The organism is Ruegeria sp. D7 (genome assembly GCF_056534355.1).
The window spans coordinates 57,441-109,501 of sequence record NZ_JBQFPG010000003.1; the positions used below are offsets into that span (position 1 = coordinate 57,441).

70 protein-coding genes (2 of these 70 cut by a window edge) are annotated in these 52,061 nt (G+C 59.4%); 30 read left to right on the plus strand and 40 right to left on the minus strand.

Annotated elements, in window-relative coordinates; all coding sequences use genetic code 11:
- The 3 genes from ACRZ9U_RS05200 to ACRZ9U_RS05210 form a co-directional block, all read left to right on the plus strand.
- Positions 1 to 289 carry the final stretch of a phosphoenolpyruvate carboxykinase gene (locus ACRZ9U_RS05200; RefSeq protein ID WP_170402270.1) on the plus strand. 1,310 nt of this gene lie to the left of the window's left edge, so only the last 289 of its 1,599 coding nucleotides appear in the window; the start codon falls outside the window, past its left edge; the stop codon is at positions 287 to 289.
- A gap of 322 nt (positions 290 to 611) precedes the next feature.
- Positions 612 to 902 (plus strand): hypothetical protein, encoded by a 291-nt coding sequence (locus ACRZ9U_RS05205; RefSeq protein ID WP_170402274.1) that lies wholly within the window; start codon positions 612 to 614, stop codon positions 900 to 902.
- 32 nt (positions 903 to 934) lie between these two features.
- Positions 935 to 1,477: a hypothetical protein gene (locus ACRZ9U_RS05210; protein ID WP_255611805.1), complete on the plus strand. Its 543-nt coding sequence runs from the start codon at positions 935 to 937 to the stop codon at positions 1,475 to 1,477.
- Here ACRZ9U_RS05210 and ACRZ9U_RS05215 read toward each other — a convergent pair.
- Positions 1,474 to 2,238 (minus strand): sulfite exporter TauE/SafE family protein, encoded by a 765-nt coding sequence (locus ACRZ9U_RS05215; protein ID WP_170402277.1) that lies wholly within the window; start codon positions 2,236 to 2,238, stop codon positions 1,474 to 1,476. The two genes, ACRZ9U_RS05210 and ACRZ9U_RS05215, sit on opposite strands and share 4 nt — an antisense overlap.
- A 144-nt stretch (positions 2,239 to 2,382) precedes the next feature.
- Here ACRZ9U_RS05215 and ACRZ9U_RS05220 point away from each other — a divergent pair, with 144 nt between their 5' ends.
- From ACRZ9U_RS05220 to ACRZ9U_RS05230, 3 genes are all read left to right on the plus strand, one after another.
- Entirely contained in the window at positions 2,383 to 4,074 is a 1,692-nt protein-coding gene (locus ACRZ9U_RS05220; protein ID WP_170402281.1) for an acyl-CoA dehydrogenase family protein, read from the plus strand.
- 216 nt (positions 4,075 to 4,290) lie between these two features.
- The gene (locus ACRZ9U_RS05225; RefSeq protein WP_170402284.1) at positions 4,291 to 4,833 is read left to right on the plus strand and encodes a hypothetical protein; all 543 of its coding nucleotides are present in this window, start codon (positions 4,291 to 4,293) and stop codon (positions 4,831 to 4,833) included.
- 12 nt (positions 4,834 to 4,845) lie between these two features.
- Positions 4,846 to 5,238, plus strand: coding sequence for an META domain-containing protein (locus tag ACRZ9U_RS05230; RefSeq protein ID WP_170402286.1), 393 nt, complete (start codon positions 4,846 to 4,848; stop codon positions 5,236 to 5,238).
- Here ACRZ9U_RS05230 and recO read toward each other — a convergent pair.
- The gene (gene recO, locus ACRZ9U_RS05235) at positions 5,222 to 5,947 is read right to left on the minus strand and encodes a DNA repair protein RecO (protein ID WP_170392605.1); all 726 of its coding nucleotides are present in this window, start codon (positions 5,945 to 5,947) and stop codon (positions 5,222 to 5,224) included. The genes ACRZ9U_RS05230 and recO overlap by 17 nt on opposite strands.
- 168 nt (positions 5,948 to 6,115) lie before the next feature.
- Between recO and ACRZ9U_RS05240 the strand changes: the two genes are divergently transcribed.
- Positions 6,116 to 6,505 carry a VOC family protein gene (locus tag ACRZ9U_RS05240; protein ID WP_170402289.1) on the plus strand — a complete coding sequence of 130 codons (390 nt, stop codon included), beginning with the start codon at positions 6,116 to 6,118 and terminating at the stop codon, positions 6,503 to 6,505.
- Positions 6,506 to 6,514: 9 nt separating this feature from the next.
- Here ACRZ9U_RS05240 and ACRZ9U_RS05245 read toward each other — a convergent pair whose 3' ends face one another.
- From ACRZ9U_RS05245 to folK, 15 genes are all read right to left on the minus strand, one after another.
- Complete coding sequence (locus ACRZ9U_RS05245; protein ID WP_170392607.1) at positions 6,515 to 6,838, minus strand: SemiSWEET transporter; 324 nt, start codon at positions 6,836 to 6,838, stop codon at positions 6,515 to 6,517.
- Positions 6,839 to 6,948: 110 nt separating this feature from the next.
- Positions 6,949 to 7,278 carry a DUF1491 family protein gene (locus ACRZ9U_RS05250; RefSeq protein WP_170402292.1) on the minus strand — a complete coding sequence of 110 codons (330 nt, stop codon included), beginning with the start codon at positions 7,276 to 7,278 and terminating at the stop codon, positions 6,949 to 6,951.
- Positions 7,279 to 7,333: 55 nt separating this feature from the next.
- A complete protein-coding gene (gene era, locus ACRZ9U_RS05255; protein ID WP_170392609.1) occupies positions 7,334 to 8,242 on the minus strand; it encodes a GTPase Era in 909 nt (302 codons plus the stop codon).
- A gap of 168 nt (positions 8,243 to 8,410) precedes the next feature.
- On the minus strand, positions 8,411 to 8,923 hold the full coding sequence (locus ACRZ9U_RS05260) for a GNAT family N-acetyltransferase (RefSeq protein WP_170402295.1): 513 nt from the start codon (positions 8,921 to 8,923) through the stop codon (positions 8,411 to 8,413).
- Between the two features lie 19 nt (positions 8,924 to 8,942).
- Positions 8,943 to 9,620 carry a ribonuclease III gene (gene rnc, locus ACRZ9U_RS05265; RefSeq protein ID WP_170402298.1) on the minus strand — a complete coding sequence of 226 codons (678 nt, stop codon included), beginning with the start codon at positions 9,618 to 9,620 and terminating at the stop codon, positions 8,943 to 8,945.
- The gene (gene lepB / locus ACRZ9U_RS05270; RefSeq protein ID WP_170402301.1) at positions 9,617 to 10,456 is read right to left on the minus strand and encodes a signal peptidase I; all 840 of its coding nucleotides are present in this window, start codon (positions 10,454 to 10,456) and stop codon (positions 9,617 to 9,619) included. Before lepB ends, rnc begins: the two co-directional genes overlap by 4 nt.
- 59 nt (positions 10,457 to 10,515) lie before the next feature.
- Positions 10,516 to 10,935, minus strand: a complete 420-nt coding sequence (acpS, locus tag ACRZ9U_RS05275; protein ID WP_170392613.1) for a holo-ACP synthase — start codon at positions 10,933 to 10,935, stop codon at positions 10,516 to 10,518.
- A gap of 1 nt (position 10,936) precedes the next feature.
- A complete protein-coding gene (locus tag ACRZ9U_RS05280; protein ID WP_480901358.1) occupies positions 10,937 to 11,914 on the minus strand; it encodes an NADPH:quinone reductase in 978 nt (325 codons plus the stop codon).
- A gap of 16 nt (positions 11,915 to 11,930) precedes the next feature.
- Positions 11,931 to 12,257, minus strand: a complete 327-nt coding sequence (locus ACRZ9U_RS05285; RefSeq protein WP_170392615.1) for a Dabb family protein — start codon at positions 12,255 to 12,257, stop codon at positions 11,931 to 11,933.
- 16 nt (positions 12,258 to 12,273) lie between these two features.
- A complete protein-coding gene (locus tag ACRZ9U_RS05290; protein ID WP_170736975.1) occupies positions 12,274 to 12,897 on the minus strand; it encodes a LysE family translocator in 624 nt (207 codons plus the stop codon).
- Complete coding sequence (locus ACRZ9U_RS05295) at positions 12,894 to 13,640, minus strand: pyridoxine 5'-phosphate synthase (RefSeq protein ID WP_170392617.1); 747 nt, start codon at positions 13,638 to 13,640, stop codon at positions 12,894 to 12,896. Before ACRZ9U_RS05295 ends, ACRZ9U_RS05290 begins: the two co-directional genes overlap by 4 nt.
- The gene (locus tag ACRZ9U_RS05300; protein WP_170392618.1) at positions 13,633 to 14,331 is read right to left on the minus strand and encodes a DUF2062 domain-containing protein; all 699 of its coding nucleotides are present in this window, start codon (positions 14,329 to 14,331) and stop codon (positions 13,633 to 13,635) included. The genes ACRZ9U_RS05295 and ACRZ9U_RS05300 overlap by 8 nt, the downstream gene beginning before the upstream one ends.
- 16 nt (positions 14,332 to 14,347) lie before the next feature.
- Positions 14,348 to 16,480 (minus strand): RelA/SpoT family protein, encoded by a 2,133-nt coding sequence (locus ACRZ9U_RS05305; protein WP_170402310.1) that lies wholly within the window; start codon positions 16,478 to 16,480, stop codon positions 14,348 to 14,350.
- Between the two features lie 25 nt (positions 16,481 to 16,505).
- On the minus strand, positions 16,506 to 16,859 hold the full coding sequence (gene rpoZ / locus ACRZ9U_RS05310; protein ID WP_010437681.1) for a DNA-directed RNA polymerase subunit omega: 354 nt from the start codon (positions 16,857 to 16,859) through the stop codon (positions 16,506 to 16,508).
- 94 nt (positions 16,860 to 16,953) lie between these two features.
- Positions 16,954 to 17,535, minus strand: coding sequence for a 2-amino-4-hydroxy-6-hydroxymethyldihydropteridine diphosphokinase (folK, locus tag ACRZ9U_RS05315; protein WP_170402313.1), 582 nt, complete (start codon positions 17,533 to 17,535; stop codon positions 16,954 to 16,956).
- A 126-nt stretch (positions 17,536 to 17,661) separates the two neighbouring features.
- On the opposite strand from folK, the gene ACRZ9U_RS05320 reads away from it, so the two are divergent.
- The 7 genes from ACRZ9U_RS05320 (at position 17,662) to ACRZ9U_RS05350 (ending at position 22,127) form a co-directional block, all read left to right on the plus strand.
- Positions 17,662 to 18,237 (plus strand): LabA-like NYN domain-containing protein, encoded by a 576-nt coding sequence (locus ACRZ9U_RS05320; protein ID WP_039541714.1) that lies wholly within the window; start codon positions 17,662 to 17,664, stop codon positions 18,235 to 18,237.
- 202 nt (positions 18,238 to 18,439) lie between these two features.
- Positions 18,440 to 19,390 (plus strand): 4-hydroxy-3-methylbut-2-enyl diphosphate reductase, encoded by a 951-nt coding sequence (gene ispH, locus ACRZ9U_RS05325; RefSeq protein WP_480901361.1) that lies wholly within the window; start codon positions 18,440 to 18,442, stop codon positions 19,388 to 19,390.
- Positions 19,387 to 19,839 carry a DUF3429 domain-containing protein gene (locus tag ACRZ9U_RS05330; RefSeq protein WP_170402319.1) on the plus strand — a complete coding sequence of 151 codons (453 nt, stop codon included), beginning with the start codon at positions 19,387 to 19,389 and terminating at the stop codon, positions 19,837 to 19,839. The genes ispH and ACRZ9U_RS05330 overlap by 4 nt, the downstream gene beginning before the upstream one ends.
- Complete coding sequence (locus ACRZ9U_RS05335; protein WP_170402322.1) at positions 19,836 to 20,423, plus strand: class I SAM-dependent methyltransferase; 588 nt, start codon at positions 19,836 to 19,838, stop codon at positions 20,421 to 20,423. The genes ACRZ9U_RS05330 and ACRZ9U_RS05335 overlap by 4 nt, the downstream gene beginning before the upstream one ends.
- Complete coding sequence (gene rnhA / locus ACRZ9U_RS05340) at positions 20,416 to 20,883, plus strand: ribonuclease HI (protein ID WP_170402325.1); 468 nt, start codon at positions 20,416 to 20,418, stop codon at positions 20,881 to 20,883. The genes ACRZ9U_RS05335 and rnhA overlap by 8 nt, the downstream gene beginning before the upstream one ends.
- Positions 20,880 to 21,503: a trimeric intracellular cation channel family protein gene (locus ACRZ9U_RS05345; protein WP_170392625.1), complete on the plus strand. Its 624-nt coding sequence runs from the start codon at positions 20,880 to 20,882 to the stop codon at positions 21,501 to 21,503. The genes rnhA and ACRZ9U_RS05345 overlap by 4 nt, the downstream gene beginning before the upstream one ends.
- 24 nt (positions 21,504 to 21,527) lie before the next feature.
- Entirely contained in the window at positions 21,528 to 22,127 is a 600-nt protein-coding gene (locus ACRZ9U_RS05350; RefSeq protein WP_170392626.1) for a COG3904 family protein, read from the plus strand.
- On the opposite strand, the gene speB is transcribed toward ACRZ9U_RS05350, so the two are convergent.
- From speB to def (ACRZ9U_RS05380), 6 genes are all read right to left on the minus strand, one after another.
- A complete protein-coding gene (gene speB, locus ACRZ9U_RS05355) occupies positions 22,124 to 22,945 on the minus strand; it encodes an agmatinase (RefSeq protein WP_170402328.1) in 822 nt (273 codons plus the stop codon). The two genes, ACRZ9U_RS05350 and speB, sit on opposite strands and share 4 nt — an antisense overlap.
- Before the next feature lie 62 nt (positions 22,946 to 23,007).
- Positions 23,008 to 23,244, minus strand: a complete 237-nt coding sequence (locus tag ACRZ9U_RS05360; RefSeq protein ID WP_170392628.1) for a GlsB/YeaQ/YmgE family stress response membrane protein — start codon at positions 23,242 to 23,244, stop codon at positions 23,008 to 23,010.
- A gap of 1 nt (position 23,245) precedes the next feature.
- On the minus strand, positions 23,246 to 23,482 hold the full coding sequence (locus tag ACRZ9U_RS05365) for a hypothetical protein (RefSeq protein WP_170392629.1): 237 nt from the start codon (positions 23,480 to 23,482) through the stop codon (positions 23,246 to 23,248).
- 6 nt (positions 23,483 to 23,488) lie between these two features.
- Entirely contained in the window at positions 23,489 to 24,403 is a 915-nt protein-coding gene (gene fmt / locus ACRZ9U_RS05370; RefSeq protein ID WP_170402331.1) for a methionyl-tRNA formyltransferase, read from the minus strand.
- 23 nt (positions 24,404 to 24,426) lie between these two features.
- On the minus strand, positions 24,427 to 24,921 hold the full coding sequence (def, locus tag ACRZ9U_RS05375; RefSeq protein ID WP_170402334.1) for a peptide deformylase: 495 nt from the start codon (positions 24,919 to 24,921) through the stop codon (positions 24,427 to 24,429).
- Positions 24,918 to 25,436 (minus strand): peptide deformylase, encoded by a 519-nt coding sequence (def, locus tag ACRZ9U_RS05380; protein ID WP_170392632.1) that lies wholly within the window; start codon positions 25,434 to 25,436, stop codon positions 24,918 to 24,920. The genes def (ACRZ9U_RS05375) and def (ACRZ9U_RS05380) overlap by 4 nt, the downstream gene beginning before the upstream one ends.
- Positions 25,437 to 25,530: 94 nt before the next feature.
- Here def (ACRZ9U_RS05380) and ACRZ9U_RS05385 point away from each other — a divergent pair, with 94 nt between their 5' ends.
- Both ACRZ9U_RS05385 and ACRZ9U_RS05390 read left to right on the plus strand, forming a co-directional pair.
- Positions 25,531 to 26,703, plus strand: a complete 1,173-nt coding sequence (locus ACRZ9U_RS05385; protein WP_170402336.1) for a MalY/PatB family protein — start codon at positions 25,531 to 25,533, stop codon at positions 26,701 to 26,703.
- 29 nt (positions 26,704 to 26,732) lie between these two features.
- Positions 26,733 to 27,431 carry a fumarylacetoacetate hydrolase family protein gene (locus ACRZ9U_RS05390; protein WP_170402338.1) on the plus strand — a complete coding sequence of 233 codons (699 nt, stop codon included), beginning with the start codon at positions 26,733 to 26,735 and terminating at the stop codon, positions 27,429 to 27,431.
- A gap of 91 nt (positions 27,432 to 27,522) precedes the next feature.
- On the opposite strand, the gene ACRZ9U_RS05395 is transcribed toward ACRZ9U_RS05390, so the two are convergent.
- A complete protein-coding gene (locus ACRZ9U_RS05395) occupies positions 27,523 to 27,876 on the minus strand; it encodes a hypothetical protein (protein ID WP_170402340.1) in 354 nt (117 codons plus the stop codon).
- A gap of 212 nt (positions 27,877 to 28,088) precedes the next feature.
- Between ACRZ9U_RS05395 and ACRZ9U_RS05400 the strand changes: the two genes are divergently transcribed.
- Positions 28,089 to 29,078, plus strand: a complete 990-nt coding sequence (locus ACRZ9U_RS05400; RefSeq protein WP_170402342.1) for a glutathione S-transferase family protein — start codon at positions 28,089 to 28,091, stop codon at positions 29,076 to 29,078.
- Here the strand turns inward: ACRZ9U_RS05400 and ACRZ9U_RS05405 are convergent.
- Positions 29,060 to 29,422, minus strand: coding sequence for a response regulator transcription factor (locus tag ACRZ9U_RS05405; RefSeq protein WP_008756687.1), 363 nt, complete (start codon positions 29,420 to 29,422; stop codon positions 29,060 to 29,062). The two genes, ACRZ9U_RS05400 and ACRZ9U_RS05405, sit on opposite strands and share 19 nt — an antisense overlap.
- 181 nt (positions 29,423 to 29,603) lie before the next feature.
- Here ACRZ9U_RS05405 and ACRZ9U_RS05410 point away from each other — a divergent pair, with 181 nt between their 5' ends.
- From ACRZ9U_RS05410 to ACRZ9U_RS05420, 3 genes are read left to right on the plus strand one after another with little or no spacing between them, the layout of a single operon-like run.
- Complete coding sequence (locus tag ACRZ9U_RS05410) at positions 29,604 to 30,569, plus strand: threonine-phosphate decarboxylase (protein WP_170402344.1); 966 nt, start codon at positions 29,604 to 29,606, stop codon at positions 30,567 to 30,569.
- Positions 30,566 to 31,486, plus strand: coding sequence for an adenosylcobinamide-phosphate synthase CbiB (gene cbiB, locus ACRZ9U_RS05415; RefSeq protein WP_170402346.1), 921 nt, complete (start codon positions 30,566 to 30,568; stop codon positions 31,484 to 31,486). Before ACRZ9U_RS05410 ends, cbiB begins: the two co-directional genes overlap by 4 nt.
- A gap of 12 nt (positions 31,487 to 31,498) precedes the next feature.
- Positions 31,499 to 32,662: a lytic murein transglycosylase gene (locus tag ACRZ9U_RS05420; protein ID WP_170402348.1), complete on the plus strand. Its 1,164-nt coding sequence runs from the start codon at positions 31,499 to 31,501 to the stop codon at positions 32,660 to 32,662.
- Between the two features lie 10 nt (positions 32,663 to 32,672).
- Here the strand turns inward: ACRZ9U_RS05420 and ACRZ9U_RS05425 are convergent, their stop codons facing one another.
- The 5 genes from ACRZ9U_RS05425 to ACRZ9U_RS05445 all read right to left on the minus strand — a co-directional run bounded on the left by ACRZ9U_RS05425 (position 32,673) and on the right by ACRZ9U_RS05445 (position 39,235).
- Positions 32,673 to 33,470: a class II glutamine amidotransferase gene (locus tag ACRZ9U_RS05425; protein WP_170402350.1), complete on the minus strand. Its 798-nt coding sequence runs from the start codon at positions 33,468 to 33,470 to the stop codon at positions 32,673 to 32,675.
- Between the two features lie 125 nt (positions 33,471 to 33,595).
- Positions 33,596 to 33,949 (minus strand): hypothetical protein, encoded by a 354-nt coding sequence (locus ACRZ9U_RS05430; protein ID WP_170392640.1) that lies wholly within the window; start codon positions 33,947 to 33,949, stop codon positions 33,596 to 33,598.
- A gap of 54 nt (positions 33,950 to 34,003) precedes the next feature.
- On the minus strand, positions 34,004 to 37,459 hold the full coding sequence (locus ACRZ9U_RS05435; RefSeq protein ID WP_170402353.1) for a chromosome segregation SMC family protein: 3,456 nt from the start codon (positions 37,457 to 37,459) through the stop codon (positions 34,004 to 34,006).
- Positions 37,460 to 37,600: 141 nt separating this feature from the next.
- Positions 37,601 to 37,996, minus strand: coding sequence for a hypothetical protein (locus ACRZ9U_RS05440; RefSeq protein WP_170392642.1), 396 nt, complete (start codon positions 37,994 to 37,996; stop codon positions 37,601 to 37,603).
- Positions 37,997 to 38,041: 45 nt separating this feature from the next.
- On the minus strand, positions 38,042 to 39,235 hold the full coding sequence (locus ACRZ9U_RS05445) for an aminotransferase-like domain-containing protein (RefSeq protein WP_170402356.1): 1,194 nt from the start codon (positions 39,233 to 39,235) through the stop codon (positions 38,042 to 38,044).
- A 151-nt stretch (positions 39,236 to 39,386) separates the two neighbouring features.
- On the opposite strand from ACRZ9U_RS05445, the gene ACRZ9U_RS05450 reads away from it, so the two are divergent.
- Positions 39,387 to 40,157, plus strand: a complete 771-nt coding sequence (locus ACRZ9U_RS05450) for a FadR/GntR family transcriptional regulator (RefSeq protein ID WP_170392644.1) — start codon at positions 39,387 to 39,389, stop codon at positions 40,155 to 40,157.
- Between the two features lie 81 nt (positions 40,158 to 40,238).
- Here ACRZ9U_RS05450 and ACRZ9U_RS05455 read toward each other — a convergent pair whose 3' ends face one another.
- From ACRZ9U_RS05455 to ACRZ9U_RS05475, 5 genes are all read right to left on the minus strand, one after another.
- Entirely contained in the window at positions 40,239 to 40,799 is a 561-nt protein-coding gene (locus ACRZ9U_RS05455) for a F0F1 ATP synthase subunit B (protein WP_170402359.1), read from the minus strand.
- A gap of 5 nt (positions 40,800 to 40,804) precedes the next feature.
- Entirely contained in the window at positions 40,805 to 41,356 is a 552-nt protein-coding gene (locus tag ACRZ9U_RS05460) for a F0F1 ATP synthase subunit B' (RefSeq protein ID WP_170402362.1), read from the minus strand.
- 86 nt (positions 41,357 to 41,442) lie between these two features.
- Positions 41,443 to 41,667 (minus strand): F0F1 ATP synthase subunit C, encoded by a 225-nt coding sequence (locus tag ACRZ9U_RS05465; protein WP_005981269.1) that lies wholly within the window; start codon positions 41,665 to 41,667, stop codon positions 41,443 to 41,445.
- A 48-nt stretch (positions 41,668 to 41,715) separates the two neighbouring features.
- Positions 41,716 to 42,474 carry a F0F1 ATP synthase subunit A gene (locus tag ACRZ9U_RS05470; RefSeq protein WP_170392647.1) on the minus strand — a complete coding sequence of 253 codons (759 nt, stop codon included), beginning with the start codon at positions 42,472 to 42,474 and terminating at the stop codon, positions 41,716 to 41,718.
- 2 nt (positions 42,475 to 42,476) lie between these two features.
- Positions 42,477 to 42,809 carry an AtpZ/AtpI family protein gene (locus tag ACRZ9U_RS05475; protein ID WP_170392648.1) on the minus strand — a complete coding sequence of 111 codons (333 nt, stop codon included), beginning with the start codon at positions 42,807 to 42,809 and terminating at the stop codon, positions 42,477 to 42,479.
- Between the two features lie 231 nt (positions 42,810 to 43,040).
- Here ACRZ9U_RS05475 and ACRZ9U_RS05480 point away from each other — a divergent pair, with 231 nt between their 5' ends.
- A complete protein-coding gene (locus ACRZ9U_RS05480; RefSeq protein WP_170392649.1) occupies positions 43,041 to 43,373 on the plus strand; it encodes an ArsR/SmtB family transcription factor in 333 nt (110 codons plus the stop codon).
- On the opposite strand, the gene ACRZ9U_RS05485 is transcribed toward ACRZ9U_RS05480, so the two are convergent.
- From ACRZ9U_RS05485 to ACRZ9U_RS05500, 4 genes are all read right to left on the minus strand, one after another.
- Entirely contained in the window at positions 43,370 to 43,783 is a 414-nt protein-coding gene (locus tag ACRZ9U_RS05485) for a universal stress protein (protein WP_170402365.1), read from the minus strand. The two genes, ACRZ9U_RS05480 and ACRZ9U_RS05485, sit on opposite strands and share 4 nt — an antisense overlap.
- Positions 43,784 to 43,864: 81 nt before the next feature.
- Positions 43,865 to 44,143, minus strand: coding sequence for a hypothetical protein (locus ACRZ9U_RS05490; RefSeq protein ID WP_170402368.1), 279 nt, complete (start codon positions 44,141 to 44,143; stop codon positions 43,865 to 43,867).
- Positions 44,144 to 44,200: 57 nt separating this feature from the next.
- On the minus strand, positions 44,201 to 45,112 hold the full coding sequence (locus ACRZ9U_RS05495; protein ID WP_170402371.1) for a DMT family transporter: 912 nt from the start codon (positions 45,110 to 45,112) through the stop codon (positions 44,201 to 44,203).
- Positions 45,109 to 45,987, minus strand: a complete 879-nt coding sequence (locus ACRZ9U_RS05500; RefSeq protein ID WP_170402374.1) for a LysR family transcriptional regulator — start codon at positions 45,985 to 45,987, stop codon at positions 45,109 to 45,111. The genes ACRZ9U_RS05495 and ACRZ9U_RS05500 overlap by 4 nt, the downstream gene beginning before the upstream one ends.
- A 120-nt stretch (positions 45,988 to 46,107) precedes the next feature.
- Between ACRZ9U_RS05500 and ACRZ9U_RS05505 the strand changes: the two genes are divergently transcribed.
- A complete protein-coding gene (locus tag ACRZ9U_RS05505) occupies positions 46,108 to 46,689 on the plus strand; it encodes an NAD(P)H-dependent oxidoreductase (protein WP_170402377.1) in 582 nt (193 codons plus the stop codon).
- Between the two features lie 64 nt (positions 46,690 to 46,753).
- On the plus strand, positions 46,754 to 47,494 hold the full coding sequence (locus ACRZ9U_RS05510) for an aspartate/glutamate racemase family protein (RefSeq protein ID WP_170402380.1): 741 nt from the start codon (positions 46,754 to 46,756) through the stop codon (positions 47,492 to 47,494).
- Here ACRZ9U_RS05510 and ACRZ9U_RS05515 read toward each other — a convergent pair whose 3' ends face one another.
- Complete coding sequence (locus tag ACRZ9U_RS05515; protein ID WP_170402384.1) at positions 47,495 to 48,025, minus strand: prolyl-tRNA synthetase associated domain-containing protein; 531 nt, start codon at positions 48,023 to 48,025, stop codon at positions 47,495 to 47,497. It abuts the gene before it with no gap.
- 89 nt (positions 48,026 to 48,114) lie between these two features.
- Here ACRZ9U_RS05515 and ACRZ9U_RS05520 point away from each other — a divergent pair, with 89 nt between their 5' ends.
- The 6 genes from ACRZ9U_RS05520 to ACRZ9U_RS05545 form a co-directional block, all read left to right on the plus strand.
- Positions 48,115 to 48,633 carry a hypothetical protein gene (locus ACRZ9U_RS05520; protein WP_170402388.1) on the plus strand — a complete coding sequence of 173 codons (519 nt, stop codon included), beginning with the start codon at positions 48,115 to 48,117 and terminating at the stop codon, positions 48,631 to 48,633.
- 160 nt (positions 48,634 to 48,793) lie between these two features.
- On the plus strand, positions 48,794 to 50,302 hold the full coding sequence (ffh, locus tag ACRZ9U_RS05525; RefSeq protein WP_170402391.1) for a signal recognition particle protein: 1,509 nt from the start codon (positions 48,794 to 48,796) through the stop codon (positions 50,300 to 50,302).
- Positions 50,303 to 50,343: 41 nt separating this feature from the next.
- Positions 50,344 to 50,856 carry a GNAT family N-acetyltransferase gene (locus ACRZ9U_RS05530; protein ID WP_170402394.1) on the plus strand — a complete coding sequence of 171 codons (513 nt, stop codon included), beginning with the start codon at positions 50,344 to 50,346 and terminating at the stop codon, positions 50,854 to 50,856.
- Positions 50,853 to 51,404 carry a GNAT family N-acetyltransferase gene (locus ACRZ9U_RS05535; RefSeq protein WP_170402397.1) on the plus strand — a complete coding sequence of 184 codons (552 nt, stop codon included), beginning with the start codon at positions 50,853 to 50,855 and terminating at the stop codon, positions 51,402 to 51,404. The genes ACRZ9U_RS05530 and ACRZ9U_RS05535 overlap by 4 nt, the downstream gene beginning before the upstream one ends.
- Entirely contained in the window at positions 51,401 to 51,940 is a 540-nt protein-coding gene (locus tag ACRZ9U_RS05540; protein WP_170402400.1) for a GNAT family N-acetyltransferase, read from the plus strand. Before ACRZ9U_RS05535 ends, ACRZ9U_RS05540 begins: the two co-directional genes overlap by 4 nt.
- Positions 51,937 to 52,061: the 5' portion of a chorismate mutase gene (locus tag ACRZ9U_RS05545; protein ID WP_170392662.1), read on the plus strand. It continues 172 nt past the right edge of the window; only the first 125 of its 297 coding nucleotides appear in the window; it begins with the start codon at positions 51,937 to 51,939; its stop codon lies beyond the right edge, outside the window. Before ACRZ9U_RS05540 ends, ACRZ9U_RS05545 begins: the two co-directional genes overlap by 4 nt.

Here is a 52,061-nt window from a genome sequence, read left to right on the forward strand (position 1 = left end):
CTACGGCGTGGGCAGCCGCATGCCAATCAAGGCCACCCGCGCGCTGCTGACGGCTGCGCTGGAAGGATCACTGACCGATGCGGAATTCCGCAAGGACGCCAATTTCGGCTTCGATGTGCCGGTCTCTGTCCCTGGTGTGCCCGAGGTCTTGCTGGATCCGCGCCGAACCTGGGACGATCAGGAAGCGTTCGACAAACAGGCGGAAAAGCTGGTGCACATGTTCGCGGAAAACTTCGAGCAGTACCTGCCCTTCATCGACGAAGACATCAAAGCTGTCGCGATCGGTTGATCGAATTCAGGGGCCATCATGGCCCCTGACCCACCAAAGCTTACGCTTCGGCACCTTGTGTGCACACAGACAAGTTCATTGCGATAACGTGCAACATGCGCTATCGCAATTTACCCAAGACGCTTCGAAGCCCGGCGTCCTTTGGCAGCGGCTTCTGTTAAATTTGAACATCGGGCGATCCGGGCTAGCTTACTCACATCATGTCTCGGGCCGTTCAACAAGGTAATGATTATTTCTACACGGGGATGGGTGTCGGCGTGATGTGTTCCAAAGGTCAGCCTTTCGAACTGCCTCGGTCCGTCACGGAAACTATAGGCAAGTAATGACTGAAATCTCAAAACTCACCGAACTGCGCAAATTGATGCAAAGCATGGAGCGCACTCTTGGGCTGGAAGAACTCTCACCGGTCGAGCGCGACATCTACTATGCCGCCGAAGAACTGTCGAAAGATGATCGCGAAGTACGCACCTTTGGTCTGATCGAACACACGCTGGTCAAAAGCGTATCTCGCCCGACATTTTTCCGCGCGCTGAAGTCTCTGGTTCAAAAGGGTTATCTGTCGCAAAGCGGTGGCGCCAATCGCGGACGGTATCTGGTTCATGCGCCCAGGTGATCGCCACCCCAGATCTGTAATCGGCTGACCCCGTGCGCAGATGGGCCTCTGAAACATTCTATGCCTCTTTGGCCTATGTCGCTGCATCGTTCCTAACATTCCAGGTGCTGATGCCGCTTCAGAACGTGTTTTTTCCCGCATACCCCAGCTATGCCAGCTTATTGTTCCTGCCGCACGGCGTGCGGGTCCTGTCGGCCTGGTTATTGGGATGGAGGGCGATATTCGCACTGTTGCCCGGCGTTGCCATCGTCTTTGCCCTTGTGGGCGGTTGGGATGTTCTTCTGCCCAGCAGATTGCTGGCGATCACTATCGCGGTCACCACAGTTCCAGCGGTTTTTTATGTCTGCAAGGCGTTGGGCTGGGATTTGTTTCCGCGCGTCGATCGGAAGCCATGCTGGCTGTGCGTGATGGGCGTTGGAATCATCACATCGGTATTGGTGTCCGTTCTCACCAACATGGCCTTCGGCAGCGCAACGGCCGAGTATATCGCCTATCTGATCGGTGATATCTCAGGTCTTTTCTTCCTAATGTTGGGCCTCTATTTCGCCTTTCGGTTTGCTGAAAGACGCAATTAACCCAAAAGACCCCTGCGCAGCAGGTTCAGCCCTGCAATCAGCAGTACAAGCAGAGTGAGTTTGCGGAACTGTGCCTGATCGATACGATCCTGCAGAAACTGACCGCCGCGCATTCCCACCAAGGCAGGGATAATCAGCAGCGCTGAGAACACCGCTGTGTCAGTCCTTAGAATACCCGAACCCAGATGCGCCACAATAAGCGCCACGGCGCCCAGACCGTATATCACGCCCTGTACCCGCATCTGATCCTTCTTCGGTGTATTCAAGGCTGTCAGATAGGCCACGGTTGGTGGTCCCCAAACGCCCGAGATGCCGCCGACAGCACCGGCCACCGCACCCACCATAGCCTCAACCCGCATTGAGGGCGCTTGCAGCGTCAGTTTCAGCCCCAGTAGTTGCATCAGAGCGAAGAACGAAACTGGTGCGCCTAAGATCAGCAGAAATGCCTTGGGCGACAAGATGTTGATCAGCTGCGCGCTGGCCAATAGACAGACCAGTCCAACGCTCAGAAATACCTTGAACTTTCGAACTGACGCCGCCGCCGCAGGTAAACCTTCCCGCAAGGCCTGCAGCCCATTGGTCACCAGCGTGGGCAAGATTAGACCTGCCAGCGCCAGCTCAGGCGGCAGCATCATGCTAAGACCAGAAACAAGCACCATTGGCATGGCAAAACCGACCATGCCTTTGACCCAGCCCGCGACGAAGGCAACGACCAAAGCCAGACAGAAATCCTGCGGCGACATAAGTGAAAACAGTCCCATCGACCCTTCATACCAGCCCAAAAAATTTCTGCACTGCAAAAGTCACTAAGCAATTTTTGAACTTTTTATGGATGATTTGCGTATTTTTGTTGCGCTGCATGTGCAGCATGATATGACCAGACAACCCAGCAGAGGACGTGATTCATGGCCCATGACGGACAGGATGTGACGAACATGACGCAGCCAGCGGTTTTGCCCGATCTTCTAACACTCAGCGCAGCAGCCCTGCCCGGCGTTCAAGCGGTGTTCAATAAGGCGGTCGAATCGGTTCGCGCGCAGGTGACAAGCGAAGGTCGCATATCGGGCGCACTGATCGAGGCCAATCAGACAGCCGCCCATGGGCTGGCTTGGCTGGCCACATACCACCAGTCGCTGCAGCAGATGCAGCGCTGGGCCGAGGCGCTTCAGGCCGAGGGTAAATTCGGCGAGATGGAGCAGCTGTTGCATCAGATCGCCTTTGGGGAATACTTGCATCAGATCGCCGGTGGTATTCCGATGAACCAGGGCGAGGTTGTACGTTTGCAGGATCTTGGCCTTGGCTGGGATGCTCTGTCGGGATTCCAATGCAGCGAAGTGCAGACACTGATGGCGCAAGCCAACTCTCAGGCCGCGCGAACGCGTCTGGTTGAGTTGATGCAGGACCAGTCCGGTGCCACCATGTTTGGTGCGTCTGGTCTGGACGAAGAACTGGAGATGATCCGAGACCAGTTTCGCCGCTATGCCGTTGAAAAGGTTGAGCCTAATGCCCATGAATGGCACCTGAAGGACGAACTGATCCCAATCGAGATTATCGAGGAACTGGCCGAGATGGGCGTGTTCGGTCTGACCATCCCCGAAGAATTCGGCGGGTTCGGCCTATCCAAAGCCTCAATGTGTGTGGTCTCGGAAGAGCTTTCGCGCGGGTACATCGGTGTGGGTTCTCTGGGCACACGGTCCGAAATCGCCGCAGAACTGATCATCGCGGGCGGTACGGATGAACAAAAGGCCAACTGGCTGCCAAAACTGGCCAGCGCCGAGATCCTGCCAACCGCTGTTTTCACTGAACCCAATACCGGATCGGATTTGGGCAGCCTGCGCACGCGGGCCGTCAAGGGTGAAGATGGTAACTATAAGATAACAGGAAATAAAACATGGATCACACACGCGGCGCGCACCCATGTTATGACCTTGTTGGCGCGGACTAATCCCGACAGTACCGATCATCGTGGGCTGTCCATGTTCCTGGCCGAAAAGACACCTGGAACCGACGAGAACCCCTTCCCCACGCCCGGCATGACTGGTGGTGAGATTGAGGTGTTGGGTTATCGTGGCATGAAGGAATACGAGCTGGGATTTGACGGCTTCGAAGTGAAGGGTGAAAACCTGCTGGGCGGCGAAGAAGGCAAAGGTTTCAAGCAGTTAATGGAAACCTTCGAGTCTGCCCGCATCCAAACGGCTGCCCGCGCCATCGGCGTAGCGCAGAGTGCTTTGGACATTGCCATGCAATATGCACAAGACCGCAAGCAGTTCGGCAAATCTCTGATCAATTTCCCTCGCGTCTCGGGCAAGCTGGCGATGATGGCGGTCGAGATCATGATCGCGCGACAGCTAACTTATTATTCTGCTTGGGAAAAAGATCACGGTCAACGTTGCGACCTTGAGGCCGGGATGGCCAAGCTGCTGGGCGCTCGAGTTGCTTGGGCTGCGGCGGATAACGGGCTGCAGATTCATGGCGGCAACGGCTTCGCTCTGGAATACAAAATTAGCCGCGTGCTTTGTGACGCGCGCATCCTAAATATCTTTGAAGGCGCCGCAGAAATACAGGCGCAAGTCATCGCGCGTCGATTGCTGGGCTGACGCCCGAAGCGACGCGGTTTCCCCAACTGAACCCGGCCTTGCGCCGGGTTTTCTTTTTCTTCCGTGTTGTACGGACCTTCAGGCCTATTTCTTCCGAGTTGTACAACTCGGTTTCAGGGCTTAATGGGCGAAACTTCCCCCTCGGATCGAGCGCAGAAATCGGGTAAAGGGCGTCAACCAAACCCAGCGCCCAAGCTGGCCAGAGGAGAATCGAGCGTGAAGATCATCATCGCAGTTTTGGCCACCTGCATGGCCCTTGCCGGATGCGCCATGGCACCAAACACCGGGCCCGATGATGTGGACCAGTTGGCACAAGCGATCCAGCAGCTTGACCCCAAGGTTGACCCTGCCGAGGCGCGGCGTGCAGCCGAGATATCTTATGCCTATTCCAATCAACTGAAACAGGACTGGAACGTCACCGATCCAGCCATCATCCACAACGCAAAGGTCATCAACGGATTTCGCGAAAAAGGTCTGTGCAATGATTGGGCGCAGGCCATGACCACGCGTTTGAAGCAAGAGAACTTTCGCACGCTGGACCTGCACTGGGCCACGTCGCCTCCAACTGCGTTCCGGATCATCCACCATTCGGCTCTGATCAGCGCTAAGGGAGATTCAATGTATGAAGGCATCATCCTTGACCCGTGGCGCAACAGCGGGGTGCTTTACTGGGATCAGGTGCGCGAGGACACCAAATACAACTGGCGCCCCCGCCTTGAAGTGCGCGAAGAGTTAATCAGCGGTGTGAACCCCTACTGACAGGATATTGCGATGTTACGTCTGGCCTTGTTCCTGCCCCTTTTGACCCTGTTCCAATGCGACAAGGATGAGACTGTCGCCGCCTATGGCGCAGCGGATCAGACATGGGCTTTGCAAGAGATCGACGGGCAGCCTTTTGAGGCCAGCGCCCTTTTGCGATTCCCCGAAGAGGGTCGGATTGAGGGCAATGCCCCGTGCAACACTTATTCAGGTACACTGAATGCACCCTACCCGTGGTTTGAGATCACCGATCTTGTCGCCACCCGCGCGGCTTGCGCCGGGCTTGAAGCCGAGGGGTTTTATTTCGCCGCACTGATGGCGATGACCCAGTCCGAGGTGTCCGGCGATGTGCTGATCCTGCGCAATGAGGACGGGCACGAAATGGTGTTCAAAGCCGCCGAGTAAACTGCGCCACAAATCGCGCGCGTGCGTCCGGCAACGGCGTATGACCCAGCGACGGAGCCAGATGGTTTTCCAGAAAATACCCGGTTGTGCGTAAGGCTTCAGCAATCTCGGTATCCGGAGCCGCGCCTTCGCCGCGCAGGCAGGGGGGCAAAGGCAGCAGCTTATCGGCCCAGTCCCCTGCCCCCGCCGCACTGACCGCGCGGCCGGTTTTCGGAGAGACATAGACCAACCCCTCGGTCGCCCCTGTCACTGCGCAGGCCGAAAGATCCAAGCCAAAGCCCAGCTCTTCCAGCAGCGCCAGTTCCCAGCGCAGATAGGCCAGTGGCCAGACCTCATCCTGACCCAGCAGGTCCATCAACTGTTCTGTTTGCTGATAGATCGCCGGATGAGGCTCGCGTTCGGGCAGGCAAAAGGACAGCAGCGCCACCACCGCATTTAATCCGGCCAGCGCCAGCCGCCCTGAAAACGCCGCTGCAGCACGCGAACGCAGGGGTTCGACCTGAAAGGTACCAAGATGTTCTTCGAGCCGCGCGCGCCAAAGCACGTCCAGTTGCGCGCCGGGTTGCAAGATCGGGGCGATCTTGCGGCTGGTGCCTCCGCGCACAATGCCGGCGTGACGACCATGGGCTTCGGTAAAGACCTCGATGATCGCCGCTGTCTCACCATGACGGCGAGAGGTCAGAAGAATGCCGTGATCACGCCAGTCCAAGTTTGGCCTCGTTAGGTCACCAGATATATACGCAGGAAATCTTATGGCCGTTGCAGGTTCAAGGTAGAAACGCGTTAGGTTGACCCTGTGGAACACCAAAAACACGTTGCGTGACATCTGTTCACGCAATAGTGTTCACTTTATGTTCTACACGGAGGAATTTAAGAAATGTCACTTAACTATGTCATGATCGGTTCAAATGATGTCGTCAAAGCGCGAAGCTTTTACGATGCGGTTGTGCCCAAAATCGGCGGCAAGGTTATTGCTGAATATATGCCCCACGCTGTTTGTTACGAGCTGCGGGGCGGTGGGTCCATGTGGGTCGCGACGCCCTTTGACAAAGAGGCCGCGACGGTTGGAAACGGCAACATGGTTGGCTTGCTCTGCGAAAGCGAAGCGGAAGTTCGCGAGGTGCATGCGGAGGCTCTTGCCAATGGCGGAACAAATGAAGGTGATCCCGGAGATCGACCTCAATATGGCCCGAACTTCTATGGCGCTTATGCGCGCGATCCTGATGGCAACAAGATGAGCTTTGTCTATTTTAGCGATGCAGGCTGATCGCGCGCCCTAGAACGTCATACCTGCGTGAATCAGAATGCCGATAACCATCAGCAGGTTCAGCACCATTGAGATACCGTTGCCCACATAGATGGGCAACTTGCCCACCACCAGCCCATAGGCGAACCACAAAAACGACAGCCCAGCATACAGAGACCAGGACAGCAGCGACTGTCCGGTCGCGTGTTCGGAGTGGGTGAAATAAAGCTTAATCAGTTGTGGAAGCGTGGCGAAGGGGCCAACGACGCCGATGAAGACCATGAACCCCTCGAACCGCTGCATCCAGTGACCGAGATTTGAGTTTTCCAGTTTCTGGGCAAGCGTTTCAGCCACTCAACCCCCTCCTGTTCCTGCGGCCCTCGGAAGATTGGGCCGTTTCATTCAGCCGGTTGCAAAGCAAAATAGTCGCTTTGCGCCGTACGTCCAAGATCATTTGGCGCGGGTTAGTCCAGACCTTCTTCACCCAGCAGGTGCCTGCCTTGGCGGTCTTCCACCTCGATCACCCAAAGGTCGGGGTCAAAACTGCGTTGGCGGGTGATGGCGGCATCTACGTCTGCCTCTTCGCCGGATGAGAGCTCCACCCATTTGCGCTCGCCGCTCATCAGATCAAAACTGCGCTGAAAGGCTGCGGCCCGCCCGTTGAGTGTGTTGAGTTTGATAAGCACCGCCCCAGCGGTGTCATCCCCATGCGCCACAACAAAAGCCGGTATTTCCTGAAACCGCAGCCGCGCCAGATAGGCATGCACCCAGAATTCAGCTGTCAGCCGGGTCATGGTTCTGACCTTTCCGTAGGGGTTGAGAATTTTCGACGAAAATTCTTGGCCCGGGTCATGCGTTGCCGTCTTTGAAATCCAGACCCATTTCCGAGTAGCGCTCGGACTCCTCCAGCCAGTTTGGCCGGACTTTCACCTGCAAGAACAGGTGAATCTTGCGGTCCAAAAACTCTTCCAGCTCGGCACGCGCCGCCTGACTGACGGCCTTTATGGTCTCACCACGTTTGCCCAGCACGATCCCTTTGTGGCCATCACGCATGACATAGATGACCTGATCGATCTTGGCCGAGCCGTCCTTGCGCTCTTCCCAGTTCTCGGTTTCGACGGTCAGCTGGTAAGGCAATTCCTGATGCAGGCGCAGGGTCAGTTTCTCGCGCGTCATCTCAGCCGCGATCATGCGCAGAGGCAGATCCGCAATCTGGTCTTCTGGATAGAGCCACGGGCCTTCGGGCAGTTCCGAGGCCAGCCATTTGCGCAAATCGTCGACACCGTGGCCTTTTTCGGCCGAGATCATGAAGGTCTCGGCAAAGGGATAACGCGCATTCAGGTCACTGGTCAGCGCCAGCAGCTTTTCCGAGGGCACCTTGTCGATCTTGTTGATCGCAAGTGCGATGGTGCGGCCCTGCCCGATCTCTTCCAGGCCTTCGAGGATGCGCTCGACACCTTCGGTGATACCGCGATGCGCCTCGATCATCAGCACGACCACATCCGCATCCGCAGCCCCGCCCCAAGCGGCGGCGACCATGGCACGGTCCAGACGGCGGCGTGGTTTGAAGAGGCCCGGCGTGTCGACAAAGACCAGTTGCGCATCGCCCTCCATCGCCACGCCACGGATGCGAGCACGGGTGGTTTGCACCTTATGCGTCACGATCGAGACCTTGGCCCCGACCATGCGGTTCAGAAGGGTGGATTTGCCTGCGTTGGGCTCTCCGATCAGGGCGATAAATCCGGCGCGTGTGCTCATGTGTCCTGCGATCCTGTTTGCAAGTGCGCACCCCTATAGCAGAATGCGCGGACGGGCCAGAGGGATTTGTCGCATTGCGGATATCAGTGAGCGAAGGCCAGTCTGCGGCCCATAGGGCGACGCTGCCCGGTCGGCCGGTGCCGGCATTGGCCGGGCTTGATCGCGCGATCAGGTTGTAGTGTTCAACGCCAGAACTTGGTTCGGATAGGCTTGGTCCCCGATCCGAAAATCTGTGACTCCGACCTGCCGGAACCCTTTGGCTATATAGAAGTCGATTGCGGGCGTGTTCTCGGAATTGGTTGTCAGCCAAATCGACGGGTGCCCTTTTTCATGCATGTAGTCGACCGCGACGTCCAGCAGCGCTGAGCCGATGCCTTTACCATGATGGCGGGGCTGGACGTAGAACGTTACGATTTCTAGGTCAGAAAGCCCGTCCACGGGTGCGGCGCGACTTTCCGCAAGCCGAATATAGCCGTCGATCCCGTCTTCGTTTTCAGAAACCATCAAGAGATCTTGGCCGTCGTCCAATATGGCTTCGAACCGGGCGGTTGTGAATTCGGACAGTGCGAATTCGGCAAAGAAGGCGTTCACACCACGCTTTAGATAGGTTCCGATCCAGACCTCAATCGACAAGGCGGCGAGGCTGGCGGCATCGGATTTCTGGGCGGGTCTGATCTTCATGATCTGGCCGCAAAACGGATCAAGACAACTGTTCCAACAACGCCTTTGCCGCTGCCTGTTCGGCCTGTCGCTTGGAGCCTGCGGTGGCCTGAGCTTCGGTACCATTCTGCAGACGAGCGGCGATCGTGAAGATCGGGGCATGGTCAGGGCCGGTGCGTTTGACCTCGACATAGCTGGGTGGTTTCTGGCCGCGGGCCTGTGCCCATTCCTGCAGGGCGGTTTTTGCATCGCGGGCGTCGGCCTCGACCTTGTGGATGCGATCGCCCCAGAGGGCGAGGATCACGTCTCGGGCAGCCTCGAACCCTGCGTCGCGGTAGATGGCCGCGATGACCGCCTCCATCGCGTCGCCCAGCAAGGCCTGCTTGCGACGACCTCCGGACAGCATCTCGGACCGGCCCAGTTTCAGCACCGCACCCAGATCAATCTGGCGGGCCACATCGGCGCAGGCTTCCTTGCGCACCAGCGCGTTGAAACGGGGGGCCAGTTGGCCTTCGGAAGCTTTCTTGTCGGCCTCAAGCAAAGCAGTGGCCATGACGAGACCCAGGACGCGGTCGCCCAAAAATTCAAGACGCTGATTGTCGGGGCGCGTGGCAGAGGACACCGAGCCGTGGGTCAGCGCACGCACCAGCAGTTCAGGGTCGGAAAACTCATACCCCAAGCGCTGCTGGAACGCCCTTATCTCAGCCGATAGCTTCAATTGACCGCCTTGAAGAAGCGGTCACCGCGCCATGTCCAGAAGAACAGCATGGACCGGCCAGCGGAGGAGAACATGATCCTGTCGGCGCGACCGATCAGGTTTTCGTAAGGAACATAGCCCACGCCACCGGCGGATTGCGGCAGACGGCTGTCGGCCGAGTTGTCGCGGTTGTCGCCCATGAAGAAATAGTGGCCCTCGGGTACGGTATAGACCCCGGTATTGTCGGAGCCCTGATAGCCGATGTTCAGCACGTCGTAGGACACGCCATTTGGCAGGGTCTCGATCAGGCGGTTCTTTTCGCAAACACCGCCAATCCCGACGGGACCGTTGGAACAGCGCGGGCGCAGGCCTTGTGGGCCCTGCGGTTCAGCAACTTCGGTGAACACACCGTCGGGTTGCTGCGGCACAGGAGTGTCGTTGAGGATGATTTGACCTTCACGAATCTGGATACGATCACCCGGCAGGCCGATCAGTCGCTTGATATAGTCGCGCCCTGTCACCGGATGGCGGAAGACGATGACATCGCCGCGCTCGGGATCGCCACCCAGCAGACGGGAGTCGTCATCACCCTGCATCCAACCGCACACATCCTCGGCATCGATATTCAGGCCGATGCTGGGGATGATCAGGCTAGGGCAGGACGCGTAGGAATAGCCATAGGCCATCTTATTGACGAAGAGGAAATCACCGATCAGCAGCGTCTGCTTCATGGAGCCTGAGGGAATCCAGAACGGCTGAAAGAAAAGCGTGCGGAAAACGCCCGCGATCAGCAGGGCATAGACGATGGTTTTGATCGTCTCCCAGACGGCGTTTCCGGATTTGGCTTCCTCGGCCATACTGCTCTCTCCAGTCTATGCGTGGTTGGGGTGCTACATGCGTGTCGGGTGGAGGCAAGTCAAGGCTGCGCGGGCGCTTCTTGCAGCGGACGGGCCTCGATCACCACAAAGGCCTGCGCCCAGGGATGATCATCGGTCAGGGTGACGTGGATGATCGCCTCGTGGCCTTCGGGAGTCATTTCTTTCAGACGCTCGGCGGCCCAGCCGGTGACATGCATAACGGGCTGACCCGTGCGCAGGTTGGTCACCGCCATATCTTTCCAAGCGATCCCCATCCGCAGGCCGGTGCCTAACGCCTTCGAGCACGCCTCTTTCGCGGCCCAGCGTTTGGCGTAGGTGCCCGCAGTATCGGCGCGACGCTCAGCCTTGCGTTGTTCGGTTTCAGTGAAGACACGGTTACGGAAGCGGTCGCCGAACCGGTCGAGCGTGCCCTGAATGCGGTCAATATTAGCGAGGTCGGTGCCGATACCGAGGATCATGTCAGACCTCCAACACAACGGTCCCGAGCTTTTGCCCCGCCTCGACCATTGCGTGTGCATTTGCCGCATCCATCAGCCCTCCGCCGGGGACGACGGCGTGCGACAGTGCGCCTTGTTCCAGCCACTGGCCCAACTGCGCCTCGCCACGACGGCGGGCCGCGGCGTCGAGTTGGTAGACGATCAGCATATGCAGGCGGATGTTCTTGAACATGAAGCCATAGAAATCCAGTTCGGGCTTCATTTGCGAAGCCGAGGCATAGCTGGCGATGGTGCCACCGGGGCGGATCATAGAAAGGGAAGCGGGTTGGTTGGCGGCGAAATCAACCTCGACAATGCGGTCTATGCCTGCGCCGTTGGTCATGTCCATCGCCGCCTCGGCCACGTCTTGCGTGCGGTAGTTGATCCATTCGGACGCGCCGGAATGGGCGGCTTTTTCATCTGAACTGACCGTTGTGATAACGCGTGCGCCGCCCAGTGCGGCCATCTGGCAGGCGTAGCGTCCGACCGTGCCTGCGCCGCCGGTCACAAGCACGGTCTGGTCAGTGATCGGTCCGTCACAATAGAGCGCGTACCATGCAGTCAAGGCGGGGATACCAAAACACGCGCCCTCGGCGAAGCCGGTCGTATCTGGAAGGAATACGGCCTGTTCGGAGGGGAGCGCGATGTATTCGGCCCCAGTGCCAAAAGCGCGTTGCCATTGGCCGTTCCAGATCCAGACACGTTCGCCGACGCGCGCGGGATCGACCCCTTCGCCTACGGCCTCAATCACTCCGGCCCCGTCCGAGTGGGGAACAACCATCGGGTATTGCATCACAGCGCCAGGGCGCGCGCCGCCGCGCAGCTTGACGTCTGAGGGGTTGATGCCGCTGGCATGGACCCGGACAAGAACGTCGCCTGGGTCGGGGTTGGGCGTGGGCAGGTCGACCAACTCAAGGACATCCGCCGCCGCACCAAATCCGCGATAGGTGATTGCTTTCATGACAGTCCCTCGTCTCCTATTGGTCAGCCGCGTCGGGCGTTTCCAGATCGAACACCAAGACGCCCTCGGCCCCATCCACGCACAGCGCGACAAGCCGTGCGCCAAGTTGCTGGTGGGTTTCGTCACTGGCGTAGCGCTGTAGGTCGGCCTGAGCCGCGAAATCCAGCGTGAAGCCGTAGGGATAGCTTGGGGATTTTGCCTCAAAATCGCGGTTGGGGCCGTGGATGAAGCCACCGCAGCCAGACAAACGGTCTGCGACCACGCCCAGCCCATCCATCACAGCGGCAAGCTCTGCGGTGTCGTGATCAGGCTTGAGTCGCAGCATCACGCAATGGCGGATCATCCTTGCACCTCAGAGGTCATGACAGGCGCACCGTGAGAATCTTGTAGCTGGCCACGCCAAAGAAACCCGCGAAGGCAAAATCAAACCAGCGGCGGGCGCGGCGATAGGCGTTGACCATGCGCGCAGACGAAAACAAGAAGGCGTAGCCGATGAAGATCAGCAGTGAACCCGCATAAAACATGGCGAAATAACCCAGCAGCATAGCAAGGCTGGCGTCATTTGGCGCAACTATGGCGTAGATCGAGCCCCAGCTGAGGATCGCCTTGGGGTTGGTCAGGTGGATTGCCGCACCTTTGGCAAATATCGTACCCAATGAGCCGGTGACCGGATTGCCCAGCGCCACTTCATCCGAAGTCAGCGCGCGACGTAGCGCCTTGAGCGCCAGCCAGCCCAGATAAGCGACGCCGATATAGCGGATCACCTCGAACACCCAGACATTGGCCAGCATGATCGCCGACAGCCCCAGTGCGGCGGCGATGCCCCACGCGGCGGACCCGGCGCAGATGCCCAGCGCAAAGGCCAGACCGGCGGTGCGGCCTTCGTTCATGGCGGTTCCGGCGATGCCCATGGTGGCAGGGCCCGGAGAGCCCCCGGCCATGAGCCATGCAAACCAGATCGCCACAAAGCCTGGTGTGATCATGCCCGCGCCTCGTCCATCAGGCGGCGCATTTCGTGAACCGCAGGGGTGAGGCCGCGAAAGATGGCCTCGCCGATCAGGAAGTGGCCGATATTCAGCTCTCGCACTTCAGGGAAGGCCGCCACCGGTTGCACGGTGTCGTAAGTCAGCCCGTGACCCGCATGAACTTCAAGACCCAGCGAATGGGCATAGGCGGACATCTCGCGCAGGGCTTCCAGTTCGCGCGCGGCGTCGTCCAGTTTGCCTTCGGCGTGGAAATCGCAATAGGCACCGGTGTGCAGTTCGATCACCTCAGCCCCGATGCGGTGGGCGGCGTCGATCTGGCGCTGGTCGGCGGCGATGAAGATGGACACGCGGCAGCCCACATCGCGCAAGGGCGCAATGAAATGGGCCAGCTTATTTTCCTCGCGCGCGACTTCTAACCCCCCTTCGGTTGTGCGTTCCTCGCGCTTTTCGGGAACGATGCAGACGGCGTGCGGCTTGTGGCGCAGAGCGATTTTCTGCATCTCGTCCGTTGCGGCCATCTCGAAGTTGAGCGGCACCGACAGGATCTCCATCAACCCGTCGATATCGGCGTCCGAGATGTGGCGGCGATCTTCGCGCAGATGTGCTGTGATGCCGTCGGCCCCGGCCTCTTCCGCGATCCGGGCGGCGCGTAGTGGGTCCGGATAGGCCCCGCCGCGCGCATTCCGCACGGTGGCTACGTGGTCGATATTCACGCCCAGACGCAAACGGTTGTCAGACATCTTTCGAATCCTTCATTGTCCCTGAGGTCGAGCCTAGTGGTTTTGTCGGGGGAACGTCAGCCTCTGCCTGAGCAAGGCGTTTAATTTGTTCAAACTTCGCTTTGATTCTGGCGCGGCGACGTTGCTGATAAGTACGGATAAGCGGCAGGCTAAGATAGGCGCAGATCACTCCGGCCACGATGCCTGGAATGACCCCGCCGATCATATAAGGAAAGAACACATCGTCATAGAACCGGCTAAGCCCGTGCCAGTCCGCCTCGCGATGGGTGAACATAGCGATGCAATTGTCCTTGAGATCGCCCATCGCATCCGCAAATTTCCCCATCAACCCATCGGTATCGTCTTTGCGGAACTTGGTCCCCAGCAGGAAATGCCCGGTTTGCAGGCTTATGACCGCGATCGGCACATAGGTCAGGGGATTGCCAAAGAACGTGCCGCTGAGCGCGGCAAGAATGTTGCCGTTCAGCAGCCGCGCCAGCACGGCGGCGACCAGGAAATGCAAGCCATAGAAAGGCGTGAACGAGGCAAACACCCCTGCCCCGATGCCACGCGCGATGCGTTCCGGGCTGTCAGGCAGGCGCCGAACCCGATGTTTGACATAGTGAAAGGCACGGGTCCATCCGCCGCGCGGATAGACGAACTCTGACGCGACTTGGACAGGCGAGCGGCGATCTCGGCGCTTGAAAACCACTCGTGATCACCCCTTCTCAGCCAGCCGCAACGGCGGGTTTCGCACTTTCCCGGTACCGTTCGACCGCAGCAACGTCGCTTTCAGCCTCGAGCATCAGCATCAGCGAATGCAGCTGTTCAAGATCGCGAAGTTCGACATTGATCATCAGCCGATAAAAATCCGGTTTGCGGTCGACAAATTCGAGGTTCGAGATATTGGCCTTTTTCTCGCCGATCAATGTGCAAATACGCCCCAGCACCCCGGCATCATTGCCGATGGTCAAATCCAGCGTCGCGCCATAGACGGCGGGGTGGGTGCCCGAATGCCAGTGCAGATCAACCCAGCGCTCGGGTTCATTTTCAAACTCGGTCAGGCGATCGCAGTCGATGGCGTGCACGACAACACCCTTGCCGCGATATGTAATTCCGACGATGCGCTCGCCCGGCAGTGGCTGGCAACAGGGGGCACGATCGAATTTCTGGCCCGGTTCAAGCCCGATCACAGCGCGACGGGGCGAGATCGCGTCGCCATCATCCTTGGTGAGTTCGGGATATACCGCTTCGACCACCTCATGGGCGGTCAATTCGGCACTGCCCAGACGGGCCAGCAACTCGTCCCGATCTTTTAAACGCAGGTGTTTGGCAGCGGTTTCCAGCGCCTTGTCGGTGGCTTTGCGGCCCAGGTTTTCGAACCCGGCGCGGGCCAGTTCCTTACCCAGCTTGATGAAGCGTTCCCGGTCGACCTCGCGCAACGCGCGGCGGATCGAGGTGCGGGCTTTGCCGGTAACCGCGATCTCAAGCCAAGTGACCTGCGGGCTCTGGCCATCGGCGGTGATGATGTCCACCGATTGACCGTTCTTGAGCCGGGTCCAGAGCGGCACACGAATGCCATCAACCTTGGCCCCCACGCAGGCATGACCAATGCGGGTGTGGATTGCGTAAGCAAAATCAATCGGCGTCGCCCCACGCGGCAGTTTCACCACATCGCCCTTGGGGGTGAAGCAGAACACCTGGTCCGAATACATCTCGAGCTTCACAGCTTCGAGGAAATCCTCATGATCATCCTCACTGTCGAATTGCTCGGTCAGGTTTGCGATCCACTTTGCCGGGTCAACCGCAAAGGGGTTTTCGGACCGCACACCGTCGCGATAGGACCAGTGCGCTGCAACGCCGGTTTCGGCCACATCGTGCATCTGACGAGTGCGGATCTGGACCTCGACCCGTTTGCCGTCGCGCCCCGAAACCGTTGTGTGGATCGAGCGATAACCGTTCGATTTCGGCTGGCTGATATAGTCCTTGAATCGCCCTGGCACGGCGCGCCAGCGCTGGTGGATGGCACCGAGTGTGCGATAGCAGTCTTCTTCGGTCTGGGTGATGATGCGGAACCCGTAGATGTCGGACAGACGTGAGAAACCCTGATCCTTTTCCTGCATCTTGCGCCAGATCGAATAGGGTTTCTTGGCGCGACCAAAGACTTCGGCTTCAATGCCCACCTTTTCCAATTCGTGCCGCATGTCGCCGGTGATGCGATGGATCACGTCGCCGGTTTCGCGTTGCAGAGTGATAAAACGGCGGATGATCGATTGGCGGCCTTCGGGGTTCAGGACGCGGAAGGCAAGGTCTTCGAGTTCCTCGCGCATCCATTGCATCCCCATCCGGCCCGCAAGCGGCGCGTAAATATCCATTGTCTCACGCGCTTTTTGCACCTGCTTTTCAGGGCGCATCGCCTTGATCGTGCGCATGTTGTGCAGGCGGTCGGCGAGTTTGACCAGAATAACCCGAAGGTCCTTGGACATGGCCATGAACAGCTTGCGGAAATTCTCGGCCTGTTTGGTCTCACGGCTGGACAGCTGCAGGTTGGTCAGCTTGGTGACGCCATCGACCAACTTGGCGACCTCATCCCCGAACAGTTCGGTGACCTTGCCATAACTGGCTTTGGTGTCTTCGATCGTGTCGTGCAACAGGGCCGTTATAATGGTTGCATCATCCAGACGCTGTTCAGTCAGGATGGCGGCAACTGCAACGGGATGAGAGAAATAGGGCTCGCCGGAATGGCGGAACTGGCCTTCATGCATCTGTTGCCCAAATTCATAGGCCCTTTCGATGCGGTCGGCATTTGTCTTGGGATTGTAATTGCGGACCAGCGCAATCAGGTCTTCTTCTGAAATCATCCGGTCCGCACCTTTGTCGCTTGGGTTACCCCTGGCCCTGGGCCTCCATCAGAGCGCGCAGGAGCTTTTCTTCCGACATGTCGTCATCCGCAGGCTTGTCAGATTCCGCACCCATCAGCAGGGCCATCTGATCTTCTTCGGGCTCATCAACCTCGATCTGGGTCTGGTTGGCTTCGATCAGACGCTCGCGCAGCTCATCAGCGCTTTGGGTTTCGTCGGCGATTTCGCGTAGCGAGACGACAGGGTTCTTGTCGTTATCGCGGTCAACGGTGATCGGGCCACCAGCAGAAATCTCGCGCGCCCGGTGGGCTGCAAGCATCACCAGTTCGAACCGGTTCGGGACCTTGTCTACACAATCTTCGACCGTAACGCGGGCCATGGGGCGCTCTCCGTAAATGAATCCGTGGCAGGAAGGGGTTTATCTAAGCGCGAATCCCCGCCTTGACAAGCAAGAAATGCCGCAAATGCGAGGATCACAGAGGCTTGACCTCTGCCACCTCATCGGGCGGCAAGGCTGCAACCATCTGCGTCACTGTCCGGTCCAGAACGGGATGGCGCCAATCGGGGGCGACATCCATCATGGGAACAAGCACAAAAGCGCGGTCCTGCAAGCGCGGATGGGGCAGGATAAGGTGTTCCGGCGCAGATTTGGTTTGATCTTCGGGGGGAAGGGTCAGCCAGCGCTGAAATTCGGCGTCATCCGGCAGCACAAGTTCATCCCAACAGACCAGATCGAGGTCCAGAGTGCGCATGCCCCAACGCTGTTCACGGGCGCGCTCAAAATCATGTTCGATGCGGTGCAGCAGGTCCAGAACACCCTGTGGCGTGAGGTCCGATTCGATCAAAACCGCTGCGTTGACATAGTCCGGCCCTGCCCCTGCCGGAAAGCATGGGGTGGCAAAAAACTGGCTTGTCTTGCGAATCACCAAGCCCGCCTCGGCCATCGCGATCAGCGACCGCTCAAGTGTCACCTTGGGCCCACAACCTCTCAGACTGAGATTTGCCCCTAGGGCAATGACCGCTTTTGACAAGGTTTTGTCCACTTCAGACCCCATATTCGGACCAGAGAATACTTGCGATAAAGCCTAAAACACCTATTTTAAGGACACCATTGCACTGACCTATTACTTTATCACTCACGGAGCTCACGGTGCGGTGGCTTATACCGGAAGGACCATTTTATGTTTTACAAGGACGAACGGCTAGCGCTGTTCATCGACGGCTCGAATCTTTATGCAGCCGCCAAAGCACTGGGGTTTGACATCGACTACAAGTTGCTGCGTCAGGAATTTATGCGCAGAGGCAAACTGCTTAGAGCTTTCTACTACACAGCGCTACTGGAAAATGACGAGTATTCCCCGATCCGGCCTCTGGTGGACTGGCTGCACTATAATGGCTTCACCATGGTCACCAAACCGGCCAAGGAATACACCGACAGCATGGGGCGTCGGAAGGTCAAGGGAAACATGGATATCGAGCTTACCGTCGATGCCATGGAACTGGCACCACGCGTTGATCATATCGTACTGTTTTCGGGCGATGGGGATTTCCGCCCGCTGATCGCAAGCCTGCAACGGCAGGGCGTACGTGTTTCCGTTGTTTCGACCATCCGTAGCCAGCCGCCGATGATCTCGGACGAACTGCGCCGCCAGGCCGATAACTTCATCGAGTTGGAGGATCTGCGCGACGTGATCGGCCGCCCTCCGCGCGAGATGCCGACTGAACCCCGCAGCGTCGCAGCTGCAGGCGGGCACTGACCCCACCAAACCCCACCACTCACCAATGGGGGTTGGCAAGAATATGCGCGGCCAGGGCCAGAAGCCCTGGCCGCGCGACTTTAAAGGTATAGGTGCTGAAAACACCCTTGTGCTAACAGCGATTCATGTCAGTGAAATGACGCAGTGCTGTCTGGACCATGGCAATGAAAAGACCTAGGTGTTCGGTCCAGGAGATCGCCGAATGACAAAGCCGCCGCTGACATTATATCTGGCCGCCCCGCGCGGGTTCTGCGCCGGTGTGGACCGTGCCATCAAGATTGTGGAAATGGCCCTTCAAAAATGGGGGGCGCCTGTCTATGTGCGCCATGAGATCGTTCACAACAAATTCGTCGTCGACGGTCTGCGCGCCAAGGGTGCCGTGTTTGTCGAGGAGCTGGACGAATGCCCTGATGATCGCCCCGTGATCTTCTCGGCCCACGGTGTACCCAAATCGGTACCCGCCACAGCAGCCCAGCGCGAGATGATATATGTCGACGCCACCTGCCCGCTTGTATCCAAGGTGCATGTCGAAGCGCAGCGCCACGCGGATGCCGGGCTGCAGATGATCATGATTGGTCACAAGGGCCACCCCGAAACCATCGGCACCATGGGGCAACTGCCCGAGGGCGAGGTGCTGCTGGTTGAAACGGTCGAAGATGTGGCGCAGGTCGCTGTGCGTAACCCCGAAAAGCTGGCCTTTGTCACCCAGACAACCCTATCGGTGGATGACACCAAGGACATTATTGCCGCGCTTGAGGCCCGCTTCCCCGCCATCGTCGGGCCGCACAAGGAAGACATTTGTTATGCCACCACCAACCGGCAGGAAGCGGTGAAAGCCGTCGCTCCGAAAGCCGATGCCTTGCTGGTGGTGGGTGCGCCGAACTCATCGAATTCACGTCGTCTGGTCGAGGTCGCCTCGCGCGCCGGATGCAGTTATGCGCAGCTGGTGCAGCGCGCGACCGAGATCGACTGGCGTGCGCTGGAAGGAATTTCCAGCATTGCGGTTAGCGCCGGGGCATCCGCGCCCGAGGTGCTGGTGAACGAGGTGATCGATGCATTCCGCGACCACCACGATGTCACCGTCGAGCTGGTCGAAACCGCTGTCGAGAATGTCGAGTTCAAAGTTCCCCGCGTATTGCGGGAACCAGCATGAGCGGCATCCCCCGCGCGCCGTTATTCCTTGGTTTGACTGGGCTGATCCCGTTTGTCTGGGGCGCGCTGACTTATCTGAACGGTGATTTGAACGATTGGGGTCGGCAGACGCTGGGGTCGCGCTTCGTGGGGCCGTATATTCAGCTATTCTATGGCTCGGTGATCCTGAGTTTCATGTCGGGCGTGCTGTGGGGCTTCGCCACCAAAACCTCAGGCAGCAAAGCTGCGGCCTGTTACACTTTGTCGGTGTTGCCTGCACTTTGGGCATTTTTCACGACCGGCGGCGGTCCGGTGAATGCGGGCACCAACCTGATGTATGGGTTTGCGGGCTTGCTTTTGCTGGACGCCATGTTCTCATATTGGCGGTTGACCCCGGTCTGGTGGATGCGGCTGCGCGTCCTGCTAACCGCTGTCGTGCTGACCTGTCTTGCTGTGGGAGTTTACCTGTGAGTGATGAACGGACCATCAAGGCCTACACGGATCGCGTTGCGGATTACCTAAGGATCCCCCTGCCCGCCGAGCAGCTAGAGGCGCGTCAGGCTTTTGTAGATGCGGTCCGCGAGGGTGGATATGTGCTGGATCTGGGCTCGGGTCCCGGATCAGACAGCGCGTTTTTGATGCGGCAAGGGCTGAAGGTACGGGCGCTGGATGCAACCCCTGCCTTTGTTGAACATGCGCGGAGCAACGGTGTTGACGCCCACCTTGGCACCTTCGAAGACGTCACCGAGGTGGCAGAGTATGACGGCGTCTATGCCAGTTTCTGCCTGCTGCACGCCCCGCGCGTCGATTTCCCGCGTCATCTGGACGCGATCCACACCGCACTGAAGCCGGGCGGGCAGCTGTTTCTGGGAATGAAGCTGGGCACGGGCGAGCATCGCGATGATTTGGACCGTTACTATACCTATTATTCAGAGACCCAGATCAAGGACGCCCTGACCTCGGCAGGTTTCACCATTGATCGTACCGTGCAGGGAATGGGGAAGGGTTTGGCCGGGTCTTACGACGGGTTCATTCTGGTATTCGCTCATGCCTGATCTCTTTGCATATACCGATGGTGCCTGTTCCGGAAATCCCGGCCCCGGCGGCTGGGGCGTACTGCTGCGCGCGATGGATGGCGAGACCATCCTGAAAGAACGCGAGCTGAGCGGAGGCGAAGCCGAGACAACCAACAACCGGATGGAACTGCTGGCTGCAATCAGTGCTTTGGAGACGCTGGAGCGGCCCTCGAAACTGACTATCGTCACCGACAGCGCTTATGTGAAGAACGGCGTTACGGGATGGATTTTCGGGTGGAAGCGGAACGGCTGGAAGACGTCGAACAAGAAGCCGGTCAAAAATGTCGATCTGTGGCAGCGGCTGGATGAGGCGCAAGAGCGGCATCAGGTGACATGGGAATGGGTCAAGGGTCATGCGGGCCATCCCGAAAATGAACGCGCGGATGAGTTGGCACGCGCCGGCATGGCCCCGTTCAAACCTAAGAAGGCGCAGGCGTGAGCGGGCTTGCCCTGCTGGATTACGCCTCGGTTTTGGTCTTTGCGCTGACCGGTGCGCTGGTGGCCAGCCGAGCGCAGCTTGATCTGGTCGGGTTTGCCTTCATCGCCTGTCTGACGGCAGTGGGCGGTGGTACCGTACGCGACTTGCTGCTGGACCGACATCCGATCTTCTGGGTCGGTCAGCCCGCTTATATCCTGATCGCTTGCGGCGCTGCGGTGCTGGTATTTTTTACCGCTCATCTGGTCGAAAGCCGGTATAATTGGCTGGTCTGGTTGGACAGTTTCGCCCTGTCCATCGCGGTCGCCGCTGGCACGGGTGCAGCGTTGTCACTGGATCAATCCGGTATCATCGTAGTGCTGATGGGGGTGACCACGGGCTGTTTGGGCGGCTTGATGCGTGACGTGGTGTGCAACGAGGTGCCGCTGGTACTGAAACAGGGTGAGCTTTATGTATCCTGCGCCTTTATCGGAGCCTTGACCGCTGTGTTTGCCACCCGCCTCGGGCTGGAAGGCCTGCTGGCATTGGGCTTATGTGCATTGATTTGCTGGGCGTTGCGCGCCGGATCTCTGCTGTTCGGTTGGCAGTTGCCGGTTTACAAGGCCCGACCGCCTCGGCAATAGGGTAGAAACGGACAAGAGATCGCGATGACCTACAGACTTTCGTTTCTGGCCACGGCACTGCTGCTAACGGCATGTGCAGAGCAATACGCCCCGGTCAGCTTCACGGCAGTGGGCAATCAGATCGTCGCATCCGGAACGATCGACCACACAACGCTCAGCGCGTTTGAAGAAGTGATGGACGAAAACCCCGAGATCAAGACACTGGTGCTGCAAAATATCGAAGGTTCGGTCGATGATGACTCGAATGTGGTCTTCAGTCGCGTAGTGCGTGAGGAAGGGTTCGACACGGTGGTTCCGTCAAACGGGCTGGTGGCCTCGGGCGGCACCGATTTGTTTCTAGCGGGTAACCGACGCGTGCTGGAACCCGGCGCCTGCGTGGGGGTCCACAGCTGGGGCGGCGGCGGCTATGTCGCTGCGGAGCTACCCGAAGATCACCCCGAGCATGACCGGTATTTGAACTATTTCGAAGATATCGGCGTCGATCCCGACTTCTACTGGTTCACGCTGGATGCAGCATCCGAGGAAGAGATGCACTGGATGACGGCGTCCGAGGCGAACCGGTTCGACATGACTACACGGTCCGCCCCTCGCCTTGGCACTGCCGCAATCTGCGACGAACGTTAGCGACTGAGCAGCCGCGCGCCGATTTCCTTGACGAATTTCGCCGCCACCATGGCGGTCATGCCATAGGGATCGCGATGCGGGTTCAGCTCGACAATATCCGCGCCAATCAACTGGCCCTTGAACCGGTGGATCAGGTCGATCACCTCACGCGTGCTGAGGCCACCGGGTTCGTGATGCGACACCCCGGGGGCAAAGGCGGGGTCCAGCGCGTCAAGGTCCAGTGATAGATAAACCGGGCCATCAAAGCTGATCTCAAGATCGGGGCTCCAGTTGCGCATGTCGATTACCTCGACCCCGAACTTGTCGGCCTGTTCCTGTTGGTGCTTGTTCATGGTGCGGATCCCGACCTGCACCAGACGGTTGATCTTGCCGGTTTCCATCACGCGGGCAAACGGGCAGCCATGGCCCAGCGGGCCGATCTGCTGACTGTCATAGAGGTCGGGATGTGAGTCGATATGCAGGATATTCAGCCCCTCATACCGGTCGGCATGCGCCTTGATCAGCGGAAAGGCCACCGAGTGATCACCGCCCAATGACAGCAGCCGTGCGCCGGTTTCAATCCGGGCGGCGGCCCCTGCCTCGATCCGGTCGATGGGTTCCTGCCCCATCATCTCGAACACATCCAGATCGCCGGTATCCTTGAAACGGTCGGTTGCGCCCAGATCAGTGCCATCCTCGGCGGTCAGGTTGGCCGCGCCGGAATGCAACGCCTCGCGGATGCGACCCGGCGCAAAGGCGGGGCCTTGCAGGAACGAAGAATGCAGGTCCAACGGCACGCCCATCAGCGCGACGTCTCCGGCGGTCAGATCATGCGACATGAGAGGCCTTTCAACAAAGAATTGACGGGACATTGGTCGCAGATCACGGTCGGGTCAAGCGATCAGCGGCGGATATATGTCTGCCAAATCCATATCACCAAAAGCGCGCCCAGAACGGCGCCGATAAACCCTGAGAGCCATCCCATCACGGTGATGAGCGTGCGTAGGACCAAACCGCCCACCAAAGCGCCGACAATGCCGATCAGCATGGTGGTTGGAATATCGGCCTCGATCCGCATTAGGCGGGTGGCGAGGAAACCTGCAGCGGCTCCGACGATGATCAGGGCGATGATCGGCATATCATTTCCTCCAATGCGTGGGAACGATGATCAGCGCACCGATCGAGGACAGCACCGCGTCCAACCCCGGCGGGCCAAAGCTGATGCCGAACATGATGCGCACGAAATAGAACAGGAAAGCACCACCCACGCAGATGATGATCGACTGCAGATAGCCGTTATGGGTAAAGCCAGTCTGTTCAGACAGATAGCCTACGATCCCGGCAATCACGACCGTGCCCATCATGATCATGATCATGTACGCCTACTCCGATGACAGGCGGGTCCCGGCCGGCATGGGCCATCCCCGCAGAAAAGTTTCCCTATCCTGCGCGCCCTTGCCTGCCCGTTGCAAGCGCAGCAGCTCAACCGCGCCTTCGCCACAGGCCACGCGCAGGTGGTCATCCAGTACCTCGCCGGGCGTGCCCTGCCCTTCGGCCAGCCGCGAGGCGAGCAGCTTGATCCGGTGACCCTCGACCTCGGTCCATGCGCCGGGGAACGGGGAGAGACCGCGGATTTTTCTGTCGACTTCGGACGCGAGGGCCGACCAGTCGATCCGCGCCTCGGATTTGTCGATCTTGGCGGCGTAGGTTACGCCGACCTCGGGCTGCGGTTCGGGGGTCAGGCTCGGCAGCGTGTTCAGCGCCTCAACGATCAGCGCCGCACCCATGCCCGACAGGCGGTCATGGAGTTGCGCCGTGGTTTCCTCAATCCCGATCTCGGTGGCCTCGCGCAGCAGAACGGGGCCTGTATCCAACCCGGCCTCCATCTGCATGATACAAACACCGGTTTGCACATCGCCTGCCATGATCGCGCGGTGGATCGGGGCGGCCCCGCGCCAGCGGGGCAGCAGGCTGGCGTGGATGTTCAGGCAGCCATGGGTCGGCGCGTCCAGAATAGGTTGTGGCAGGATCAGGCCATAAGCGACGACGACCGCGATATCGGCGTTCAGCGCGGCAAAGCTGGCCTGTTCTTCGGGCGATTTCAGCGAGGTGGGGTGGCGAACGTCTAAGCCCAGCGCCAAGGCACGCGCGTGCACCGGGGTTGGACGGTCTTTTTTACCGCGACCGGCGGGGCGTGGCGGTTGGCAATAGACGGCGGCGATTTCGTGCCCGGCACGGACCAGCGCATCCAGCACCGGCACCGAGAAATCTGGCGTTCCCATGAAGATGATACGCATCCGTCCCTCCGTAGGATGGGGTTTCACCCCATCTTCTGTGCTTTGCGCAGCAGCATGTCGCGTTTGACCTTGCTGAGGCGGTCAAAATACATCCGCCCGTTCAGGTGGTCGATCTGGTGCTGCACGCTGGTGGCTTCGATGCCGACGAAATCGCGGCGGTCGATCTGGCCCTGTTCGTTGAGAAATTTCACAGTCACTGCGCGTGGCCGCTTCACCTTGGCGGACACGCCGGGCAAGTTCGGGCTGGCCTCGTCATGTTCACGCAGCTCAACCGAGCTATGCAGAATCTCGGGGTTGGCCAGTCGCACAGCTTTGCCCCGCTGGGTCGAGCCATCCACGACAGCCAGCCGCAGCATCACTCCGATCTGCGGCGCAGCGAGGCCAACGCCGGGCATCGCCTCCATCGTATCGATCATGTCATCCCAGATGGTGCGGATGTCGTCGGTGATTTCCGTGACATCCTCGGCCTTGGTGCGCAGGCGCTTGTCGGGCCACGGCAGGCAGGTCCGCACCGTCATGTACGGGCCTTTTCGCGCTTGAGCTTCTGCATTTTGCGCGTGATCATCTGACGCTTGAGCGGTTTGAGATAGTCGATGAAGAGCTTCCCGTTCAGATGGTCGATCTCATGCTGCACACAAGTCGCCCAGAGATCATCAAAGGTTTCCTGCTGCAGATTACCGTCACGGTCCAGCCAGGTGACATCAACCGTCTTCGGGCGCGTGACTTCGGCATATTGCTCAGGGATCGACAGGCAGCCTTCTTCGTAAACGTTGGTCTCGTCCGAGGAGGCGATGACCTCGGGGTTGAACATCACCAGTGGGCGTGGGGCCTCACCTTCTTCTTTGACGCAGTCCACCACGATCAGCCGGTCGAGCACACCGATCTGCGGCGCAGCAAGGCCAATGCCGGGCGCGTCATACATCGTCTCCAGCATGTCATCGGCCAGTTTGCGCAGATCGTCGGTGATGTCGGCCACCGGCGCGCAGACCTTTTTCAGGCGGGGATCGGGGTGGATCAGGATATTGCGTTTCATGGGGCTGATTTAGGCCATCGCGCCCGCCTCCGCAACGGCCCCCTTGCACCTTATGGATTTGTGGTTAGCTTTCGCCTCGACAGATGGAGATGACATGACTTTCAACGACCTGATCGACCGCCGGGGCACCAACTCTTCAAAATGGGACAAGATGGAGCAGCTTTACGGTGTCGCCCCCGAGGATGGGCTGGCCATGTGGACGGCTGATTCCGACTATGCCACGGCCCCTTGCGTGATCGAGGCGTTGCGGGAAGCGGCCGATCATGGCGCGTTTGGATATTCATGGATGCACCCGGATTATCTGAATGCAATCCAGTGGTGGATGAAGACACGCCACAACTGGGAGATCGACACCGATTGGATTCTGACCTCGCAAGGGTTGGGCAATGCGATTGCCCTGTGTCTGGATGTTTGGAGTGAACCGGGAGATGGCGTCGTGATCTTCACGCCCGTCTACCATGAGTTTGCCCATAAGGTGAACAAATCCGGCCGCCGCGTGGTGGAATGCCCGCTGGTGCGCGATGGCGACAGCTATGGGCTTGATCTGGACGATGCGCAGTCGCGGTTGGACGGATCAGAAAAGCTGCTGCTGTGGTGCTCGCCGCAGAACCCGTCAGGTCGGGTCTGGACGCCGGATGAACTGCGCGCTGTAGCGGCGTTTGCGGAGCGCAACGGGCTGATCCTTGTGTCGGACGAGATTCACCATGATCTGGTTTATCCGGGCAATACCTTCGTACCGATGGATACGGCCGCCCCCGACGCGCGCCCGTGGACGGTGACACTGACCGCGGCGTCGAAAACATTCAACATCGCCGGTCAGCGTACCGGCAACATGATCATTCCCGACGCCAAGCTGCGGGCCGAGATGCGGCACCGGATCACCACGCTGGACTATGACCCCAGTGCGTTGGGTGTGGCGATGATCACTGCCGCCTATTCGCCGGAAGGTGCAAAATGGGTCGATGAACAAATTGCCCACCTGGACGCGAACCGGAAGCTGTTTGATGCTGCCATCGCCGAGATACCGGGCCTGTGGTCGATGCCTCTGCAGGCGACCTATCTGGCATGGGTCGATTTTTCGGGCACGGGTATGAGCCACGATGAGTTTGTCCGCCGCCTACGCGAAGATGCGCGGATCGCGACATCCTCTGGCCCCGGTTTTGGCACCGGTGGAGAAACCTTCGAGCGCTTCAATCTGGCCACCCAACGCGAGCGGGTTGAAGAGGCCTGTGCGCGATTGAAGGCAGCCTTTGGCGATTTACAATGAACCCCGTTCAAAAAAAACGGAGGCACGTCATGCCCAACCACCTTTTTACGCTTCCGGACATCCCAAGCATCCCGGTGCAGGGGGAACAGGCGACCTATCCGATCGGGCGGATTTTTTGCGTCGGCCGCAACTATGCCGCCCACGCTGCCGAGATGGGGCATGAGGTGGATCGTCAGGCGCCGTTTTACTTCACCAAATCCGCGCCCAACGCGGTTTTGACCGGAGCGCATGTGCCGTATCCGGCAGGCACCGAGGATTATCATCACGAAATGGAACTGGCCGTTGCAATCGGCAAACCGGTTTTTCGGGCCACAGCCGCTGAGGCCCGCAACGCGATTTTTGGCTATGGCTGTGCGCTGGACATGACGCGCCGCGACCTGCAGATCCGCGAGCGCAACAAGCAGCGCCCCTGGGATCTGGGCAAGGATGTGGAAAACGGCGCGGTCTTCGCTCCGCTGACCCGCGCCGATGACTGGAGCCCATCTGATGACAAGCGCATCTATCTGAGCGTCAATGAGCGGGTCGCACAAGACGCCACATTGTCTGAGCTGGTCTGGAAGATCGATGAACTGATCTCCCATCTATCGGGTTTCTACCATTTGCGCCCCGGCGATCTGATCCTGACCGGCACACCCGCCGGGGTCGGGCCTGTGGTCGCCGGAGACCGAATTGAAGGTGGCATCGATGGTTTGGCTCCTGCTCACCTGACCCTGACGGCCTCCGACTAAACCGTCCGGCCTGATCCCTGAGAATCTTGTGGCCCCATTGCCGCCCAAGCGCCAGCGGCGCGTCGGTGCCAAAGGTCAAAAGGTGCGCGCGTCAGTCGCGGTTTTCAAGCAATGCGATCGGTGCATCCGGGGCGCGGTAGAAATCCAGTGGAGCCTTGTCCGTCGCCACAGTGTTACGCTTGAACTCATAGCGCATCTCACCCACCGCTTCTTCATCTGCCATGATCAGGCACTGATACATGTGATTGGCACCGTCATAGATATCGACGAGCCCACGCAGGCGCGGCGTGGTTTCGGCCTCGACGGTGAAACCATCCTTCCACAATGTCAAAATTTTGAAGCTATTGTCGCCAACCTCCACCCGCAAACGGCTGGATTTCTTGAGGGTAGCGATTCGGGCCGCATCCAATTCGGCGCGAATTTCCTTGGAAACATAGGTACTCATAATAAACTTCCCCCCTTAACACTCATTAGTCTGACGCGATTCCTGTAAAAATCCAGTGAACGGCGTCACATAAGTTTTGGCATTGCGGTTCTGGTGCCCAGACACCGCACCCCACCTGTGCGCGCATGCAGGCCTGATGCGCGCCCGGTGAAATAGGATCGTGGCGCAAGACGGCCTATCTTTGACCCAATCGCAATGCGAAAGGAATAACGATGGGCCTGCTTGTCGACGGCGAATGGCATGACACCTGGTATGACACCAAATCCACAGGCGGGGCGTTCAAACGCTCGGCCGCACAGTTTCGCAACTGGATCACCGCCGATGGCGCGCCCGGCCCCTCGGGGCGCGGCGGGTTCGAGGCGGAATCGGGGCGCTATCACCTTTATGTCTCGCACGCCTGCCCTTGGGCGCACCGCACACTGATCTTTCGTGAGTTGAAAGGGCTGAGCGACCACATCTCGGTCTCGGTCGTGCATCCGGATATGCTGGATAAAGGTTGGACCTTTGAGACCGACGACCATGGCGCGACCGGCGACAAACTGTTCGGATCAGAATTTGCCCATCAAATCTACACCCGTGCCGACCCTCACTATTCGGGCCGCGTTACGGTTCCGATCCTGTGGGACAAAGTTGAGAAAACGATCGTGTCGAACGAAAGCTCGGAAATCATCCGCATGTTCAACTCGGCTTTCAACGGGATCACCGGCAACACAGACGACTACTGGCCCGAGGCAATGCGGGACGAGATCGAAGAGGTCAACGCGCGCATCTATTCCGATGTCAATAACGGGGTCTACAAATCCGGCTTTGCCACCTCGCAAGAAGCTTATGACGCCGCGGTTGGCCCTCTGTTCGACACGCTGGACTGGCTTGAGGATCGTCTGGCCCGGAACCGCTATCTTATGGGTGACCGCGTGACTGAGGCCGACTGGCGCCTGTTCACCACATTGATCCGGTTCGACCCGGTTTATCATTTACATTTCAAGTGCAACAAGCGTCGGTTGGTGGACTACCCGAACCTCTGGGCCTTTACGCGGGAGCTATATCAATGGCCCGGCGTGGCGCAGACAGTGAACATGAACCACATCGTGCGCCACTATCACTACAGCCATGACAGCATCAATCCGCACCGAATTATTCCGGTGAATCCAACGTTGGACTATTCAGAACCCCATGGGCGGGATCAGCGCCCCGCCGCGTAGTGTTCGACCATGGCCGCCAGATCCTCGGGCGGGGTCGAGCTTTGGACATAGGCGCAGGCATTGGCGCTATGGGCAAAGATTGATCCGTCCGAGAAGAATGTGGTGTTGGTGACGAAGATCACTCGCGCCTCGGGCCTGCGATAGCTTGCGAAATCGGCAACCGCCAAGGCGCTGCCGGTTTCCAGAACCAGATCCAGCACGATGATATCGAATGCGGTACCATACAGTGCCAGGATCGCGGCCTCTTGCGTTTCGACCAGCGTGACTTCGGCCTCCTGCCTTTGCAGATGCCGCTGCCAGACCCGACCTAGATCGGGGTTACTCTCAACAATCAGTACTTTCATTTGCAACAACCTCGGCACGTGATATGGGTGAGTGGTGCCGACCCCTGTTGTCCGTGATCACGCGATTTCCTTAACAAAGTGTTAACAAGGCCCGCACAGCGCCGTGATCGGGCGGATTCGCTTGTAAGAACGGCAAAAATCCGCTTGAAGCATGAGAAATAGGCGATTCCGGCTGGGGCAGATGGTTGGACAGGATGACAGATTGAACCCTTGGGCTGCGCGCGATCATGGCGGAGGGCTGGATGGCGCGATGACGCGGTTTGGGGGCACGCGCGCAGACTGGATCGATCTGTCCACGGGGATCAATCCGCATGCTTATGAGGTCTCGGGCCTGCAGCCTCCGGACTGGATGGAACTGCCGGATCATGGCGCGTTCGAACGCCTCTCGGACGCGGCGCGGGTGTTTTGGAACGTGCCTGATGGGGCCGAGATTCTGCCATCGCCTGGTGCCTCTGCGGTGATTGCCCGAGTGCCCGCGCTGACCAAAGCCGGCCGCGTGCAGATCACGATGCCCACTTATAACGAACATGCCGCTGCATTCACCGCTCAGGGTTGGACGGTGCACGAGAGCGGCCCGGCTCAGGCACGTGTCATCGTACACCCCAACAATCCCGATGGGCGCATCTGGCAGGACGCGGATGCCGACGCGCCGCTGACGGTGATCGATGAAAGCTTCTGCGACGTAACGCCCGAAGCCTCGCTGATTCATCTGGCCCAGCGGCCCGGCATCGTGGTGCTGAAGAGCTTTGGCAAATTTTGGGGGTTGGCCGGGTTGCGACTGGGTTTTGCAATCGGCCATCCCGATCTTATTGCACGGTTGAATGACCTGACGGGACCATGGGCCGTAGCCGGCCCGGCGCTGCGGATCGGCGCGCAAGCGTTGCACGATGTAAAATGGGCTGATGAAACGCGCATGCGTCTGGCAAATGAAGCAACACGGTTGGATCAGCTTTTAGCGGCCAAAGGTGCGCGGCTGATTGGCGGCACCAGCCTGTTCCGCCTCTACGACGTTGATGACGCGACCGCCTGGCAAGACCGATTGGCGCGGGCGCATATCTGGAGCCGTATTTTCCCCTATTCCCGGACCTACCTGCGCCTTGGATTACCGCCAGCAGATGGTTGGGCCCGGTTGGAAGCAGCGCTGTGAGCACCGCGTTCCTATTGGTCTGCGCTATGTGTCTGGACGCAGCATTGGGTGAGCCGGATTGGCTGTGGTCGCGGATTCGCCACCCTGCCGTACTGATTGGCAACGCGATTGGCTGGCTGGACAACCGGCTGAACCATGGGGCGTATCGCCGCCTCAAAGGGGTTGCGACGGTGCTCATCCTGGTTGCGGTGGCACTCATCCTTGGCCGGTTGCTGGAGCTGCTTGGTCCGATCGTCGAGATCGTGGTCTGCGCCATCCTTCTGGCCCAGAAATCCCTGATCACCCATGTTCGCGCAGTTGGCGAAGGCCTGTTGACCTCGCTTGCCGAAGGGCGCGCGCAGGTCGCCATGATTGTCTCGCGCGATACGCGAGATATGACCGAGGCGCAGGTGGCGCGCTCGGCCATCGAAAGCGCCGCCGAAAACTTGAGCGACGGGGTGATTGCCCCAGCCTTCTGGTTTCTGGTCGCAGGTCTGCCGGGGCTTCTGGTTTACAAGGTCGTCAACACCGCCGACAGTATGATCGGTTATCGCAACGACAAATACCGCGCCTTCGGCTGGGCAGCAGCGCGGCTGGATGATTTGCTGAACCTTGTCCCGGCACGCCTGACCTTTGTAATGATCGTGGCACTGTCCAGCCAATGGTCGCGCTGGGGAGAGATGGTTGAGGATGCACGCCGCCATATCTCACCCAACGCAGGCTGGCCCGAGGCCGCGATGTCACGTGCGCTTGATATCGCGCTGGCAGGACCGCGCAGCTATGACGGGCAGATGCGGGATCTCGCCTGGGTGAACGGGAATGCGCGGCAGAATATCGACGCGGCGGAGGTTTTTCGCGCATCAGACATGCTCTGGCAGGTATGGGGGCTTGCGCTTGGGCTCGTGTCGGTGTGGGTTGGGTTCAACTTCATATTCTGACGGATCAGACCCATGCGTTTCCTTTCCGGCCTTATTGCCGCCGCCCTCTTCGCCTCGCCCGCGCTTGCCCAATGCGGCGGCGGGTTCAATACCTTCGTCAAAGGGCTGAAAGCCGAAGCCATTCAGCAGGGTTACGACAAATCCACCGTCAACAGCTTTTTCAAGGGCGTGCAGCAGGACGGAGCCGTTCTGAAAGCCGACCGCGCGCAGGGCGTATTCCAGAAACCATTCATCGACTTCTCGCGGCGCCTGATTTCACAGAACCGGATCGACCGGGGCAAGGCCATGTCGGGCAAATACGACGCGGTGTTTGACCGGATTGAGCAGGAATACGGCATTTCGCGGGGTGTGCTACTGGCATTTTGGGCGTTCGAGACCGACTACGGGTCCTTTCAGGGCGATTTCAACACTCGCAACGCGCTGGTGACGCTGGCCCACGACTGCCGCCGCCCCGAGTTGTTCCGCCCGCAGATTTTCGCCGCGATCGAGCTGTACAGCCAGGGCAATTTTGACCCCGCCCGCACCACCGGGGCTTGGGCCGGTGAAATCGGCATGGTCCAGATGCTGCCCCGCGACATTCTGGAAAACGGCGTGGATGGGGACGGAGACGGCAAGGTTTCGCTAAAAACCTCGGCGCCGGATGCACTGATGTCCGGGGCCAAGATGCTGTCGCATCTGGGTTGGCAACCGGGTCAGCCATGGTTGCAAGAGGTCACCGTGCCCGCGCAGATGGACTGGTCTCTCTCTGGCCCCGGCAAGCCCCGCTCGGTGTCCGAATGGCAGGCGATGGGCGTGCAGGCGCGCAGTGGGTCGTTGGCAAATCTGCCTGCCTCGCTGATCCTGCCACAAGGGCACAAGGGCCCCGCCTTTCTGGCTTACCCGAATTTCGACGTCTATTTCGAATGGAACCAGAGCTTCGTTTACGTCCTGACCGCCGCCTATTTCGGCACACGGCTGGAAGGCGCGCAGATCTACGACGCAGGCAACCCCGCGCCGGGGCTGACGGGCGCACAGATGAAGCAGTTGCAGAGCAAGCTACAGGCACGGGGTTATGATGTAGGCAAGATCGACGGCATCCTTGGGGCCGGAACCCGTGCGGCTGTGCAGGCTGAACAATTGCGTCTGGTTTTGCCAGCGGATGCGTGGCCAACGACACAGCTGCTGAACCAGCTATAAGGGTCAGCGCCTAGGCGACCTTTGCTGGTTCACGCTTCACTGACGGATCAAACGCATGGATAGATACCAGCGAGCCTTCTGTGACGATGGCGGTATTGGGCTGTACTTCAACCCAGCCGTCACTGTCTGCATCAAGCGGTTCGGACGATATCACTATCCCGTCTTCTGAGGTTCGGTAATGCAGACTGGGTGCATAACGGTCAGACGCATAACGCGCCGCAAATACACGCCTGCCATCTGACCAGCACGCAGCAAACCGCATATAAGGCGACGATCCGCATTGTCGGGACAGCGCTTCCACCCGCCCCACGGCCCGTGCCATTGCGTCGATCGGATTTGAATCCAGACCTTCGCCATGAGCAATCAAAAAGATCGCTTCACTTTCTGTCGCACCCATTCGGTGCCCGTATAAATGTGCCGGGATCATAGCATCAAGCTGCTGCCGGATTTGGTCATGCCCTCCAGCCTGGCCATTGTGCATGAAGCTCCATTTGCCAACTCCAAAGGGGTGACAGTTGTTGCGCGAGGTCGCAGTGCCTGTCGACGCTCTTACATGGGCCAAAAACAGTCGTGATCGTGTGTGATGAGCCAGTTGTTTGAGATTTGCATCGGACCATGCGGGATGAGTGTCCTTGTAGAAACAAGGCGTTTCGCGATCAGAATACCAGGCCAGTCCAAACCCATCGGCATTGATTGGTGTCTTCCCGATCAACGCGTTGCGGCTTTGGATGACAAGCGATTGCTCTTGCTCCTGGATCAATTCATCCAGATATCGCTGCTCCCCAACCCAAGCCAAAAAACGGCACATTTGGCATCCCCATCAGTTTTTCGATCCAGGGCATTCTACAACTTGATTTGACGATGATTATCCCGTTTTCTTCCGTTTTTACTCAAAGGCTCTATCAAATTTACCAACTGATCGGGAAAAACAGATCAATTACTCGCTCTGACCGGATAGCGATCGCCTTTCTCGTCGATCAGGATCAACCGCTCACCACTGCGGACATATAGGTCGCATCGGCTGAACCCATTGCGATACGCGATGCAAACACTGCCGTCCCCGGCGATGGAATAGGTGCCAAAGGCGGATTCTCCGCTGGCATAGGTATAAGAATAGGCCCCTCCAGCCGAGTATTTGGACTGGCCGTCGTCGTAGAAAGTGAGAGTACGACCGGCCAAAGCCTCCAATTCTTCTGGCGTCAAGGGGACGTCACCGGGTTTCGTGGGCCATTCGGCAGCCCAGAGGGGGTTGGCCGCGAGCAATGCGAGGGTGAAATATCGGATCATGATGCTAGCCTACCCTCATACACGGGCGATGGCTCATAACGTTGCAGTGATCGATCAAGCGACCATCTGCTCGGCCTTTTTCAGATCGACCGAAACCAGTTGGCTGACACCCTGTTCCTGCATCGTCACACCGAACAGCCGATCCATCCGCGCCATGGTCACCGCGTGGTGGGTGATGATCAGGAAACGCGTATCAGTCTGGCGGCACATCTCGTCCAGCAAGTCGCAGAAGCGGGTGACGTTGGCATCGTCCAGCGGGGCGTCGACCTCGTCCAGCACACAGATCGGGGCGGGGTTGGCAAGGAACACGCCAAAGATCAACGCCGTCGCGGTCAGGGTCTGTTCGCCGCCCGAAAGCAGGCTGAGAGTCGAGAGCTTTTTGCCCGGCGGCTGGCACATGATCTCAAGGCCCGCATCCAGCGGATCGTCGCTTTCGACCATGACCAGATTGGCCTCACCGCCACCAAACAGGTGCTTGAACAGCATGGCGAAGTTGGAATTCACCTGCTCGAACGCGGTCAGCAGGCGTTCGCGACCCTCGCGGTTGAGGCTGGCGATGCCGCTGCGCAGGGCCTTGATCGCCTCTTCCAGATCGGCCTTTTCGCCGTTCAGCGTGTCGAATTCTTCCTGAACTTCTTTGCTGTCCTCTTCAGCCCGTAGGTTCACTGCGCCCATGGCGTCGCGCTGACGCTTGTGGCGGTTCACTTCGGCTTCAAGTGCGTCGGCGGCGGGCATCTGGTCAGGGTTCACGTCCAGTTGGTTCAGCAGCTGGTTCGGCGTCAGTTGCTGATCCTCGGCAATGCGTTCTGCTGCGGCGACTACGCTTTCCTTGGCGGCGTCGCAACGCGCCTCAGCCGCCGCGCGGCTTTCGCGCGCCTCCGAGGCCAGACGTTCGGCTTCGCGCTCGGCAAGAACCACCTCGCGCTGCTGGGTCTCGGCCTCGGCCAACTTGTCGGCGGCTTCGGCGCGCCGAGCCTCAGCGGTTTCGATCAGCTCGTTCAGTTCTTCCCGTGCCTCGGCGATTTCGCTGGGGGCCGCCATCGCCTCGGTCAGTTCTTCTTCCGAGCTTTCCTTGCGTTCGGCCAGTTCCGATATCCGCTTTTCCGCCGTTTCCAGACGATGCCGCCAACCGCTGAGGTCCTTAGTCACCTCCTGCGTGCGCCGGGTGCGCGCCTCGCCCTCGCGGCGCAATTCATCATGCGTTGAGCGGTGGGTCAGCATGGTGATCCGCGCCGCCTCGACCGTCTGCTTGATGTCCTCGACCTGCGCGCGGGCGCTGTCGAGATCGCCCAGGCCAGTCAACGCGCCTTCAGCCTCACGCAGTTGTGCACGGGCGGACATGGCGTCTTCCTTATGACGGTCGACCGCGAGTGTCAGTGTTTCCAGCTTGCCCTGCGCCAGATTTCGATCCGCCTCAGCCCGGCTGAGCATCCGCGCGGTTTCCGCCATGCGCTGATCCGCGGCACGGCGGGCCTCGCGGGCGCGGCGGTCGGCTTCGGTGACGTCGGCCAGTTGCTGCGACAGCGCTTCATGCGCGGCGCGCGCGCCGTCGGCTTGTGCCTCGGTGCGTGTCAGTTCCTGTTTCAGCGCTTCCAGCTTGTTGAGCTGTTCCAGTCGCAGGGCGGCAGCGCTTGGTGCATCCTCGGCCCAGGCGCGGAATCCGTCCCAGCGCCACAAATCTCCCGAGCGTGAGACCAAGCGTTGACCCGGTTTCAACGACGCCTGCAGGCGCGCGCCCTGATCCGCATCGACCAGACCGATCTGCGCAATACGGCGACTTAGGCGGTCGGGGCCGGACACATGCAACGCCAGCGGCTCGGCCCCGTCGGGCAAGGGCTGGTCGCTGTCATAGCCCGCTACCTGCACCCAACCTGAAGGTCCGTCGCCCTCGACCAACGGTGCACGCAGGTCATCCGCCAGCGCAGCCCCCAATGCCTTTTCAAAGCCCGTTGCCACCCGCAGCATGTCGAGCACTTGCCCACCCTCAGCCGTGTCGCGTTCGACCAGCTTGGCCAGCGCGGTGGTCTCGGCCCTTATCGCGCCCAGTTCACCCTCGGCCTCGGAGCGTTTGGCGCGGGCTTCCGCCTCACGCGCCTGCGTATCGTTGCGCAGCTCGTCGGCGGCAGCCAGTGCTTCTTCCGCTGCCTCAGCAGCTTCGCGGGCTTCTTCCTCACCCTCCTGCGCGGTCTCGAACGCCTCGCTGGCGCGGGAAAGGGCATTGCGCGCCTCGTCCACGGCGGCGCGGGCCTTTTCTTCTTCGCCCTCGGAACGAGCCAGTGTCTTGCGGCTATCTTCAACCAGTCGTTGCGCCGATTGGTGGCGGGCCACCAGACGGGCCATGTCTTCGGTTTCCTGCGACAGGTGATCTTCGCGATCCTGCAACACCGACGCGGCCTCGCGCGCAACTTCTGCAGCTTCAGCGACCTTTTCGTCATAGCCATCGGCGGCTTTGGCAAGCTCGCGGGCCTCCCATTCGAGCCGTTCGATCATCTCACCCGCGTCCCGGTTCAGACCGGATTCGCGTTCGATGTCGTTGCCCAATTGCTGGATACGGTTGGTCAGAGTCTCAATCGTCTGGCGTGCGCGGGTTTCCTGATCCGACAGCTGATCGCGCTGCACCTGCTGGCGCTGCAGGACGGCGGCAGCGATGGCCTCTTCCTCACGCAAGGGCGGTAGGGTTTCCTCGATCTCGGCGCGTTTGGCGGCGGATTCACGGGCGGATGCCTCGGCGCGAGAGGCTTCGGTGATCCGGTCGCGTAGCTTTTCCTCGGCCGCCTGACGGGCCATGTCGGCCTCTTTCCAACGGCGATATAGCAGCATCCCTTCGGCCTGACGCAACAGCTCGCCGATCTCGCGATACCGCGCCGCCTGCCGGGCCTGACGGGCGAGTTGTGCCAACTGCCCGCCCAATTGTTCCAGCACGTCATCCACGCGGGTCAGGTTGGCCTCGGTGCCTTTCAGTTTCAGTTCTGCCTCGTGGCGGCGTTGATAAAGCCCGGAGATGCCGGCGGCCTCTTCCAGAATGCGACGTCGTGCGCGGGGTTTGGCGTTGATCAGTTCGGCAATGCGGTTTTGCCCCACCAGCGCAGGCGAATGCGCACCGGTCGAGGCGTCCGCGAACAGCATTTGAACGTCGCGGGCGCGCACGTCCTTGCCGTTGGTCTTGTAGGCACTGCCCACATCGCGGGTGATGCGGCGGACAATTTCCAACTGGTCGCTGTCGTTGAAGCCGGATGGCGCCAAACGTTCCGAGTTGTCCATCGTCAGGACCACCTCGGCAAAGTTGCGCGCAGGCCGAGTGGCAGCGCCCGCAAAGATCACATCCTCCATCGCGCCACCGCGCATGGATTTGGGACGGTTTTCACCCATCACCCAGCGCAACGCTTCCAGCAGATTGGACTTGCCGCAGCCATTCGGACCAACCACTCCGGTCAGCCCGTCCGCGATGATCAGATCGGTCGGGTCCACGAAGCTTTTGAAGCCGGTCAGTTTGAGTTTGCTAAAGCGCAATGGCTGCTCTTGGTATGATTCCTATGGGTAAGAAGTCTGCGCAACGGATGGGGGAGGTGTCAACGTGATTGCGCAGGATATGGGAGATTGGACCAAGTTATCCACAACATCTTGGCAAAACTACGCGGAGTCTCGCGTATCTCAGTAAGGCGAGCATTCAAAGACCTGATATCCGTAGTCTTCGTAATATCCGTAATCAACGCATTCATAGGGACGGCGAAGGAGTGCGCCGAAAATCAGTTTTTCCCCCAGTTCCTGGTCGCAGCCCAGCACGCCCACAGTGACGGCCGCATCGCCAAGAACGTCCAGAAGCGGACAGCCCGAGACCTGCGCCATGGCCAGCGCGGCCCGGTCACGGATCGGACCCAGACGCGGCGCGTATTGCGGGTTCACGCGGACGGCCTCGGCCAGTTCATTGCGGACGCGGACGTCGAAGATACTGCCATTCACCGCGACGCGCGTTGCGGGCAAGTCGCGAAAATAGGGTGTACCACCCGAGCAAGCGGCGAGGCAAAGGAAAGCGAGCACGCGGATCATGCTGCTTTATTAGCGACAATATGGTTAATGAAACCTTTCCCCGGTTCAGGCGCGCAACACTTCTCCTAACCGGCGTATACCCTCGCGGATCGTGTCCTCATCCGAGTTGGAGAAACTCAGTCGAATGGTATTCGACCCGGTGTCGTAGGGATAGAAGGCCTGACCGGGGACAAAGGCCAACTTGACCGTTTCCAGCGCCCTCGCCAGCAGGTCGGCGCCGTTCATTCCCTTGGGCAGAGTGACCCAAATGAACATGCCGCCCTCGGATCGGGTCCAGTCGACGCCATTGGGCATGTGCTCTTTGAGCGCCTCAAGCATCGCATCGCGGCGCGCGGCATAGGTCTGGCGCAGTATGGGGACATGAGTGTCAAAGCGATCCCGTGCCACCTGATACACCGCCATCTGGTTGATCGTAGAAGAATGCAGATCAGCCGCCTGTTTCAGCAGCACCAATTGCGAGATCACCGGTTTTGCTGCAACCACCCAACCCAGCCGCAACCCCGGTGAAAGAGTTTTCGAGAAGCTGCCGCAATAGATCGTCCGGCAGTTCTCGATCGATCCCTTGCGCGCCTGTTCTAACGCGATGATCGGAGGGATCGGATCGCCGTCATAGCGCAGCGCCTGATAGGCTCCGTCCTCGATCACTGCGCAATCCAATTCATCTGTCAGATCGAGCAGCGCCTCCCTGCCCCGCAGATCGACCGTCTCACCAGTCGGATTTGCAAAATCGGCGGAGAGATAAGCGAATTTGATCGGGCTGTTGCCGGCGGCGGCCTGGTATTCGGCAGCCCCACGATTGCCATTGATGCTAAGCTGGTCAAAGCGCGGCTCATAAGCGTCAAACGCATTGAGCGCGCCCAGATATGTGGGCCACCCAACCAACGCAGTATCACCCGGTGACAAGAACAACTTACCCAAGTAATCCAGCGCTTGCTGCGAGCCTGAGGTGATCAGGATGTTGTCGATGCCGCACGTAACGCCGATCCCACGCATATGGTCGGCCAGCCATTCACGCAGCGGGGCATAGCCCTCGCTGACCGAATATTGCAGCGCCTGCGCCTGTTGATCTGGGCTAAGCGCATTTTGAAACGCTTCGGCGAAAGCCTCTGCTGGAAACAAAGCGGGGTCGGGAATACCGCCTGCGAAGGAAATGATACCGGGCTCGCCCAGCAGTTTCAGCAATTCGCGGATTTCGGAAGCCTTCATCCGAGCGGTTCGGGTGGCGTAGAGCTGATCCATCGTAGGGGGCCTCCTCCGCCCTTGGGTCGCAGATTAGGCAATGCGCCCCTTATGTCAATAATTCTGACCTAATGCTTCAACCTCTGTGAGCGACTTGAACGCCCCTTACAAACGTGGTCAAGTGATTTGACCAATTCCAAGTGGTAGCCAGATGCCTTTTCAAAAAGTTCAAACCGAAAAACTGTCACTGGCTGTTGTGCGCCAGATCGAACTGCTGATCCTGCGCGGCATTCTGCGCCCCGGAGAACGCCTGCCCTCAGAACGGGAGCTGGCCGAGCGGATGGGCGTGTCGCGCCCGTCGCTGCGCGAGGCAATCTCGGACCTCCAGGAGCAGGGATTGCTGACTGCCAAGGCCGGATCGGGCATCTATGTGGCCGAGGTTCTGGGCTCGGCCTTCGCGCCAGCTTTGATCCGGTTGTTCGGCAATCACGACGAGGCAGTGTTCGACTATCTCTCATTCCGGCGTGACATGGAGGGTCTAGCGGCTGAGCGTGCCGCCCGCATGGGCTCGGGCAGCGATCTGAAGGTGGTGCAGACCATACTGGACAAGATGGAAGACGCCCACGCCCGCAATGCAGCCGAAGAAGAGGCGCATCTGGACGCCCAGTTCCATATGGCGATCATCGAGGCCAGTCATAACGTGGTGATGCTGCATATGATGCGGTCGATGTTCGATCTGCTGCGGCAGGGCGTATTCTACAACCGACAGATCATGTTCCAGCAACGCACCACCCGCGACGCAATTCTGGACCAGCACCGCGCCATCAACACAGCCCTGCAGGACCGCGACCCGAAAGGGGCACGGAAGGCGGTCGAGGATCATCTGAACTTTGTCAAAAGCTGCATGGCCGATCAGCAGAAGGCCCTGCGCAATGAAGAGATCGCGCAACAGCGTTTGAAGCACGAGACTGGAGAGGTCTGATCCTTCAAACTGGAAGCCACGAAAAGAAAAAACCCGAGAGCCTGAAGCCCTCGGGTTTTTCAAATCATATGATCCAGGCGATCAGTGTAGCTTTTCACCCACATCCGCGATGGATGCATCGATCAGCTTGTTCGCCTGCGTTGCGGTCATCTGTTTGGCCAGCACGGCGTTGGCTGCCGAAACCGCTACGGTGATGGCCTGATCGCGGACTTCCTTGACGGCAGATGCCTCAGCCGATGCAATCTGATCCTGCGCAGCGGCCAAACGGCGCGCAATGGATTTTTCCAGATCCACCTTGGCCTGTTCTGCCGCCAAAGCCGCATCTTCTTTGGCCGCGGCAACGATAGCATCGGCCTGACCCTGAACTTCGCGCTGCTTGCGCTCGTACGAGGCCAACAGGCTGCGTGCTTCTTCATGCAGGGCGCGGGCTTCGTCCAGCTCGGCTTGAATACCTTCGGCGCGATTGTCCAGCGCACCACCAATCATACCGGGGACCTTGAAGTAGAACAGGACCGCGATAAAGACGATGAAGCCCAGAGTGACGACAAAGTCAGTGTTGGCAAGCGAGAAGAACGGGCCGCTTGCGGCCAGCGCGGGGCTGGCGGCACCAACGGTCAGGATAAGGGCAAGAGTGTTCCGCATGTCACTTATCCTTTCGTCTGCGCATCTACTGCACTGTTGATGGCTTTGGCATCCGCCTCGCCGCCCAGTGCTGTGACCAGTTCAGCCGCCGTATCCTTGGCAACCACTTGAATGCTTTCCAGCGCACCTGCACGGATTTCGGCAATTGCCTTTTCCGATTCAGCCGCCTTTGCAGCGATTTCCGCATCCGCCTTGGCAATCGCGTCATCCAGACCGGCCTGGATTTCGGCGCGGGCTTCCGCTGCGATACGCTGAGCCTCAGAACGGGCATCGGCCAGCGCTTTGTTATAGGCCTCTTCGGCCTCGACCGCTTTGGCCTTCAGATCTTCGGCCGCAGCCAGGTCATTTGTAATGGTCCCCTGGCGTTCAGCCAGGATTGCCGCGATGCGGGGCAGAGCCACGCGGGACAGGACCAGAAAGATGACGACCAGCGTGATGACCAGCCAGAAAATCTGGTTGGGGAACCAATCGAAGCAGAGCTGCGGCATCCCGACGGCGTAGCCGCTGGAATCAACGCATGTGCCTACTACTTCTTCAGCAATGGGTTCAGTCGCCATGATGTCCTCCGTCGGAACGTTGTCTTTACAACAGATGGGCCGCTATGGCTTGGGCCCACCTGCGCGTAAGGATCAGGTTCCGCAGATTATACGGCGAACATCAGCAGCAGCGAGACCAGGAATGCGAAGATGCCCAGCGCTTCTGCGAACGCGATACCGATGAACAGGGTTGCGGTCTGCGAAGCAGCCGCCGAAGGGTTGCGCAGGGCGCCGGCCAGGAAGTTGCCTGCAACGTTGCCCACCCCGATTGCGGCTGCGCCGGAACCGATTGCTGCCAGGCCTGCGCCGATGTGTGCGAGATCGCCTTCCATGAGAATTCTCCTTACGATTTGGAAGTTTCGATGTTGGGGGTTCGGACCTTAGTGCGACGGATGCAGCGCATCTTTCAGATACACACAGGTCAGAATGGTGAAGACGTAGGCCTGAATAAAGGACACGAGGACCTCAAGGCCATACATTGCGGTGATCGCCAGAACCGACACGGGCGAGATCACGGCAATCGCGGCAAAGCCTGCGAACACCTTGATAACCGCGTGGCCTGCCATGACGTTACCGGCAAGACGAATGGAGTGGCTGACCGGGCGCACGAAGTACGAGATCAGCTCAATAATCGCCAGAACAGGGCGCAGCGCCAGCGGCGCGCTGGAGACCCAGAACAAGCCCAGGAACGCAGCGCCGTTCTTGACGAAACCCAAAACGGTCACGGTCAGGAACACGGCCAGCGCCAGCGGGATGGTCACGGCGAAATGCGATGTGGTGGTGAAGGACATGGGCAACATGCCCAGGAAGTTCGCGCAGACGATGAACATGAACAGGGTCATGACATAGGGGAAGTACTTGACGCCTTCCTTGCCGCAGATGTCTTCCAGCATCTTGTAGATGAAACCATAGGCCAGCTCGGCCACCGACTGCATCCGCGTCGGAACAATGGCGCGCTTGGACGTGCTGAGAACCAGCAGGGCAAAGATCGCCGCAATCGCCAGGAACAGCCACAGGGTCACGTTGGTGGGCGTGTACCAGGCAATCGCACCGTCGCCGAACAACGGCTTGACGATAAACTGGTCCATTGGATGGAAAGCCAGGCTGCTGCCTTTTTCTGCGGTGGTCTCGGTTGCCACGTTCAGTCCCTCTCGTCCTTCTCGGTCGCGCTTGCGGCCGCTTGTTTCTCTTGAACCTCTTTCGCGCTGCGGAGCATAACCTTCACGCCCGCGACAAGGCCCAGCAATGTGAACAGCACCAGAAAGATCGGGATCGTCCCGAGCAGGCTGTCCAGCCCGTATCCGATGCCAAATCCGATCCCCAGACCGGAAACCATTTCGATGACCATCCTCCAGGCAAGCTCGCCTCCGGATACGTCAGCATCCGCACGAGGTTTCGGCGCTTTGGCCTTTTTCGCCGCTTCGATCTTGGCCTCCAGCTGCGCCATACGCTGCTTTTGGTCATCTTCGGTCACGGGCGTTTCCCTCGCACAGTCTTGGGTAGGGTGCTAAGGGGCTGAGGGCGCAGAGTCAACGGCAATGAAGCCGCAGCATGAACGGCGATAAGTATATGATTTTTATATTAAAATCACAGACCGCGTGAAACCTGCCGATGGCGTATAGTTCGCTGACCGGGCGGATAAGCCTGAATCCGCATATTCAACCAAATGGTTGACCAAACTCACAGGCTATGGTTCAGCGGAACCATGTCCAACGACCTCGACACTGTCTTCGCAGCCCTCGCCGATCCCACCCGCCGCGCCATCTTAGCGATGCTGCTGGAAGATGACATGGCCGTCACCGACGTGGCCGAACCGTTCGAAATGTCGCTGGCCGCGATTTCAAAGCATCTGGTGATCCTGACCAAAGCAGGTCTGATTTCTCAGGAAAAACGCGGACGGGTGAAGTGGTGCAAACTTGAACCCGACGCGCTTCGTGCGGCCTCGGTTTGGATGCAGGGGTTCGGACAGTTCGAACCGGTCAATCTGGATGCGTTCGAGCGGTTTCTTGAAGTTGAACTGCCCCCGGATGAGGCCTAACGCACAACTAAGACCGACATGCTGGCGTGTTTGGCCAGATATCCCGCGTGGCTGGACAGGATATAGTCTGTGATCCGGGGTGCGTGGGTTCCCACAACAATCAGATCGGCCCCCATTTCCTCTGCTGCGTGGGTCAGGTCCTTGTCGATCTCGACCGCGACATCAACCGAATGAATGTTGCGTGTGTCCACCTGCGCCCCGCTTTGCATCGCGATTTCATTGGCGCAGGTCAGCAATTCTTGTTTGATCGCGTCTGTTGTCAGGTGGCTATCCCCAGGCTGCGGGCCGGTGACGCTGACGATGGTCACTTTTGCGCCCTGCCATTTGGCCAATTGCGCCGCAACCTCGGTGGCTTTCTTGACCTCGGGCGGCAAGTGCAGGTCGACCGGGACCATGATGTGTTTGAACATATTGGCGTCCTCCTGATCCTGAGATATGTCGAACCGGGCAGTTCGCCAGTCTGACCCGTCGGGACGATCCAAACGGCAGGCTCAGCCCTCGCGGCTATATTCCACCCCGGTCACAACCCCCGTTGGGTCGGCACGACAGAGCCACGGAGCCTCGGCCCCTGCCACGAATACGCTGGTGACCGAGCCTGTCGGGCTGGACTGGGTAGACATCGCTTTGACACCATCAGGCCCTGTGCCGGTTTCGGCGCCCACCAGAGCTTCGCAGCTGGCTTGCAGGTCCGCCTCTGCAGCGTCTTTCGCGCTACCGGGGGCACAGGCGGACAGCGCCAGCAATGCGGGAATAAGTGACAGTGTTTTCATGGCCCAGCTCCTTGGTGGTGACAGACAGGCTGCCACATCAGGTAGAAATCACAAGCTTCAATTCGAGCGCACCGGAGTATTTGCAGGCGCGTCTTCTCCTTTCAGCAGCAACAACAGCGCAACAGCGGTGAGCCCGGCACCAACCAACACCAACGCTGTCGGCGCTGGTCGTCCCAAAGCGATTTCCCACAGGATCACCCAGCTGGGTGTCAGGTAAGTGTAGGCCATGACCTTTGCCGCGGGCAAACGCAGGGCTGCAAACTGAACCAGTACAAAACTGGCGGCGGTCGCAAACAACGAGATGTAAAGCAGCGTCACCCAGACAATCCCGGGAAGGTTGCCCCAATCTACTGCACGGATATCGGACCAGCCCCAGACCGTCAGGATCAAACACCCCGCAACCAACGTACCGAAGGTGAACACCACCGCAGGCTCGCCCCGGTTCAATCGCCGTATCATCGGCGTATAGACGGCGTGCGCGGCGCAACCCCAGAAATAGATGATCTCGCCGCCTCCGATCTCGAAGACCTGAAAGGCTTGCCAATCCGCTCTAAAGATCACCCACAGCGCACCGACTGCACCGACCGTCAGGGCCAGCGCCATGCGTGGGGTGGTGATCTGGCGCAGCAGCGCCCACCCGGCCAGCGCCGACATGACCGGGGTCAGCGTAAAGACCGCTGCCGCGCTGACCGGGGGAGCGGTTTTCAATCCGTAGAACATCAGGACAAAGTAGGCTCCGAACAATCCGCCAAGAACCAGATAGCGCCATGGTGCCCGAGCCGCGCTGCGCGGAATGCCCGTTGTGGCAATCGCAGCGATGCCGATCACAACCGCCGCAATCGCAAAGCGCGCTGCCGTGATCGCCGACGGTGCGATCTCATTTGCCGCCATTGAGCCAAGCGAGAAACTGCCCGCCACCAAAGCCGAGAATGTCAGCATGGCCAGATGGCCGCGCGCCTGCGGTGTCACGGCAGCCAGCCCTTGGATTGATCTTTCAGGAAGGATAGGAAAGCCTGCACCTTAGTGGTCCGGTGCAGATCCACATGCGTCACCAGCCACAGCTTGCCAGACCACTCGGGCAACGGTGCCATCACCTCGACCAGATCGGGATCGCGCGCGGCCTCCCAACGGGCCATAAAGCCGATGCCTGCACCGGCCAGAACAGCCTCTCGCATACAGAAATTATTGGTGCAGCGGAAAGTGATCGCCTGCTCCGGCGCGTTGGCACGCAGCCAGCGGGAAAACGGCGCGCGGCTGCTTTCATCATCATTGCCCACGAAGTAGTGATTGGCGAAATCTGCAACGTTTGCGGGTTTGCCGTGGCGCGCGAGATAGGCCTTGCTGGCGAATAGTCCGACCTCTTGTGGAATGAACGGCTGCACCACATTGTCCGGTTGATCCGGCGCGGCCCCGGCGCGGATCGCCACATGCGCCTCGCCATATTCCAACCGGAACAGGCGGTCGCCGGTCAGATAGCGCACAATCAATCCCGGGTGGGTCTGCTGGAACTCGGTCAGCGTCGGTACGATGAGCGGGGCCAGTGAGGCCAGTGAGGTGACCACGATCTCGCCCGAGACATCGTCTCCGCGCCCCTTCATGCGACCAACCAACTGGTTGAATTGATCTTCGGTTGCCTGCGCGACCCGCAACAAGTCCTCACCCGCTTCGGTTGGTGTGTACCCACGCGCGTGACGCTGGAATAGTTTGACGCCCAACCGTGCCTCGATCGCATCGATATGGCGGATCACGGTGGCGTGGTGCACACCCAGCACATCCGCCGCGCCGCTGACCGTTCCCATGCGCGCCACCTGATAGGCGGTTCTCACTTCATCCCAATTGTCCATTGCATCTGATCCAATGTGCAAATTCTAACAATGCTTGTTGATATATCCGAGTTTTGTTCATGCACGCAACAGCCATATTGGGGCAACAGAAGCTAATTCCGCAACAAAGGACGCCCAGAAATGACCAAAACCATCCTGCATATCGACGCCTCGGCCCGCCGCACTGGATCTGCCACCCGCGATCTGTCCGACCGCGTGGTTCGCCACCTGAACGCCAGCCGCATCATCCGCCGCGATCTGGCCACCCCCCTGCCCCTGCTGACCGAAGACTGGATCGGCGCCAATTTCACCCCCGCCGACCAGCGTGACGCGGTACAGAAAGACCTGCTGGCCCTGTCGGACGAATTGGTGTCCGAGTTACAAAAGGCCGACACGATCGTCATCGGCCTGCCGATCTACAACTTCTCGGTCCCGGCGGCGTTCAAGGCCTGGATTGATCTGGTCGCCCGTGCCGGTCTGACATTTTCCTATTCCGAAGAAGGACCGAAAGGTCTGCTGGAAGGCAAACGCGCCATCCTTGCTGTTGCATCGGGCGGTACGGCGGTGGGCTCCGAAATCGACTTTGCCACCACCTATGCGCGCCATGTTCTGGGCTTCATCGGCATCCATGATGTCGAGGTCATCGCCGCAGATCGCATGGCACTGGACCCCGAAACAACCCTGTCCAATGCGCAGAAAGCTGTCACCGAACTGGCGGCCTGATTGACCTGACCCCCTTGAACCGTCCAGTCTGCGCCGAGGCAAATCGGCAGACTGGGCGTTTCACATGAAAAAGATTGGAATATTGGGCGGTGTTGGCTGGGCCTCAACTGTCGACTACTACCGGGCGATCGCTGAAGGCGCGGGTCGGTATTTTGCTGAGCGCGGCCACGGATCGCCGCTGCCCATCCCACCCATGACCATCGAATCCGTCACCCAAGCCAAAACCCGCGCCTTGCGCGGCGTGGCCGGTCACGAAGACAGCTGGGCCGCTTTCGACGCGGTGTTCCGCGAAGCGCTGCTGATTTTGGAACACTCAGGCTGCGATTTCGGCATCATCGCCTCCAATACGCCACACGCGCGGCTTCACGCGATCCGCGAAGGCGTCTCCATGCCTATTCTCAGCATTTTTGACGCAACCGCCGACGCGACCGCCTTGACCGGCGCCACCAATGCTTTGGTCCTTGGAACCGCAGTCACCATGCAGGCCACAAACTATGCCGACCGGCTGGCCGCCGAGGGTATCACGGCAAACACACGCCTGCCCGAGCCCGAGATCGCCGAGATGCAGGCGATGATCGACAGTGATTTCTACGGCGGCGCATCCGACACAGCACATGCGCGCCTGCTGGCCTTCTGCAACAAACACGCCACACCCGGAACCGCGATCTTGCTGGCCTGTACCGAGTTGCCTCTGGCCTTCCCCGATCATCTGGACGATCCGGTGTTCGAGGCGGACGGTCACCTGTTCGTCAACCCCTCTGCCGCCCATGTCGCTGCCGCATTGAACGAAGCGCTTGAGGGGTGATCACGGCAGCCAGTTTATCTCGCACCCGATCTTATCAAAGAACACCATCAGGTCTTCGCGCGACAAAACGACGGTTCGGTCGTTGACCAAAGGGTGCATGTTGATGACATCGGCCTGTTGCGCGGCGGCGTCCATAAAGAACTTAACGTTGTTCTCAACGCCGTTGATCATCGCCAGCGGACTGACCGCGCCAGGGCGGATGCCGAGGTTCTGGAACAGCCGATCCGCCGAGCCGAAGGACAGGTTGCCAACCCCCAACTCCGCGCCCAGCGCCTTGAGGTCGATCTCGCGGCTCTGTTCCAGCGTCACCAGATAGTTCCGCTTTTTCTTGTCGCGCAGATACAGGTTCTTAAGCCGCAGTGTGTTTTCACCCGGCACCATGAACTGGCACTCCACCCCTTTGGCATCCTCAACGGTGCGCAGCGGGATATGAGTATGCAACCGATAGGGCAGCCCCCATTCATCCAACTGCGCCAAAAGCGCATCCGAGCTGAGCGGCAACGTATCCTGAAAGACAGATGATGCGTCCATGGGAACCTCCTCGTATGGCGCGCTCATCGCCCAACCGACAGGTAAATTCAAGCCACGACAGGCGCGGCATTCGGTGCTAGCGTGCCGCCATGAAAGTCACGCGTAACACTCCGAGCCAACTGATCCTGTCCAATACGCCATGGTTCATCGGCATCACGCTGGTTTTCTTCATTCTGGCATTTGTCGGCGCGGGCGTCTTCTTGGCCAGTGAAGGTGGCGAGGGTATCTTGTTCGGCATTTTCTTCGCACTATTCGGCGGAGGCATGGGTTTTGGTGCATTTTGCGCCTTCGTCCGCCGCGTGCAGGTCATACTGGATCGTAACAAAAACAGCATCCTGATCCGCAGACAGTCCGTATTTGGATATGATGCGGTGGAACATGAGCTGTCGAACCTCTCGCACGCGGAAACCGAAAGCACGACCTCACGTAGTGACAATGGCACATCGACCCTCTATCGCCCTGTCCTAATACTGGATGAGGGCATGAGCGCCGGACGGCATCCCATTGTCGAGGCTTATTCCAGCGGGCGCGGCGCGCATCGGCTGGTTGATGCGATCAATGACTGGCTTCCGGCGCGCAAGGTTGACTCTGCCAGCCAATCGGCCTAAGTCGCTACCAACATCCGGAAGCGCTTGATCTTCCGGTCCCTTGAGTCGTTCAGGGATCGCCCCCCACCAGCGAGTTTCGCCCGTGGGGGCGTTTGTGCATTTAACCGACGCGTCCTATCTAGGGCACGCCACCAGATAACCGGCTAAGGAGGCCGAAGGCATGTTTGAAAATCTATCCGAACGCCTTTCCGGCGTCTTTGACCGGCTGACCAAACAGGGTGCCCTGTCTGAAGAAGACGTGAAAACCGCCCTGCGCGAAGTCCGCGTTGCCCTGCTTGAGGCTGACGTCTCGCTGCCGGTGGCGCGCGAGTTCGTCAAGAAAGTACAGGAACAGGCGACCGGTCAAGCTGTCACCAAATCGATCACGCCCGGCCAGCAGGTCGTCAAGATCGTGCACGACGCGTTGGTTGATACACTGCGTGGCGAAGAAGACCCCGGCGCGCTGAAGATCGACAACCCGCCTGCCCCGATCCTGATGGTCGGCCTGCAGGGTTCCGGTAAGACAACCACCACCGGTAAGCTGGCGAAACGCCTGAAAGAGAAAGAGGGCAAGAAGGTCCTGATGGCCTCGCTCGACGTCTATCGCCCAGCGGCGATGGATCAGCTTGCGGTTCTGGGCACGCAGGTTGGTGTAGATACGCTGCCGATCGTACCCGGTCAGACGCCGGTTGATATCGCCAAGCGCGCCAAGCAACAGGCAACGCTGGGCGGCTATGACGTCTATATGCTCGACACCGCGGGCCGTCTGCATATCGACGAAGTCCTGATGGACGAGGTCGAGCAGGTTCGTAACGTGGTCGACCCGCGCGAGACGCTGCTGGTGGTCGACGGCCTGACCGGTCAGGTCGCTGTTGAAGTGGCCGAAGAGTTTGATGCCAAGGTCGGCATCTCGGGCGTGGTCCTGACCCGTATGGACGGTGACGGGCGCGGCGGTGCGGCGCTGTCGATGCGCGCGGTCACCGGCAAGCCGATCCGCTTTGTTGGTCTGGGCGAGAAGATGGACGCGCTCGAAACCTTCGAGCCGGACCGGATCGCCGGTCGTATTCTGGGCATGGGCGACATCGTCGCTCTGGTCGAAAAAGCCCAGGAAACGATGGAGATGGAACAGACCGAGCGCATGATGAAGCGCATGGTCAAAGGTCAGTTCAACATGAACGACCTGAAAATGCAGCTAGAGCAGATGATCCAGATGGGCGGCATGCAGGGCATGATGGGCATGATGCCGGGCATGAACAAGATGGCCAAGCAGATGGATCAGGCCGGTCTGGACGATAAAATCCTGCGCCAGCAAATCGCGCTGATCCAGTCGATGACCAAACGCGAACGCGCCAACCCGCAACTGCTGCAAGCCAGCCGCAAAAAACGCATCGCCGCCGGTTCGGGTATGGAGGTCAGCGATCTCAACAAGCTGCTCAAGATGCACCGGCAGATGTCCGACATGATGAAAAAGATGGGCAAAATGGGCAAAGGCAAGATGCTGAAACAGGCCATGAAAGGCATGTTCGGCAAAGGTGGCCCAAGCCCCGAGGAAATGGCTGCGGGCATGGACCCCAAGGCGCTGGAACAAGCCGCCAAAGCGATGGGCGGTAAGATGCCCGGCGGTCTGCCCGGACTGGGTGGCGGCATGGGCCTGCCCCCGGGGTTGAGCGGTTTTGGAAAGAAAAAGTGACGTCAGCACGCTGCACCCAGCCCCCGTCCGGAAAGGCGGCGATGGCAGCAGCGCAGTATCGCGCGGCCCTGCCGGTCATTGAGACCCGGCGGCTGGTTCTGCGTGCACCCACTCTGGACGACCTGCCGGTGTGGACATCGATCTGCAAGGACAGCTTTGGCGATACCGAGCGAGACGCCTGGACTGAGTTTTCCTACTACACATCAGGCTGGCTTTTGCATGGTCACGGCTTGTTCACCGTCACGTTTAAAGACGACGATCAGGTCATTGGCTTCGTCATTCTGGGCCTCGAATGGGACGATCACGAGCCCGAGCTTGGCTATATGTTCGATAGCAAGTTCCGCATGCAAGGTTACGCGACCGAAGCGTGCAGCGCCGTTCGCGATTTTGGGCTTGATCTGCTCGGATCCGGCCAGTTCGTAAGCTACGTTTCGCAATCCAACGCTCGTTCGAACGCATTGGCACAGCGTCTGGGTGCAACGCGCGACGCCGTTGCCGAAAGCGCCTTTAGTCCAACCCAGCATGTCTGGCGATACGGCGAGGTGCAGGCATGACACTTGCCATGGCCATACCAACGCTGGAAACCGAACGCCTGATCATGCGGGCCCCTTGCGAGGCCGATTTTGAGGCTGAGGCAGAGTTTTTTGCCAGCGACGCCTCGAAATTCGTCGGCGGCCCGAAACGCCCGGATGAGACATGGCGCGCTGTTGCGATGCTGTTAGGCCACTGGGCGATGCGGGGATATGGCTTCTGGGGTGTCGAGGAAAAAGACACGGGCACCTATGTAGGCCATGTTGGCTTGTGGAACCCTCACGGCTGGCCCGAGCCCGAAATTGGCTGGACCCTTATGAACCACGCCACCGGCAAGGGTTATGCGACCGAAGCGGCACTGGCTGCACGTGCACATGCCTACGACGTGCTGGGCTGGGAAACCGCAATCTCGCTGATCGATCCGGATAATCTGGGCAGCAAGGCTGTCGCGGAACGGCTGGGCGCGCAGTTTGAATATATGTTCGAACACCCGGCTTTCGGGGCGATGCAGGTCTGGCGTCATTCGGCGCCTGCCGATCTGGTAAACGGTGGCGTGGAGGCATACGCATGACCTCGTTCACTATACCCACCGTCGAAACCGATCGCCTGATCCTTCGCGCGCCGCATCTGGACGATCTTCCTGCGATGACCGCGTTCTACGCGACCGAGCGCAGCCATATGGTTGGTGGTCCCAAGGACGCGCTTGGAAGCTGGAGCTCTCTTTCGAACAGATTGGGTCATTGGGCGCTGCGCGGTTATGGTCTGTGGCATTTGACTGAAAAGGCCAGCGGCGCATTCGTGGGATGGGCAGGCATGATCTACGTACCCGGCTGGGCCGAGCCCGAGCTGGGCTGGACGCTGATGGCAGAGGCCGAAGGCAAAGGTCTGGGCTTTGAGGCCGCCGCGGCTGCACGCGACTATGCAGCGCGGCATCAGGAGCTGAACGGTGTGATTTCCTACATCGCCCATGCCAATGATCGCTCGCGCGCGCTGGCCGAACGGCTGGGCGCAACGCTGGAGATTGAGAGAGCCGAGCTTTTGGGCAAGCACGCTCAGATCTGGCGTCATCCGCAGATTGATTTGACCACCGAAAGGACCGGCCAATGAACAACCCCGTGACACAGGCTGCTGCGCTGTTGAAAGACCATCGAGAAAGCATCGACCGGCTGGATGCGATCCTGGTCTATACGCTGGGCGAGCGGTTCAAGCACACGCAGGCCGTTGGCAA

Bases quoted from the DNA above. Each gene is read 5' to 3' on its own strand.
- ACRZ9U_RS05350 (WP_170392626.1), top strand. From the start codon at position 21,528: ATGACCTACAGACTTTCGTTTCTGGCCACGGCACTGCTGCTAACGGCA.
- ACRZ9U_RS05430 (WP_170392640.1), bottom strand. From the start codon at position 33,949: ATGATCCGATATTTCACCCTCGCATTGCTCGCGGCCAACCCCCTCTGG.
- ACRZ9U_RS05260 (WP_170402295.1), bottom strand. From the start codon at position 8,923: ATGAAGATCAGACCCGCCCAGAAATCCGATGCCGCCAGCCTCGCCGCC.
- ACRZ9U_RS05220 (WP_170402281.1), top strand. From the start codon at position 2,383: ATGGCCCATGACGGACAGGATGTGACGAACATGACGCAGCCAGCGGTT.
- ACRZ9U_RS05450 (WP_170392644.1), top strand. From the start codon at position 39,387: ATGCCTTTTCAAAAAGTTCAAACCGAAAAACTGTCACTGGCTGTTGTG.
- ACRZ9U_RS05540 (WP_170402400.1), top strand. From the start codon at position 51,401: ATGACCTCGTTCACTATACCCACCGTCGAAACCGATCGCCTGATCCTT.
- def (WP_170392632.1), bottom strand. From the start codon at position 25,436: ATGAAACGCAATATCCTGATCCACCCCGATCCCCGCCTGAAAAAGGTC.
- ACRZ9U_RS05440 (WP_170392642.1), bottom strand. From the start codon at position 37,996: ATGATCCGCGTGCTCGCTTTCCTTTGCCTCGCCGCTTGCTCGGGTGGT.
- ACRZ9U_RS05215 (WP_170402277.1), bottom strand. From the start codon at position 2,238: ATGGGACTGTTTTCACTTATGTCGCCGCAGGATTTCTGTCTGGCTTTG.
- ACRZ9U_RS05320 (WP_039541714.1), top strand. From the start codon at position 17,662: ATGTTTTACAAGGACGAACGGCTAGCGCTGTTCATCGACGGCTCGAAT.
- ACRZ9U_RS05405 (WP_008756687.1), bottom strand. From the start codon at position 29,422: ATGAAAGTACTGATTGTTGAGAGTAACCCCGATCTAGGTCGGGTCTGG.
- ACRZ9U_RS05480 (WP_170392649.1), top strand. From the start codon at position 43,041: ATGTCCAACGACCTCGACACTGTCTTCGCAGCCCTCGCCGATCCCACC.
- ACRZ9U_RS05360 (WP_170392628.1), bottom strand. From the start codon at position 23,244: ATGCCGATCATCGCCCTGATCATCGTCGGAGCCGCTGCAGGTTTCCTC.
- ACRZ9U_RS05505 (WP_170402377.1), top strand. From the start codon at position 46,108: ATGACCAAAACCATCCTGCATATCGACGCCTCGGCCCGCCGCACTGGA.
- ACRZ9U_RS05280 (WP_480901358.1), bottom strand. From the start codon at position 11,914: ATGAAAGCAATCACCTATCGCGGATTTGGTGCGGCGGCGGATGTCCTT.
- ACRZ9U_RS05455 (WP_170402359.1), bottom strand. From the start codon at position 40,799: ATGCGGAACACTCTTGCCCTTATCCTGACCGTTGGTGCCGCCAGCCCC.
- ffh (WP_170402391.1), top strand. From the start codon at position 48,794: ATGTTTGAAAATCTATCCGAACGCCTTTCCGGCGTCTTTGACCGGCTG.
- ACRZ9U_RS05400 (WP_170402342.1), top strand. From the start codon at position 28,089: ATGGGCCTGCTTGTCGACGGCGAATGGCATGACACCTGGTATGACACC.
- ACRZ9U_RS05485 (WP_170402365.1), bottom strand. From the start codon at position 43,783: ATGTTCAAACACATCATGGTCCCGGTCGACCTGCACTTGCCGCCCGAG.
- ACRZ9U_RS05385 (WP_170402336.1), top strand. From the start codon at position 25,531: ATGACTTTCAACGACCTGATCGACCGCCGGGGCACCAACTCTTCAAAA.
- ACRZ9U_RS05250 (WP_170402292.1), bottom strand. From the start codon at position 7,278: ATGACCCGGCTGACAGCTGAATTCTGGGTGCATGCCTATCTGGCGCGG.
- lepB (WP_170402301.1), bottom strand. From the start codon at position 10,456: ATGGCCGAGGAAGCCAAATCCGGAAACGCCGTCTGGGAGACGATCAAA.
- fmt (WP_170402331.1), bottom strand. From the start codon at position 24,403: ATGCGTATCATCTTCATGGGAACGCCAGATTTCTCGGTGCCGGTGCTG.
- ACRZ9U_RS05510 (WP_170402380.1), top strand. From the start codon at position 46,754: ATGAAAAAGATTGGAATATTGGGCGGTGTTGGCTGGGCCTCAACTGTC.
- ACRZ9U_RS05425 (WP_170402350.1), bottom strand. From the start codon at position 33,470: ATGTGCCGTTTTTTGGCTTGGGTTGGGGAGCAGCGATATCTGGATGAA.
- ACRZ9U_RS05240 (WP_170402289.1), top strand. From the start codon at position 6,116: ATGTCACTTAACTATGTCATGATCGGTTCAAATGATGTCGTCAAAGCG.
- ACRZ9U_RS05205 (WP_170402274.1), top strand. From the start codon at position 612: ATGACTGAAATCTCAAAACTCACCGAACTGCGCAAATTGATGCAAAGC.
- era (WP_170392609.1), bottom strand. From the start codon at position 8,242: ATGAGCACACGCGCCGGATTTATCGCCCTGATCGGAGAGCCCAACGCA.
- folK (WP_170402313.1), bottom strand. From the start codon at position 17,535: ATGGGGTCTGAAGTGGACAAAACCTTGTCAAAAGCGGTCATTGCCCTA.
- ACRZ9U_RS05390 (WP_170402338.1), top strand. From the start codon at position 26,733: ATGCCCAACCACCTTTTTACGCTTCCGGACATCCCAAGCATCCCGGTG.
- ACRZ9U_RS05520 (WP_170402388.1), top strand. From the start codon at position 48,115: ATGAAAGTCACGCGTAACACTCCGAGCCAACTGATCCTGTCCAATACG.
- ACRZ9U_RS05295 (WP_170392617.1), bottom strand. From the start codon at position 13,640: ATGTCTGACAACCGTTTGCGTCTGGGCGTGAATATCGACCACGTAGCC.
- ACRZ9U_RS05445 (WP_170402356.1), bottom strand. From the start codon at position 39,235: ATGGATCAGCTCTACGCCACCCGAACCGCTCGGATGAAGGCTTCCGAA.
- ACRZ9U_RS05365 (WP_170392629.1), bottom strand. From the start codon at position 23,482: ATGATCATGATCATGATGGGCACGGTCGTGATTGCCGGGATCGTAGGC.
- ACRZ9U_RS05305 (WP_170402310.1), bottom strand. From the start codon at position 16,480: ATGATTTCAGAAGAAGACCTGATTGCGCTGGTCCGCAATTACAATCCC.
- rnhA (WP_170402325.1), top strand. From the start codon at position 20,416: ATGCCTGATCTCTTTGCATATACCGATGGTGCCTGTTCCGGAAATCCC.
- speB (WP_170402328.1), bottom strand. From the start codon at position 22,945: ATGTCGCATGATCTGACCGCCGGAGACGTCGCGCTGATGGGCGTGCCG.
- ACRZ9U_RS05230 (WP_170402286.1), top strand. From the start codon at position 4,846: ATGTTACGTCTGGCCTTGTTCCTGCCCCTTTTGACCCTGTTCCAATGC.
- ACRZ9U_RS05330 (WP_170402319.1), top strand. From the start codon at position 19,387: ATGAGCGGCATCCCCCGCGCGCCGTTATTCCTTGGTTTGACTGGGCTG.
- ACRZ9U_RS05420 (WP_170402348.1), top strand. From the start codon at position 31,499: ATGCGTTTCCTTTCCGGCCTTATTGCCGCCGCCCTCTTCGCCTCGCCC.
- ACRZ9U_RS05285 (WP_170392615.1), bottom strand. From the start codon at position 12,257: ATGATCCGCCATTGCGTGATGCTGCGACTCAAGCCTGATCACGACACC.
- ACRZ9U_RS05515 (WP_170402384.1), bottom strand. From the start codon at position 48,025: ATGGACGCATCATCTGTCTTTCAGGATACGTTGCCGCTCAGCTCGGAT.
- rpoZ (WP_010437681.1), bottom strand. From the start codon at position 16,859: ATGGCCCGCGTTACGGTCGAAGATTGTGTAGACAAGGTCCCGAACCGG.
- ACRZ9U_RS05490 (WP_170402368.1), bottom strand. From the start codon at position 44,143: ATGAAAACACTGTCACTTATTCCCGCATTGCTGGCGCTGTCCGCCTGT.
- def (WP_170402334.1), bottom strand. From the start codon at position 24,921: ATGACGGTGCGGACCTGCCTGCCGTGGCCCGACAAGCGCCTGCGCACC.
- ACRZ9U_RS05465 (WP_005981269.1), bottom strand. From the start codon at position 41,667: ATGGAAGGCGATCTCGCACACATCGGCGCAGGCCTGGCAGCAATCGGT.
- ACRZ9U_RS05290 (WP_170736975.1), bottom strand. From the start codon at position 12,897: ATGATCACACCAGGCTTTGTGGCGATCTGGTTTGCATGGCTCATGGCC.
- ACRZ9U_RS05500 (WP_170402374.1), bottom strand. From the start codon at position 45,987: ATGGACAATTGGGATGAAGTGAGAACCGCCTATCAGGTGGCGCGCATG.
- ACRZ9U_RS05460 (WP_170402362.1), bottom strand. From the start codon at position 41,356: ATGGCGACTGAACCCATTGCTGAAGAAGTAGTAGGCACATGCGTTGAT.
- ACRZ9U_RS05410 (WP_170402344.1), top strand. From the start codon at position 29,604: ATGGTTGGACAGGATGACAGATTGAACCCTTGGGCTGCGCGCGATCAT.
- acpS (WP_170392613.1), bottom strand. From the start codon at position 10,935: ATGATCCTCGGTATCGGCACCGACCTCGCTAATATTGACCGCATTCAG.
- ispH (WP_480901361.1), top strand. From the start codon at position 18,440: ATGACAAAGCCGCCGCTGACATTATATCTGGCCGCCCCGCGCGGGTTC.
- ACRZ9U_RS05530 (WP_170402394.1), top strand. From the start codon at position 50,344: ATGGCAGCAGCGCAGTATCGCGCGGCCCTGCCGGTCATTGAGACCCGG.
- ACRZ9U_RS05535 (WP_170402397.1), top strand. From the start codon at position 50,853: ATGACACTTGCCATGGCCATACCAACGCTGGAAACCGAACGCCTGATC.
- ACRZ9U_RS05395 (WP_170402340.1), bottom strand. From the start codon at position 27,876: ATGAGTACCTATGTTTCCAAGGAAATTCGCGCCGAATTGGATGCGGCC.